The sequence below is a fragment of the Amycolatopsis keratiniphila subsp. keratiniphila genome (assembly GCF_001620365.2).
GTDB classification, from domain to species: Bacteria; Actinomycetota; Actinomycetes; order Mycobacteriales; family Pseudonocardiaceae; genus Amycolatopsis; species Amycolatopsis keratiniphila.
Window position 1 is genome coordinate 182,133 of sequence record NZ_LQMT02000003.1, and the last position, 55,700, is coordinate 237,832.

The 55,700-nt window shown below is 69.4% G+C and carries 53 protein-coding genes and 1 other RNA gene (1 of these 54 only partly in view); 34 read left to right on the plus strand and 20 right to left on the minus strand.

What is annotated here, in order from left to right; all coding sequences use genetic code 11:
- Positions 1-2,520: the 3' portion of a PQQ-dependent sugar dehydrogenase gene (locus AVR91_RS01450; RefSeq protein ID WP_063271736.1), read on the plus strand. The gene continues 291 nt to the left of window position 1, outside the view; 2,520 of the gene's 2,811 nt are visible here — the last part of the coding sequence; the start codon falls outside the window, past its left edge; it ends in the stop codon at positions 2,518-2,520.
- A gap of 87 nt (positions 2,521-2,607) precedes the next feature.
- On the plus strand, positions 2,608-5,430 hold the full coding sequence (locus tag AVR91_RS01455) for a PQQ-dependent sugar dehydrogenase (RefSeq protein WP_063271735.1): 2,823 nt from the start codon (positions 2,608-2,610) through the stop codon (positions 5,428-5,430).
- Between the two features lie 73 nt (positions 5,431-5,503).
- Here the strand turns inward: AVR91_RS01455 and AVR91_RS01460 are convergent, their stop codons facing one another.
- Positions 5,504-7,027: a 3-hydroxyacyl-CoA dehydrogenase gene (locus tag AVR91_RS01460; protein ID WP_063271761.1), complete on the minus strand. Its 1,524-nt coding sequence runs from the start codon at positions 7,025-7,027 to the stop codon at positions 5,504-5,506.
- Positions 7,028-7,196: 169 nt separating this feature from the next.
- On the opposite strand from AVR91_RS01460, the gene AVR91_RS01465 reads away from it, so the two are divergent.
- On the plus strand, positions 7,197-7,391 hold the full coding sequence (locus AVR91_RS01465) for a hypothetical protein (RefSeq protein WP_016337959.1): 195 nt from the start codon (positions 7,197-7,199) through the stop codon (positions 7,389-7,391).
- A 9-nt stretch (positions 7,392-7,400) separates the two neighbouring features.
- Positions 7,401-8,024: a TetR/AcrR family transcriptional regulator gene (locus tag AVR91_RS01470; protein ID WP_016337958.1), complete on the plus strand. Its 624-nt coding sequence runs from the start codon at positions 7,401-7,403 to the stop codon at positions 8,022-8,024.
- Here AVR91_RS01470 and AVR91_RS01475 read toward each other — a convergent pair.
- Positions 8,008-8,697 (minus strand): TetR/AcrR family transcriptional regulator, encoded by a 690-nt coding sequence (locus AVR91_RS01475; RefSeq protein ID WP_063271762.1) that lies wholly within the window; start codon positions 8,695-8,697, stop codon positions 8,008-8,010. The two genes, AVR91_RS01470 and AVR91_RS01475, sit on opposite strands and share 17 nt — an antisense overlap.
- A gap of 117 nt (positions 8,698-8,814) precedes the next feature.
- On the opposite strand from AVR91_RS01475, the gene AVR91_RS01480 reads away from it, so the two are divergent.
- The gene (locus tag AVR91_RS01480) at positions 8,815-9,300 is read left to right on the plus strand and encodes a nitroreductase/quinone reductase family protein (RefSeq protein WP_063271763.1); all 486 of its coding nucleotides are present in this window, start codon (positions 8,815-8,817) and stop codon (positions 9,298-9,300) included.
- On the opposite strand, the gene AVR91_RS43270 is transcribed toward AVR91_RS01480, so the two are convergent.
- From AVR91_RS43270 to AVR91_RS01495, 3 genes are all read right to left on the minus strand, one after another.
- A complete protein-coding gene (locus AVR91_RS43270) occupies positions 9,287-9,607 on the minus strand; it encodes a hypothetical protein (RefSeq protein ID WP_063271764.1) in 321 nt (106 codons plus the stop codon). The two genes, AVR91_RS01480 and AVR91_RS43270, sit on opposite strands and share 14 nt — an antisense overlap.
- A gap of 82 nt (positions 9,608-9,689) precedes the next feature.
- Positions 9,690-10,343 (minus strand): response regulator, encoded by a 654-nt coding sequence (locus AVR91_RS01490; RefSeq protein WP_016337954.1) that lies wholly within the window; start codon positions 10,341-10,343, stop codon positions 9,690-9,692.
- On the minus strand, positions 10,340-11,509 hold the full coding sequence (locus AVR91_RS01495) for a sensor histidine kinase (protein WP_063271765.1): 1,170 nt from the start codon (positions 11,507-11,509) through the stop codon (positions 10,340-10,342). The genes AVR91_RS01490 and AVR91_RS01495 overlap by 4 nt, the downstream gene beginning before the upstream one ends.
- Before the next feature lie 52 nt (positions 11,510-11,561).
- Between AVR91_RS01495 and AVR91_RS01500 the strand changes: the two genes are divergently transcribed.
- Positions 11,562-12,620: a hypothetical protein gene (locus AVR91_RS01500; protein ID WP_063271766.1), complete on the plus strand. Its 1,059-nt coding sequence runs from the start codon at positions 11,562-11,564 to the stop codon at positions 12,618-12,620.
- Here AVR91_RS01500 and AVR91_RS01505 read toward each other — a convergent pair.
- Positions 12,614-13,159 carry a hypothetical protein gene (locus AVR91_RS01505; protein ID WP_063271767.1) on the minus strand — a complete coding sequence of 182 codons (546 nt, stop codon included), beginning with the start codon at positions 13,157-13,159 and terminating at the stop codon, positions 12,614-12,616. The two genes, AVR91_RS01500 and AVR91_RS01505, sit on opposite strands and share 7 nt — an antisense overlap.
- 169 nt (positions 13,160-13,328) lie before the next feature.
- Here AVR91_RS01505 and AVR91_RS01510 point away from each other — a divergent pair, with 169 nt between their 5' ends.
- Positions 13,329-14,078, plus strand: coding sequence for a response regulator transcription factor (locus tag AVR91_RS01510; RefSeq protein WP_063271768.1), 750 nt, complete (start codon positions 13,329-13,331; stop codon positions 14,076-14,078).
- Complete coding sequence (locus AVR91_RS01515; protein ID WP_063271769.1) at positions 14,056-15,537, plus strand: sensor histidine kinase; 1,482 nt, start codon at positions 14,056-14,058, stop codon at positions 15,535-15,537. Before AVR91_RS01510 ends, AVR91_RS01515 begins: the two co-directional genes overlap by 23 nt.
- Here the strand turns inward: AVR91_RS01515 and AVR91_RS01520 are convergent.
- A complete protein-coding gene (locus AVR91_RS01520) occupies positions 15,515-16,405 on the minus strand; it encodes a serine/threonine dehydratase (protein WP_063271770.1) in 891 nt (296 codons plus the stop codon). The two genes, AVR91_RS01515 and AVR91_RS01520, sit on opposite strands and share 23 nt — an antisense overlap.
- 46 nt (positions 16,406-16,451) lie before the next feature.
- Between AVR91_RS01520 and ffs the strand changes: the two genes are divergently transcribed.
- An RNA gene (ffs, locus tag AVR91_RS01525) (signal recognition particle sRNA small type) lies at positions 16,452-16,546 on the plus strand.
- A gap of 8 nt (positions 16,547-16,554) precedes the next feature.
- On the opposite strand, the gene AVR91_RS01530 is transcribed toward ffs, so the two are convergent.
- Positions 16,555-17,388: a spermidine synthase gene (locus AVR91_RS01530; protein ID WP_063271771.1), complete on the minus strand. Its 834-nt coding sequence runs from the start codon at positions 17,386-17,388 to the stop codon at positions 16,555-16,557.
- Between the two features lie 29 nt (positions 17,389-17,417).
- Here AVR91_RS01530 and AVR91_RS01535 point away from each other — a divergent pair, with 29 nt between their 5' ends.
- Positions 17,418-19,430: a DNA polymerase III subunit gamma and tau gene (locus AVR91_RS01535; RefSeq protein ID WP_063271772.1), complete on the plus strand. Its 2,013-nt coding sequence runs from the start codon at positions 17,418-17,420 to the stop codon at positions 19,428-19,430.
- 60 nt (positions 19,431-19,490) lie between these two features.
- Here the strand turns inward: AVR91_RS01535 and AVR91_RS01540 are convergent, their stop codons facing one another.
- Together AVR91_RS01540 and AVR91_RS01545 are read right to left on the minus strand one after the other, a co-directional pair.
- Positions 19,491-20,252, minus strand: a complete 762-nt coding sequence (locus AVR91_RS01540) for an endonuclease/exonuclease/phosphatase family protein (RefSeq protein ID WP_063271773.1) — start codon at positions 20,250-20,252, stop codon at positions 19,491-19,493.
- Positions 20,249-21,229 (minus strand): ArsR/SmtB family transcription factor, encoded by a 981-nt coding sequence (locus AVR91_RS01545; protein WP_063271774.1) that lies wholly within the window; start codon positions 21,227-21,229, stop codon positions 20,249-20,251. The genes AVR91_RS01540 and AVR91_RS01545 overlap by 4 nt, the downstream gene beginning before the upstream one ends.
- 250 nt (positions 21,230-21,479) lie before the next feature.
- Between AVR91_RS01545 and AVR91_RS01550 the strand changes: the two genes are divergently transcribed.
- Entirely contained in the window at positions 21,480-23,039 is a 1,560-nt protein-coding gene (locus tag AVR91_RS01550; RefSeq protein WP_063823103.1) for a helix-turn-helix domain-containing protein, read from the plus strand.
- 205 nt (positions 23,040-23,244) lie between these two features.
- On the opposite strand, the gene AVR91_RS01555 is transcribed toward AVR91_RS01550, so the two are convergent.
- On the minus strand, positions 23,245-24,081 hold the full coding sequence (locus tag AVR91_RS01555; protein WP_063271776.1) for an N-acetylmuramoyl-L-alanine amidase: 837 nt from the start codon (positions 24,079-24,081) through the stop codon (positions 23,245-23,247).
- 89 nt (positions 24,082-24,170) lie between these two features.
- On the opposite strand from AVR91_RS01555, the gene AVR91_RS01560 reads away from it, so the two are divergent.
- Positions 24,171-24,527, plus strand: a complete 357-nt coding sequence (locus tag AVR91_RS01560; protein ID WP_007035126.1) for a YbaB/EbfC family nucleoid-associated protein — start codon at positions 24,171-24,173, stop codon at positions 24,525-24,527.
- A 1-nt stretch (position 24,528) separates the two neighbouring features.
- A complete protein-coding gene (gene recR, locus AVR91_RS01565; protein WP_005166260.1) occupies positions 24,529-25,125 on the plus strand; it encodes a recombination mediator RecR in 597 nt (198 codons plus the stop codon).
- A gap of 246 nt (positions 25,126-25,371) precedes the next feature.
- On the opposite strand, the gene AVR91_RS01570 is transcribed toward recR, so the two are convergent.
- A complete protein-coding gene (locus tag AVR91_RS01570; protein WP_016337941.1) occupies positions 25,372-26,484 on the minus strand; it encodes a UDP-N-acetylglucosamine 2-epimerase in 1,113 nt (370 codons plus the stop codon).
- A 61-nt stretch (positions 26,485-26,545) separates the two neighbouring features.
- Here AVR91_RS01570 and AVR91_RS01575 point away from each other — a divergent pair, with 61 nt between their 5' ends.
- The 12 genes from AVR91_RS01575 (at position 26,546) to AVR91_RS01630 (ending at position 39,887) form a co-directional block, all read left to right on the plus strand.
- Positions 26,546-27,562 (plus strand): glycosyltransferase family 2 protein, encoded by a 1,017-nt coding sequence (locus AVR91_RS01575; protein WP_063275650.1) that lies wholly within the window; start codon positions 26,546-26,548, stop codon positions 27,560-27,562.
- On the plus strand, positions 27,559-28,857 hold the full coding sequence (locus AVR91_RS01580) for a polysaccharide biosynthesis protein (RefSeq protein WP_063275651.1): 1,299 nt from the start codon (positions 27,559-27,561) through the stop codon (positions 28,855-28,857). Before AVR91_RS01575 ends, AVR91_RS01580 begins: the two co-directional genes overlap by 4 nt.
- A 70-nt stretch (positions 28,858-28,927) precedes the next feature.
- Positions 28,928-30,904 (plus strand): DUF6541 family protein, encoded by a 1,977-nt coding sequence (locus AVR91_RS01585; RefSeq protein ID WP_063275652.1) that lies wholly within the window; start codon positions 28,928-28,930, stop codon positions 30,902-30,904.
- 59 nt (positions 30,905-30,963) lie between these two features.
- The gene (locus AVR91_RS01590; protein WP_046199872.1) at positions 30,964-31,665 is read left to right on the plus strand and encodes a glycosyltransferase family 2 protein; all 702 of its coding nucleotides are present in this window, start codon (positions 30,964-30,966) and stop codon (positions 31,663-31,665) included.
- Between the two features lie 12 nt (positions 31,666-31,677).
- On the plus strand, positions 31,678-32,115 hold the full coding sequence (locus AVR91_RS01595) for a DUF2304 domain-containing protein (protein WP_063275653.1): 438 nt from the start codon (positions 31,678-31,680) through the stop codon (positions 32,113-32,115).
- Positions 32,112-32,660 carry a uridine kinase family protein gene (locus AVR91_RS01600; protein ID WP_063275654.1) on the plus strand — a complete coding sequence of 183 codons (549 nt, stop codon included), beginning with the start codon at positions 32,112-32,114 and terminating at the stop codon, positions 32,658-32,660. The genes AVR91_RS01595 and AVR91_RS01600 overlap by 4 nt, the downstream gene beginning before the upstream one ends.
- A 532-nt stretch (positions 32,661-33,192) precedes the next feature.
- Positions 33,193-34,866 (plus strand): ABC transporter substrate-binding protein, encoded by a 1,674-nt coding sequence (locus AVR91_RS01605; protein WP_455550124.1) that lies wholly within the window; start codon positions 33,193-33,195, stop codon positions 34,864-34,866.
- A gap of 86 nt (positions 34,867-34,952) precedes the next feature.
- A complete protein-coding gene (locus AVR91_RS01610) occupies positions 34,953-35,954 on the plus strand; it encodes an ABC transporter permease (protein ID WP_063275656.1) in 1,002 nt (333 codons plus the stop codon).
- A complete protein-coding gene (locus tag AVR91_RS01615) occupies positions 35,951-36,886 on the plus strand; it encodes an ABC transporter permease (RefSeq protein WP_016337932.1) in 936 nt (311 codons plus the stop codon). The genes AVR91_RS01610 and AVR91_RS01615 overlap by 4 nt, the downstream gene beginning before the upstream one ends.
- Positions 36,887-36,892: 6 nt before the next feature.
- Complete coding sequence (locus AVR91_RS01620) at positions 36,893-37,888, plus strand: ABC transporter ATP-binding protein (RefSeq protein ID WP_063275657.1); 996 nt, start codon at positions 36,893-36,895, stop codon at positions 37,886-37,888.
- Positions 37,885-39,003, plus strand: coding sequence for an ABC transporter ATP-binding protein (locus AVR91_RS01625; protein ID WP_076857231.1), 1,119 nt, complete (start codon positions 37,885-37,887; stop codon positions 39,001-39,003). The genes AVR91_RS01620 and AVR91_RS01625 overlap by 4 nt, the downstream gene beginning before the upstream one ends.
- 242 nt (positions 39,004-39,245) lie before the next feature.
- Complete coding sequence (locus tag AVR91_RS01630; RefSeq protein WP_063823132.1) at positions 39,246-39,887, plus strand: SDR family oxidoreductase; 642 nt, start codon at positions 39,246-39,248, stop codon at positions 39,885-39,887.
- On the opposite strand, the gene AVR91_RS01635 is transcribed toward AVR91_RS01630, so the two are convergent.
- The gene (locus AVR91_RS01635; protein WP_063273560.1) at positions 39,838-40,443 is read right to left on the minus strand and encodes a CGNR zinc finger domain-containing protein; all 606 of its coding nucleotides are present in this window, start codon (positions 40,441-40,443) and stop codon (positions 39,838-39,840) included. The two genes, AVR91_RS01630 and AVR91_RS01635, sit on opposite strands and share 50 nt — an antisense overlap.
- Positions 40,444-40,530: 87 nt before the next feature.
- Here AVR91_RS01635 and AVR91_RS01640 point away from each other — a divergent pair, with 87 nt between their 5' ends.
- Complete coding sequence (locus AVR91_RS01640) at positions 40,531-41,229, plus strand: SDR family oxidoreductase (RefSeq protein WP_063273559.1); 699 nt, start codon at positions 40,531-40,533, stop codon at positions 41,227-41,229.
- A 183-nt stretch (positions 41,230-41,412) separates the two neighbouring features.
- Positions 41,413-42,147 carry a 23S ribosomal RNA methyltransferase Erm gene (erm, locus tag AVR91_RS01645; protein WP_063273558.1) on the plus strand — a complete coding sequence of 245 codons (735 nt, stop codon included), beginning with the start codon at positions 41,413-41,415 and terminating at the stop codon, positions 42,145-42,147.
- On the opposite strand, the gene AVR91_RS01650 is transcribed toward erm, so the two are convergent.
- Entirely contained in the window at positions 42,050-42,973 is a 924-nt protein-coding gene (locus tag AVR91_RS01650) for an EamA family transporter (protein ID WP_016337926.1), read from the minus strand. The two genes, erm and AVR91_RS01650, sit on opposite strands and share 98 nt — an antisense overlap.
- An 87-nt stretch (positions 42,974-43,060) precedes the next feature.
- Here AVR91_RS01650 and AVR91_RS01655 point away from each other — a divergent pair, with 87 nt between their 5' ends.
- Positions 43,061-43,999, plus strand: a complete 939-nt coding sequence (locus tag AVR91_RS01655) for a LysR family transcriptional regulator (protein ID WP_016337925.1) — start codon at positions 43,061-43,063, stop codon at positions 43,997-43,999.
- Here the strand turns inward: AVR91_RS01655 and AVR91_RS01660 are convergent.
- The gene (locus AVR91_RS01660) at positions 43,956-44,561 is read right to left on the minus strand and encodes a TetR/AcrR family transcriptional regulator (protein ID WP_063273557.1); all 606 of its coding nucleotides are present in this window, start codon (positions 44,559-44,561) and stop codon (positions 43,956-43,958) included. The two genes, AVR91_RS01655 and AVR91_RS01660, sit on opposite strands and share 44 nt — an antisense overlap.
- Before the next feature lie 58 nt (positions 44,562-44,619).
- Here AVR91_RS01660 and AVR91_RS01665 point away from each other — a divergent pair, with 58 nt between their 5' ends.
- A complete protein-coding gene (locus AVR91_RS01665; protein ID WP_063273556.1) occupies positions 44,620-45,246 on the plus strand; it encodes a peroxiredoxin-like family protein in 627 nt (208 codons plus the stop codon).
- A gap of 67 nt (positions 45,247-45,313) precedes the next feature.
- Here AVR91_RS01665 and leuA read toward each other — a convergent pair whose 3' ends face one another.
- Complete coding sequence (gene leuA / locus AVR91_RS01670; protein ID WP_063273070.1) at positions 45,314-47,071, minus strand: 2-isopropylmalate synthase; 1,758 nt, start codon at positions 47,069-47,071, stop codon at positions 45,314-45,316.
- Positions 47,072-47,315: 244 nt separating this feature from the next.
- On the opposite strand from leuA, the gene AVR91_RS01675 reads away from it, so the two are divergent.
- Genes AVR91_RS01675 through AVR91_RS01685 form a run of 3 tightly spaced genes read left to right on the plus strand, consistent with a single transcriptional unit; the run spans position 47,316 to position 50,139 of the window.
- On the plus strand, positions 47,316-47,681 hold the full coding sequence (locus tag AVR91_RS01675; RefSeq protein WP_038521146.1) for a hypothetical protein: 366 nt from the start codon (positions 47,316-47,318) through the stop codon (positions 47,679-47,681).
- 23 nt (positions 47,682-47,704) lie between these two features.
- Positions 47,705-48,298: a chemotaxis protein CheB gene (locus tag AVR91_RS01680; RefSeq protein WP_063273071.1), complete on the plus strand. Its 594-nt coding sequence runs from the start codon at positions 47,705-47,707 to the stop codon at positions 48,296-48,298.
- Entirely contained in the window at positions 48,295-50,139 is a 1,845-nt protein-coding gene (locus AVR91_RS01685; protein WP_063273072.1) for a CheR family methyltransferase, read from the plus strand. The genes AVR91_RS01680 and AVR91_RS01685 overlap by 4 nt, the downstream gene beginning before the upstream one ends.
- Here the strand turns inward: AVR91_RS01685 and AVR91_RS01690 are convergent.
- Complete coding sequence (locus tag AVR91_RS01690) at positions 50,072-50,863, minus strand: ANTAR domain-containing protein (protein WP_083737314.1); 792 nt, start codon at positions 50,861-50,863, stop codon at positions 50,072-50,074. The genes AVR91_RS01685 and AVR91_RS01690 overlap by 68 nt on opposite strands.
- A gap of 119 nt (positions 50,864-50,982) precedes the next feature.
- Between AVR91_RS01690 and AVR91_RS01695 the strand changes: the two genes are divergently transcribed.
- Positions 50,983-51,864, plus strand: coding sequence for an ANTAR domain-containing protein (locus tag AVR91_RS01695; RefSeq protein ID WP_063273073.1), 882 nt, complete (start codon positions 50,983-50,985; stop codon positions 51,862-51,864).
- Here AVR91_RS01695 and AVR91_RS01700 read toward each other — a convergent pair.
- The gene (locus tag AVR91_RS01700; RefSeq protein WP_228709097.1) at positions 51,857-52,450 is read right to left on the minus strand and encodes a hypothetical protein; all 594 of its coding nucleotides are present in this window, start codon (positions 52,448-52,450) and stop codon (positions 51,857-51,859) included. The genes AVR91_RS01695 and AVR91_RS01700 overlap by 8 nt on opposite strands.
- 9 nt (positions 52,451-52,459) lie before the next feature.
- A complete protein-coding gene (locus AVR91_RS01705; RefSeq protein ID WP_063273075.1) occupies positions 52,460-53,299 on the minus strand; it encodes a helix-turn-helix transcriptional regulator in 840 nt (279 codons plus the stop codon).
- A gap of 103 nt (positions 53,300-53,402) precedes the next feature.
- Here AVR91_RS01705 and AVR91_RS01710 point away from each other — a divergent pair, with 103 nt between their 5' ends.
- Positions 53,403-54,863 (plus strand): MFS transporter, encoded by a 1,461-nt coding sequence (locus tag AVR91_RS01710; RefSeq protein WP_063273076.1) that lies wholly within the window; start codon positions 53,403-53,405, stop codon positions 54,861-54,863.
- Here the strand turns inward: AVR91_RS01710 and AVR91_RS01715 are convergent.
- Entirely contained in the window at positions 54,824-55,420 is a 597-nt protein-coding gene (locus tag AVR91_RS01715; protein WP_063273077.1) for a nitroreductase family protein, read from the minus strand. The two genes, AVR91_RS01710 and AVR91_RS01715, sit on opposite strands and share 40 nt — an antisense overlap.
- Positions 55,421-55,700 lie beyond the last annotated feature (280 nt).

Genomic DNA, 55,700 nt, shown 5'->3' on the forward strand with positions numbered 1-55,700 from the left:
CTCGCCATCGCGCCGGACTACGCCACCTCGCACCGGATCTACCTCGCGTGGTCGTTCGACACGGGCGGTGGTGCGTTCACCATGCGGGTGGCGCGCTGGACGGTGACCGGCACGGACGTCCCCACCGGCCTCACGGACGAACGTGTGCTCGTCGACCTTCCCGGGTTCCACAACGTCCACGGCATCACGGGGCTCGTCACGGCACCGGACGGCACGTTGTGGATCTCCATCGGCGACGCCGCCGACTTCACCAGGATGGATCCGGGGGCGTTGCGCTCCCTCGACCTCGATCAGCTCTACGGCAAGATCCTGCACGTCACCCCGGACGGAGCCGGTGTACCCGGCAATCCGTACTACTCCGCCGCGGCGCCGGGCGCCAATCGCTCCAAGGTCTTCTCCAGCGGCTACCGCAGCCCGTTCCGGTTCTCCCTCGACCCGCGGCTCGGCCTGCCGGTCGTGGGCGACGTCGGCTGGAACACCTGGGAAGAGGTGGACGTCGTGCGGCCGGGCGCGAACCACGCCTGGCCCTGCTGGGAAGGAAACGCCCCCACGCCGGGGTATTCCGGTCTCCCGGGCTGCGCCGGGGTGGTCAACACGCCGCCGATCACCGCGTACCACCACGGTTCCGGAGTGGACGAAGGGAACAGCGTCACCGCCGGGATCGTCTACAGTGGATCGTCCTATCCGGACGAATACCGGGGCGCCTTCTTCTTCGGTGACTATGTCACGCAGAAGATCTGGACGATGACGTACGACAGCCAAGGCAGGCTCGTACGCGCACCGGAGCGGCCGCCGGAGTTCATCGGCATCGGCGGGCCGGTGAAGTTCGCGGCCGCGGCCAACGGCGACATCGTGTACGCCGACATCCACACCGGCAACCTGCGGCGCCTCAGCTATCCGGGGACGAACGCGGAACCGGTCGCGGTCGCCTCTTCCGAAACGAACCCCGAAACCCGCACGGTCACCTTCGACGGCGGCGGTTCGTACGACTTCGACGGCGATCCGCTGACCTATCACTGGGATTTCGGCGACGGTACGAGCCAGACCGGTGTCCGCGTGACCCACACGTACGGCACCGAGCTCACGAGAGCGACAGCTCGGCTGACCGTCACGGACCGGCTCGGCGCGTCCGGCGGCACGGACGTCGTCGTGGTGCCGGGAAACCATTCGCCGGAACCGGTGATGACGGATCCCGGCTCACGGACGTTCGCGGTCGGGGAACCGGTCGTCGTCGGGGCGACGGCGACCGACGCGGAGGACGGTGGGCTGCCGGTGTCGTGGACCACCCTCATCCGGCACTGCCCGGAGGAGGCGACGTGTCACGCACACCCCGGCTCGCAGGGCAGCGGACCGGCGTTCACCGTGCCCTTCACCGACCATCAGGACTCCCGCATCGAAATCACCGCGTCGGTGACCGACAGTGCCGGGGTGACGGCGAGCAGGACGTACGTCGCCATGCCGCGTGAACACCGGCTGACCCTGACCGGCAACGTGGCCGCGGCGCTGAGCATCCCGGCCGAGGGCGGGGTCAGCACCGCGATGGTGACCGAAGGCGCGACGTTCGAGGTCGTGGCGGAGGAGATCGCCGCGGACGGCGTGTCGACGTTCTCGAACTGGTCCGACGGGCGGACTTCGCGCACGGTGACCGTCACCGTTCCGGCCGGCGACCTGACCCTGACCGCGAACTACCTCACCCCGATCGACAAGCGCTACCAGGCGGAACCAGCGCTGCGGCAACGTCTGGGCGCGCCCGTCGGGCCCGAGGTCGCCGACGGGACCGTGCGCTACCGGCCGTACGTGAACGGCAGGCTCTACTGGAGCGCCGAGACCGGCGTGAAGCAGATCGAAGGCGAGATCCTCAAGAAGTACCTCGCGCTCGGCGGGCACCGGAAGTTCGGACCGCCCGCGACCGACGAGACCGCCACCCCGGACGGCATCGGGCGCTACAACCACTTCCCGAACCGGCCGGGGACGATGCAGTCGTCGATCTACTGGACGCCGTCTACCGGTGCGCATCCGGTGTACGGCCGGATCCGGGTCAAATGGGCGGCGCTGGGCTGGGAGACGGGCCCGCTCGGCTACCCCACGACCGACGAGCTCCCGACCCCCGACGGTGCCGGCCGGTACAACCACTTCAGCAAGAAGGCGTCCATCTACTACACGGTGCCGACCGACGCGCGCGCCATCTGGGGGCGCATCCGGGTCCGGTGGGAGGCGCTCGGCTGGGAGACCGGCCCGCTCGGCTACCCGACGACCGACGAATCCGCCACGCCGGACGGTGTCGGCCGCTACAACCACTTCACCAAGGCGGGCTCGATCTACTGGACGATGGCAACCGATTCGCACGCGGTCTACGGCGCGATCCGGCAGCGATGGGCCGCGCTCGGCTGGGAGCGGTCGTACCTGCGCTACCCGGCGACGGACGAGTTCGGCATCCCCATCGGACGGCAGAGCAGCTTCCAGAGCGGCTACATCACCTGGAACCGGAGCACGGGGCAGGTGATCGACCGGCGGTGGTGATCACAGTTCGATAAAGGCACTCGAAAGTGTGAAATGTCCACGTGGGTCCCTTCGATGAGACGTTCGACTGGGGAAAGGGGCCCTTGCATGCCGTCGAGATTTCGTGTGCTCTGTCACGCCCTCGTGACGTTGCTGATAGTGACCTTGCTGGTGCCGTTGACGTCCACATCGGCGTCCGCGGCGCCGGTGCTTCCGCCTGGCTTCGTCCTGCGTGACCAGCAGAGCGGGCAGGCTCCGTACGACCTGACCGACTTCGCCTACCTGCCCGACGGCTCGATGCTGACCACCGGGAAGCAGGGCAACGTCGCCTGGGTGTCCACCACCGGGCAGACCCGGAGCATCGCCACCCTGCCGGTGCGCAGCAGCGGTGACCTGGGGCTGGTCGGCATCGCGATCGCGCCCGACTTCGCCACCTCCCGCACGATCTACACGGCCCGCGCGGTCGACGTCGCCGGCGGCGGCATCGCGTTGCGCGCGTCGCGCTGGACGGTCACCGGCACCGCCGAGCCGACCGGGCTGACCGGTGAGAAGGTGCTCATCGAGGGCGCCGCCAACACCGACATCCACGGCATCACCGGTGTCGTGGCCGCCCCCGACGGCACGGTGTGGGTCTCGACCGGCGACAGCTCCCGGTTCCAGGGCGCGGCCGACCCGTTCGCGCTCAACGTGTACGACCTCGACAAGATCTTCGGCAAGATCTTCCACATCACCTCGGACGGTGCGGGCGTTCCCGACAACCCGTACTACACCGCGGCGAACCCGAACTCCTTGCGCTCCAAGGTGTTCGCGAGCGGCTTCCGCAGCCCGTTCCGGTTCAGCCTCGACGCCAGCACCGGCCTGCCGGTGGTCGGCGACGTCGGCTGGGGCACCTGGGAAGAGATCAACTTCGTCCAGAAGGGCGCGAATCTCGGCTGGCCCTGCTTCGAGGGCAACCAGCCCGCGGACGGGTTCTCCGCGATGCCGCAGTGCGCTTCGGCCGTGAACACCCCGCCGATGCTGGCGATCCGCCACGGCCAGGGCATCGACAACGGCAACAGCATCACCGCCGGCATTGTCTACAATGGAGAGTCGTACCCGGAGGAATACCGGGGCGCGTACTTCTTCGGCGACTACGCCACCCAGAAGCTCTGGACGGCCAAGTACGACACGCAGGGCCGCGTCGTCCGCCCGCAGGAGACGCCGCCGAAGTTCACCGGTATCGGCGGTCCGGTCAAGTTCCTGGCCGCGGCCAACGGCGACATCGTCTACGCCGACATCTACAGCGGTCTGCTGCGGCGGCTCAGCTACACCACCGGGAACAAGGCGCCGGTCGCGGTCGCCACTTCCGAGACGAACCCCGAAACCCGCACGGTCACCTTCGACGGCAGCGGTTCGTACGACTTCGACGGCGACCAGCTCACCTACGAGTGGGACTTCGGTGACGGCACCACCGGCACCGGCGCGAAGGTCAGCCACACTTACCCGGCGGGCACCGAGAAGTTCACCGCCAAGCTGACGGTGAAGGACGGACTGCAGGCGTCCGGGAGCACGGACATCGCCGTGGCGCCCGGGAACCACTCGCCGAAGCTGACCATGACCGACCCCGGTGAGCGCCTGTTCGCCGTCGGCGAGGAGGTCAAGGTCGGCGCGACCGTGACCGACACCGAGGACGGCGCCCTCCCGGTCACCTGGACCACCCTGGTCCGGCACTGCCCCGAGAACGCGGTCTGTCACGCGCATCCGGACCAGAGCGGCTCCGGAGCCGAGTTCGCCATGCCGTTCACCGATCACACGGACTCCAACCTGGAGTTCACCGCGACGGCGACCGACAGCGCCGGCGTGAAGGTCTCGAAGACCTACATCGCGAAGCCGCGCGAGCACCGGCTCACGCTGACCAGCAACGTCGCCGCGGCGCTGGGCATCACGCCGGAAGGCGGGGCCTCGTCGGCGATGGTGGTCGAAGGCGCGAAGGTGGAGATCCAGGCGGCCGAGGTCGCCTCGGACGGCGCGTCGACGTTCACCGGCTGGTCGAACGGCGCGACCGGACGGCTGACCGAGATCACCATGGGCACCACGGATCAGACGATCACGGCGAACTACATCACCCCGATCGACAAGCGCTACCGCGACGAACCCGCGCTGGCGCAACGACTCGGCGCGCCGACCGCGCCCGAGGCCGTCGACGGCACGGTCCGCTTCCGCATCTACGAGCGCGGGCGGCTGTACTGGTCGAAAGACACGGGCGTGAAGCAGATCGAAGGCGAGATCCTCAAGAAGTACCTCGCCGCCGGCGGACATGTGAAGTTCGGGCCGCCCGCGACCGACGAGCAGTCCACTCCGGACGGTGTCGGCCGGTACAACCACTTCCCGGTCTGGCCCGGCGTCCTGCAGACGTCGATCTACTACACCGTGAACACCGGGGCTCATCCGATCTACGGCCGGATCCGGCAGAAGTGGGCTTCGCTCGACTGGGAGCGCGGACCGCTGGGTTACCCGAGCACCGACGAGGCCGGCACGCCGGACGGACTCGGCCGCTACAACCACTTCAGCAAGGACGCGTCGATCTACTACACCGTGCAGACGGACGCGAGGGCGATCCACGGCCGGATCCGGGTCCGGTGGGCGGCGCTCGGCTGGGAAGCCGGCCCCATGGGGTACCCGACCATGGACGAGGCGGCGACGCCGGACGGTGTCGGCCGGTACACCCACTTCACCAAGGGTGGTTCCATCTACTGGTCGATGGCGACCGACTCGCACGGCGTCTGGGGCGAGATCCGCAAACGCTGGGCGGCGCTCGGCTGGGAGCGTTCGTACCTGCGCTACCCGACGACCGACGAGATGGCCGTCACCGGCGGACGGCAGAACAACTTCCAGGGCGGCTACGTGTTCTGGAACGCCTCCAACGGCTCCGTGACCGACCGCCCCTGGTAGGCGGCGAACGCGCGTGAAGGCCCCCTTCCCTCGGCTCAGCCGAGGGAAGGGGGCCTTCACGCGCTTTGGGGTATCAGCGCAGGAGGTCCGCCGGTGAGGTGCCCGTCGACGTCAGCGGCAGGCCGAGCGCGACGCGTTCGGTGAGCCAGGCGCTCGGCCGGTAGCGCTGGTCGCCGGTGCTCGCGACGAGACCGCGCAGTACCCGCAGCACGAGCTCCGCGCCCGCCTCGTCACCCCAGGTCAGCGGCCCGCGCGGGTAGCCGAGGCCGAGCCGGACGGCGGTGTCGATGTCCTCCGGCGTCGCGAGCCGTTGCCCGGCGATGAAACAGGCGGTGTTGACGATCGACGCGAGGAGCCGCTGCGCGATCGGCGCGGGGCCGTCACGGACCACGGTCACCGGCAGGCCGGTCGCGGCGAGCGCGCCCCAGGCGGTGCGGCCGGCGGCCGGATCGAGCGCGGGGTGGACCGAAAGCGTCAGGCGTTTCGTGTAGTCGCCGAGGGGATCGACGCCGACGACCCGTTCGGGCGGGAGACCCGCCGCGAGTGCGGCGTCCACAGTGGACGATCCGATCGGGCTGACGATCAGGACCGTGTCCGGGTAGGCGGAGTGCACCACCTGGATGCCCGCCGCCGAGAGCAGCGTGCCGAGGCGTTCGTCGTCGACCCACACCGGGGTGTTCGGAGCCTCCGGCGCGGCCGGTTCCGGCTCGACCTGCTGTTGCCCATCGACGTAGCTGTAGAAGCCTTCGCCGTTCTTGCGGCCGAAGAGCCCGGCGGCGACCCGGGGACGCGTCAGCCACGACGGCCGCAACCGCGGTTCGCCGTGGAAGCCGCTCCAGATGCTTTCGAGCACGGCGTGCGAGACGTCGAGACCGGTGAGGTCGAGCAGTTCGAACGGGCCGAGTTTCAGGCCGAGCACGTCACGGGCGACGCGGTCCACTTCGGCCGGGCTCGCGATCCCCTCGGCGAGGATCTGCAGCGCTTCGGTGCCGAGCCCGCGGCCGGCGTGGTTGACCAGGAAACCCGGCGCGTCGCGGGCGAGGACGGGTTCGTGCCCCCAGCCGCGGACGAGTTCGGTCACGGCGGGCGGCAGCCACGCGGCGGTCCGCGCGCCGGGCACGACCTCGACCAGCCGCATCAGCGGGACCGGGTTGAAGAAGTGGAGGCCGAGCAACCGGCCGGGATCGGTCAGCGCGGCACCGATCTCGGTGACCGAAAGCGAGCTGGTGTTGGTGGCGAACACGGTGTCCGGGCCGCAGACGCGTTCCAGTTCGGCGAACAGCGCGCGTTTGATCTCCAGATCCTCGCGGACCGCTTCGACGACGAGGTCGACGCCGTCGGCGGGGGTCAGCGGACCCTCGGCCGCGATCAGCCTGCCTTTCGCGGACTCGGCCGCCTCCTCGGTGATCTTGCCCTTCGAAGCGAGCTTGTCCAGCATCGCGCCGACCTGGTCGATGGCCTCGCCGACCGCCTCCGGCCGGGCGTCCGCGAGCTCGACCTCGAGCCCCGCCGTCACGGCGAGCTGGACGATGCCCCGGCCCATCACCCCGGTTCCGATCACCCGGATCCTGCCGACCTGCTCCGCCCACTTCTCCACCGCGAGCCGCCTTTCCCTCGATGTCGTCTCGTCGTGACGCTAGCCGCCACGCCGGTATCTCGCCCGGACGGGTGATCCGTGGGCCACCCGGCGTAAGACCACCGAGCCGCCGAGGTCTCCTCCGCGAAAACCGAGTGTTCCGCGCACGACCCCCGAAGGGAAACCTCCCATGGCCACCGTCCCCGCCGCCGCAGCCGTCCGGACCACGCCGTTGCTCCTCGTCGCCGTTCTCTTCGGCGCGGTCGCCGCGTTCCTGGCGAGCCAGGCGTTGTGGTCGCTCACCGCCCTGGCCGTCGTGGTCGCCGCCGCCGTCCTCGCGGGCGGGGTGTGGCTGTCCGGCCGGAAGCCGCAGCCCGAACTCTAAGATCGCCGTGTGACGGCGAAACGCTTGACGCGGGAGGAAAGCCGCGAGCAGACCAGGCAGCGCCTGCTCGCGGCGGCGGCCGAGCTGTTCTCCGAACGCGGGGTCAACGGCACGTCCGTCGAGCAGATCGCCGAGCGCGCCGGCTTCACGCGCGGCGCCTTCTACGGCAACTTCGACGGCAAACACGAGCTGGTCGTCGAGCTGCTGCGCCGCCGAACCCAGCGCGAGGCCGAGGAGGTCGCCGCGCTGCGTGACGGCGTCGGCTCCTTCGCCGAGATGATGGACCGGCTGCGCGCGTGGAACGTCGAACGCGCCGAACATCTCGCCGGCTGGCTGACGCTGCGCACCGAGCTGGCCCTGTACGCGTTGCGGAATCCCGATGCCCGCCCGCTCGTCGGCGAAGGCGAGAAGTCGACAAGGGCACTGCTGGAGACCTCGATCCGGACCGAGCTCGCCGCACGAGGCGCGGAACCGCCCGCCGATCCGGCCTTCCTCGCGCTGATCGTGCACGCGCTCGAGGACGGTCTCCTGTTGCAGCGCTTCCTCAGCCCGGAGGGGACCGGCGACGAGGACGTCGTCGACGCCGTCCAGCTGCTGATGCGTTCGTGGACCGCGCTCAGCCGGTCATCTTGATCCCGGTGAACTCGGCCATCTGACGGATCCCGTGCGAGAAGAAGGCGTCCGCCGGGTCGACGGAGCCGACGTACTGGCCGAACAGCTCGAAGTTGATCATCCCGAACAGCTGGGTCCAGGCCATGATCAGCCGGGAGGCGGTCTCGGGCCCCAGGTTGACCTTGAGGACTTCGGTGAGCGCGTCGAGCTGGTGAAGCAGCTCGACCGGCATCTCGCCGACCTCGGTCTCGACCCGGAGGTTCGCGTCGCGCAGAACCGCGACCAGCGCGAACGCCACCCGTCCGGCGGGGGCGACGGTGTCCTGCGGGGCCTGGTAGCCGGGGATCGGCGAACCGTAGATCAGCGCGTACTCGTGCGGGTGTGCCTTCGCCCAGGCTCGGACCGCGTGCCAGATCGACGCCCAGCGTTCCAGCGGCCCCTTCTTCGGGTCGTCGGCCGCTTCCGCGGCTTCTCCGACGGCGTTGTACGCGTCGACGATCAGCGCGGTCAGCAGCTCCTCGCGGCTGGAGAAGTACCGATAGAGCGCGGACGAGACCATGCCCAGCTCACGCGCGACTGCGCGGAGTGAGAGGCCGAGCGCGCCGACTTCGGCGAGCTGGCGGCGGGCTTCGTCCTTGATCTCGCGGGTGAGCTCGGCGCGGGCTCGTTCGCGCGCGGTCTGAGTGGCGGCCATGCTCTCACTCTAGAGCATCGCACCTAAACGAGAGCACTGCTCTTGACATGGCGCACTGCTCTGGTGTTCACTGCTCTTAACAGAGAGCACCGCTCTCGAAAACTTCGAGGAGATGAAATGACCGCCACGGCCCCCGCCGCCACCACCGGTACTGCTGCCACCGACGCCGCGATCCGCTACGTCGAACCGGCCAAGGCGACCAACGCGTTCAACGAGTTCGTGCTCAAGCTGACGAAGCTCGGCGTCAGCGTGCTGGGCAGCCGGGTGCTCTCGGTCCGTGGTCGCAAGAGCGGCGAACTGCGCTCCGTCCCGGTCAACCTGCTGAAGCTGGACGGCGAGCGCTACCTGGTCGCCCCGCGGGGTGTCACGCAGTGGGTGCGGAACCTGCGCGTCGCCGGCGAGGGGCAGCTCAGCGTCGGACGCCGCACCGAGACGTTCACCTACACCGAACTCGCCGACCACGAAAAGCCCGAGATCCTGCGTGCGTACCTCAAGCGCTGGAAGTTCGAGGTCGGTGTCTTCTTCGACGGTGTCGACGCGAAGGCGTCGGACGAGAAGCTGCTGGAGATCGCGCCCGGCTACCCGATCTTCAAGATCGCCTGATGCCGAGAGTTCGCCACCCAATCACGCGAGTTACGCCTCCAATCACACGTGTCGCGGCTCTGATCACGCGTGTCCGGCGATAACGACCGTGGCTAGTCGGCCCGGTCCTCACCGGAGGTCTGCCGTGTGCGGCGGCGGTGGCCGCCACCAGCACCACCCCGACCAGGAACGCGACGAGCCCGATCAGGAACCACAGCTTCTGCCCGGTCATGAAACTGCCGGTCAGCACGCCGGCGCCCTGCAGCACCCAGACGCCGCCGACCAGCAGGAAGACCAGACCGATCGTGAGCGTGACCCAGCGTTTCATCCACAGCTCCCCGCCTCGACGTGCCCTGTGGCGATTCTGGCACCGGGCGCCCCGCGCGGCGAACCGATCAAGCCCCGCCGGGTCAGTTCCCCACCAATCCGTTGCGGTACGCGTAGACGACGGCGTGCACCCTGTCCCGCAGCCCGAGCTTCGCCAGGATCCGGGACACGTGGGTCTTCACCGTCTCCTCGCCGACATGCAGGCGCACGGCGATCTCCGCGTTGCTGGAGGCGTCGGCGACGAGCAGGAGGACTTCGCGCTCGCGTGAGGTGAGCCGTTCGAGCTCCGCCGGTTCGGCGGCCGCGGGTTCGATGCTGGTGGCGAAGGTCGACACCAGCCGCCGGGTCACCGTCGGGTCGATCAGCGCGTCGCCGCGGGCGGCCACCCGCATGGCCGAGACGAGCTCTTCGGGGGCGAGGCTCTTCAGCAGGAATCCGCTCGCACCGGCCCGAAGCGCGCGGTAGACGTACTCGTCGGAGTCGTAGGTCGTCAGCACGAGAACGCGGGTGTCGTTCCCGGGCGCGGACATGATCGCCTCGGTCGCGGCCAGACCGTCCAATTTGGGCATCCGGACGTCGAGGACCGCGACGTCCGGCCGCAGCGAGGCCGCCTGCGCGACGGCCTCGCGTCCGTCCGCCGCCTCGCCGACGCATTCGAAGTCCGCCTGGGTGTCCAGCACCGCGCGCATCCCGGACCGGAACATCGCGTGGTCGTCGGCCAGCAGAACCCGGATCACTGTGCCTCCAAAGGAAAACCGACTCGAACCCGCCAGTGCCGCCCGTCGTCGAGCGGTCCGCATTCGGCCTGGCCGCCGAACAACGCGACCCGCTGCCTGATCCCGGCGAGGCCGCGTTTCGTCGATTCGGCCGACCCGTTCGGGCGGCCGATCTCGTTCGTGATCGTGAGGAGTACTTCCGTCTGCCGGTAGGCGAGGTCGATCTCGACGATCCCGCCGGCGCCGTGCCGGAGCGCGTTCGTCAGCGCCTCCTGCACGATGCGGTACAGCGCGATGTCCACCGAACCCGGGAGGTCGCGCGGCCCACCGTGGCTGGTCAGCCGCGCGGGCAGCCCGGCGGTGCGGAGGTTGTCGAGCAGCTCGTCGAGGTTGTCCAGCCCCGGCTGCCGCTGGACGTCGCCGTTCTCCTTGCCGTGCAACAGATCCAGCAGGCGCCGCAGATCGGCCATCGCGGCCCGGCTCGACGACTCGACCGCCGAGAGCGAACGCCGGACGGCGGGTTCGCCTTCCGGCAGCCCGAGCCGGGCGGCGCCGGCGTGCACGCCGATGGCGCTGACGTGGTGGGAGATCACGTCGTGCAGGTCGCGGGCGATCGTGGTGCGTTCTTCGACGACGGCACGGCGGACGGCCTCGGCTTCATGCTGCTGCCGTTGTTCCTCCGCGCGCTGGAGATCGGCGATGTACGCGCGCCGCGCGGTCGTGTAGCGGCCGACCATCCACGGCAGCAGCCCGCTCACGCCGACGTCGATGACCAGCAGCCGCCAGTCCCGGTCGGCCCGGTCGACCGGGATGATGTTGCAGGCGAAGAGACCGGCGAGCATCGTCACCAGGGCCGCCACCGCGGGTTTGGCCGAAAGCCAGGCGCCCGCGCGGTAACCCGCGATCAGCACACCGGCGTTGGTGGCCTGCAGATAGTGGTCGTACGGGAACAGCAGGAGCGGCGCGGCGGTGAGCAAAGCGCCGTGCGCGGCGGAAACCCAGCCGGAATACCGCGAAGGCCCGGCGAGCGCGGCGTTCGCGAGGATGCCGCCGATCAAGACCACCCACGCCTGCCAGCCCAGCGAGAGCGGCGGCCCGGCGATGAGGAACAGCCCGGCGTCGGCGATCAGGCAGACGGCCGCGACCGCGCACGCCTGCCTCGCCAGCGAACCACTGATGTCCCGCACGGGCTCAACTCTGCCCTATTTCACTGGACAGGGGTTCCTAAGATCGAAACCCATGGGGGCAGCGAAGACACCCGTGCTCTGGACGACCGGGGCACCGGGAACCGGGAAATCGACCACCGCCTGGGGGTTGTACACCCGCCTGACGCGAGCGGGCGGCAGCGTCGCGTACGTCGACATCGACCAGCTCGGGCTGATCGGCCCGCCGCCCGGCGGCGGGGACGCCGCGCACGCGATCAAGGCGGCGAATCTGCTGCGCGTACTGGAAGTCCTGCGAGGTACCGCGCAGGTCGTCGTGTCCGGGGTGGTGGACCCGGCGAAGCCGTACATCGACAGCCCGGACTTCGACCTCACGCTCATCCGGCTGACGTGCGATCGCGACGAACTCCGGCGCCGCTTCCTCGGCCGTGGCTCACCCGCCGCGGCCTTGCCCGACCTCTTCGCGGTGGCGGACGTCTACGACCGCGCCGGTTTCGGCGAGGCGATGGACACGACCGGCCAGCGGCCCGAGCAGACCGTCGAAGCACTGTTCCACCGCTGCACCTTGGACGCCGGAACCGTTCGCACGCCGGACGCTGGCCAGCCGCAGCCCGGGCCGGTGACCGTGGTGACCGGCCCGACGGCGGTCGGCAAGTCGACCGCCGCGTTCGGCGCGCTGCGGGACCTGTGGGAGCGGGACGCGCCCGTCGCGTACGTCGATCTCGCGCAACTCGGCTTCGCGAACCCCGGCCCGGACCCGGCACTTGAGGCGGCACTGCTGTCGGCCGTCTGGCGCGGTTATCGCGACGCGGGGGCGAAGCGATTGATCGTCGTGGCCCGGGAATTCCGCCCGGAGCATCGTCGGGTCTTCGACGCCGTCACCGTCGTCCACCTCGACGCGGACGACACCACGCTCACCGAGCGGGTCCGGCGCCGGGCCGAAGGCGAGTCCGCCTTGCTGGCGGGCGACGAGCTACGCGGCGCGCCACCCGGCGTACGGGACCGGGTGGCCGCGCGCGCGATCGCCGAGGCGGCCCGGATGCGGCGTTCCGGCGGCGATCGCGTCGTCCTCGACACCTCCGGGCAGGAACCCGCCGAAACGGCCGCCGCGCTGCTCGCCGTGGTGGCTCAGTAGCGTCGCTGACCGTCCTGGCGCTGTCCGGGCGGCCCGCCGCGCTGGTTCTGCCCCGGTTTGCCGATGGTCGTCGCCGTCGCGGTGTTCCCGGTGACCTTGGCGGTCACCATCACCGTCTCGCCGACCTTGGGCTCGCCGGTCTTCATGGTCGACGCGTCGATCGTGTAGACCTGCTTGTAGCCGTCCTTGCTGGTCAGGCTGACGGAGGTCGCGCTGATCTCGGTGATCTCGCCGGTCTGCATCCGCTCGGTGCTGTAGCCGCCTTTGCCGTCGGAGACGACGAAGTCGCCGTGCAGCGCGTCGCGCGTCATCGCCCCGCCGGGGCCCATGAGCACCCGGCCGCCACCGGGACCGCCCATCATCGCGCCGCGTTCGGCGCCGTTCGCGGCGGTTCCGGCCCAGATCGCGGCGCCGCCGCCGGCGGCGATCACCACCGCCACCCCGGCCGCGATCGCGGTCTTGCGACCCGACCAGGTCTTCTTGGGTTCGCCTTCCGGGGCGGGCGCGCCCCATTCGGCGGGTTTGGTCGGTTCGGTCATCTGGACGCCTCCATAAGGTCGGTTGCGGCCATGGTCGGCGCCGTCGCTGTGCGGGAGCTGTGCCGCCGGTGGGCACGCGCTGTGATTCCGCCACGGCGGGGTGATCGTTCACAGGAAACGCACAGCGGGCGCACAGAGAAGCCTCATCGGCGCCGCCCAGGATGGCACCATGACCAGTGTGAACGTCCCTTCGTCCGGTTCCGCGAAGGCCGGCCTGCGCCGTGCCGACGGCAGCCCCGTGCGGGTGCTGGTCGTCGACGACGAGGCGACCTTGTCCGAGCTCGTGTCGATGGCGCTTCGCATGGAGGGCTGGGACATCCGCACCGCCGCCGACGGCACAGAGGCGGTCCGCGTCGCCAGGGAATTCCGGCCGGACGCGGTGGTGCTGGACGTCATGCTGCCGGATATGAGCGGTCTGGAAGTCCTGCGCCGCCTGCGTTCCGAGGTGCCGAACCTGCCGGTGCTGTTCCTGACCGCGAAGGACGCGGTGGAGGACAGGATCGCCGGGCTCACCGCGGGCGGCGACGACTACGTCACCAAACCGTTCAGCCTGGAGGAGGTCGCGCTGCGGTTGCGCGCACTGCTCCGCCGCGCGGGCGGGGTCGCCGGGCCGAGCGGGTCGATGCTCGTCGTCGGCGACCTGACCCTGGACGAGGACAGCCGCGAGGTGCACCGCGGCGGCGATCCGGTGCCGCTGACCGCGACCGAGTTCGAACTGCTGCGTTATCTCATGCGCAATCCGAAGCGCGTGCTGTCCAAGGCGCAGATCCTCGACCGCGTCTGGAGCTACGACTTCGGTGGTCAGGCGAATATCGTCGAGCTGTACATTTCCTACCTCCGCAAGAAGATCGACGCCGACAGGGAACCGATGATCCACACGATGCGCGGCGCCGGGTATGTCCTCAAACCCGCGGGGTAGGCGGCCGTGGTCCCTGCGGCGACGGCTGATCGCGCAGGTCGCGGGCCTGCTCGCGCTCGTCTGCCTGGTGGTGGGCGTGGTCACCGAACTGGCGTTGCGGAGCTTCCTGATCGACCAGCTCGACTCCCGTCTCGCCGAGACCAGCGAACGCGCCAGCCGCCCGCCGCCACCGGGCCGCCCCGGCGGGGAAAGGGTTCCTGAAGGCCTTCGCGCGTACGGGCAGAGCACCGGTTCGTTGTTCGTGAACCTCCTCCCGGACGGGCGCGTGGTCGCGGCGGTACTGCGGTCCAGTTACGACGCGAAGGTCTCCGAGCCGTTCCCGCACGACCCGATCGGCCCGGCCCAGCTGTCGGCCCTGTTGCGGTCGACGCCGACCGACAAGCCCACCGACGTGGACCTCGGCTCGCTCGGGGAATACCGCGTGGTGGCCAAGCAGGCGTCCAACGGCGGTGTCTCGATCACCGGGCTGCCGACCAAGGACGTCACGGACACCTTGTGGAGCCTCGGTTTCATCTTCGGCGGGGTCGCCGTCGGCGGCATCCTCCTGGCGGGCGCGCTCGGCGCGGTGACCGTGCGGCGCACCATGAAACCCCTCGACCGGCTGGCCGCCACCGCGACCAGGGTCGCCGAACTCCCGCTCGACCGCGGCGAGGTCGCGCTGTCCGAGCGAGTGTCCGAAGTGGACACGGATCCGCGGACCGAGGTCGGCAAGGTCGGTTTCGCGCTCAACCGCATGCTGGGCCACATCTCGGACGCGCTGTCCGCGCGGCAGGCCAGCGAAAGCCGGGTGCGCCGGTTCGTCGCGGACGCCAGCCACGAATTGCGGACGCCGCTCGCGGCCATCCGCGGCTACGCGGAACTCACGCGGCGCTCCGGCTCCGAGGTGCCGCCGGACATCGCGTTCGCGATGGGCCGCGTGGAGTCGGAATCGACGCGGATGACCGGTCTGGTCGAGGATCTGCTGCTGCTCGCGCGGCTCGACTCCGGCCGTCCGGTGGTGCACGAGCCGGTGGACCTCTCTCGGCTGGTCGCGGACGCCGTCGCCGACGCGCATGTCGCCGGGCCGGAGCACAAATGGCGGCTGGAGGTCCCACCGGAGCCGATCACCGTCCTCGGTGACGCGGATCAGTTGCATCAGGTGGTGATCAACCTGCTCGGCAACGCACGCACGCACACTCCGGCAGGAACCGAGGTCACCACCTCACTGTCCATAGTGGATTCGACAGTGACACTGTCCATTGTCGACGGTGGGCCGGGGATCCCGCCGGAGATCCTCCCGGAGGTCTTCGAACGGTTCGCCCGTGGCGACGACTCGCGGTCGCGGGCGGCGGGCAGCACCGGGCTCGGGCTGGCCATCGTCGCGGCCGTCGTCGCCGCGCACGGCGGGCAGGTCGGCGTCGCCAGCCGCCCGGGACACACCGAGTTCCGGGTCGTGCTCAGGGCCGCCACTCACTGTTAGCGCCGCAGAGGATGACGCAGGGCAGCTCGCCCTCGGTCCGCCCGGCCAGCCACGCGGCGAACGGGACCGCGGCGGCCGGTTCGACGGCGAGGCGGAAGTCCTCCCAGAGCCGGTCCCGCGCGGCGAGCAGTTCCTCGTCGCTGACCAGCACGGACGTCACCCGGTCCCGGAGCACGGCGAACGGGACGTCCCCGACCCTGGTCGCGCCCAGCGCGGACGCGGCCACCGAGTCGATCTCCACGTCCACCGGCTCACCCGCCTCCAGCGCGGCGCCGAGCGCGCGGCATCGTTCCGGCTCGACGGCGAACGTCGGCAACCCGGCCAGCGACGTCCCCGCGACCAGCCCGCCACCGCCGACCGCGACCAGGAAGGCGTCGACATCCGGCGCGTCCTGGACCACTTCGGCCGCGACGGTGCCCTGACCGGCGACGACGTCAGGGTTGTCGTACGCGTGCAGGTACCGCGTACCTGGCTCAGCGGCGGCTTCGAGCGCCTTCGCGGCTGCCTCGGCGTACGTCGCTCCGTGACGGATGAGCTTCGCGCCTGTGGCCTCGATCCGGACCGTCTTCGCCTGCGGAGCCGACTCCGGCACGTACACCGTCGCAGGCAGATTCAGCAGCGAAGCCGCCGTCGCCACGCCCAGCCCGTGGTTGCCGCCGGACGCCGTCAGCACCCGTTCCGGCAACGGGCCGCTCACCAGCGCGTTCACCGCGCCCCGCAGTTTGAACGATCCGCTCCGCTGCAGATGCTCCAGCTTCAGGACCAGCGGCCGCCCGTCGACCTCGGCGCGCAACAGCGGCGTGCGCCGCACGAACGGATGAACCGCCTCGGCGGCCTTGAGGACATCTTCCCAGGTCGGAGTACTCATACCCCCCACTGTCCTCCATGCCGGGGAGGGAGTGACTACACTGGTCCTCGGATCCCGCGCGGCGTCCATCTTGTGAACCTCCCCAGGGCCGGAAGGCAGCAAGGATAAGCAAGCTCTGACGGGTGCGCGGGATCCCCTTTTTTGGGGGACTAAAAGATCCCGAACACATCCTTCGGCGGCACGGGCGACGGCAGGGCTTCCGCGTCCGTGATGGGTTTCGCCTTGCCCTGGAGCTGCCGTAGGTCTTCTCCCGCGACGCAGCGCGCGGGGTACGCCGACGAAGCGGCGCGGCGGGTCAGGTCCGCGACGGGGAGTTCGACGCGGGAAGCGGCGACCACGATGTTCCCGAACCGCCGCCCCCGGAGGACGCCCGGCTCGGCCAAGATCGCCAGGTGGGGGAAGGAATCCGCCAGCGTCGCCAAGAACCGGCGGAGAAACGGCAGGTTCGGCCCGTCCGACACGTTGGCGATGTAGGTCCCGGCCGGGCGGAGGACCCGCGCGATCTCGGCCGTGAACTCGACGGTCGCGAGCCCGCCGGCCAGGATTCCGCGTTCGAAAGCGTCCACGATGACCAAGTCGGCCGAAGCGTCGTACCTGCCGGAGACGCCTTCGCGACCGTCGCCGACACGGACCTTCAGCCCCTTCAAGCCCAGCTGCTCGCGGACGAGCGCGACGAGTTCACCGTCGGCGTCGAAGACCAGCTGCCGAGATCGCGGCCGCGCCGCGGCGAGGTAACGGGGGAGCGTGCAGGCCGCCCCTCCGACGTGCAGCGCGTCGAGCGGGCCTTCGCCGAGGCAGTCGACGACGTCGGCGATCCGGCGGATGTAGTCGAACTCGAGATCCAAGGGGTCGTCGAGGTTGACGTGCGACTGGGCGACGCCGTCGACCGAGATCATCCAGGCGTTGGGACGGTCGGCGTCCTGGAGCAGTTCGGCGGTGCCGAAGCGCACCGGATACCTGCCGGGGGTCGGTGCCGGTCTCACCTGTCGGGCCCTCCCGGTAGTCTCGCCGCGTGGCTCTAGCTCTATACCGAAAGTACCGTCCGGCTACCTTCGCCGAGGTCGTCGGGCAGGAGCATGTGACCGATCCGCTGCGCACCGCGCTGGCCGCCGGTCGCATCAACCACGCCTACCTCTTCTCGGGCCCGCGCGGCTGCGGCAAGACGTCCAGCGCCCGCATCATGGCGCGGTCGTTGAACTGCGCGAAGGGCCCGACGCCGGATCCGTGCGGCGAGTGCAACTCGTGCCGCAACCTCGCGCCCGAAGGCCCAGGCAGTGTCGACGTCACCGAGCTCGACGCGGCCAGCCACGGTGGTGTCGACGACGCCCGCGAGCTGCGGGACAGGGCCTTCTACGCCCCGGCCGACTCGCGCTACCGCGTCTTCATCATCGACGAGGCGCACATGGTCACCACGCAGGGCTTCAACGCCCTGCTGAAGATCGTGGAAGAGCCGCCGGAGCACCTGATCTTCATCTTCGCGACCACCGAACCGGACAAGGTGCTCCCCACCATCCGGTCGCGGACGCACCACTACCCCTTCCGGCTGATCCCGCCCAGCTCCATGCGTGAACTGCTGGAACGCAACGTCGCCGCCGAGGGCGCGACGGTCGAGCCCGCGGTGTATCCGCTGGTCATCCGCGCGGGCGGGGGTTCGGCGCGGGACACGCAGTCGGTGCTCGACCAGCTGCTGGCCGGCGCCGGGCCGGACGGCGTCGACTACTCGCGCGCGGTGTCGCTGCTGGGCGTCACCGACGTCGCGCTCATCGACGGCATGGTCGACGCGCTGGCCGCGGACGACGCGGCCGCCGTGTTCGGCACCGTCGAGCGGCTCGCCGAGGCCGGGCACGACCCGCGCCGGTTCGCCACCGACCTGCTCGACCGCCTGCGCGACCTGGTGATGCTGCGTTCGGTGCCGGACGCGGGGGAACGCGGCCTCGTCTCCGCGCCGGACGACGAGCTCAAGAAGATGAAGGAGCAGGCGGGCAAACTGGAGCCCGCCACGCTCTCGCGCTACGCCGACATCGTCCACAATGGACTCTTGGAGATGCGGGGCGCGACCTCGCCGCGGCTGGTGCTGGAGCTGCTGACGGCGCGGATGCTGCTGCCGTCGGTCGCCGAGAGCACCGACGCGTTGCTCGCCCGCCTCGAACGGCTCGAGCGCCGCGCCGCTTCGGCACCGGCGCCCGTCGCCGCCGCTCCCGCTCAAGCCGCTCCGGCGGCGCAGTCCGCGCCAGCCCCGGCCGCTCCGCCCTCGGGGGAGCCGGTCCGCGAGTTCCAGCGGCCGTCGCAACGTGCTGCCGCGCCCGCTCCGCAGCAGGCACCGGCGCCCCAGCCCGCCGCGCGACCCGAGCCGGTCGCCGAGCGGCCCGCCCCGCAACGTCCTTCCGCGCCGACCCCGCCTCCGCCCGCGCCCGCCCCGGCCGCGGCTTCGGGCGATGCGACCGACGCGGATGGGATCCGCGGCCGCTGGCCGCAGGTGCTCGCCGCGATCCGCAAGGTGCCGGGCGGCCGCAGCACCGAAGCGATGCTCACGCAGGCGAGCGTCGTGAGCGTCGAAGGGCGCGCCGTCACCCTCACGCACAGCGCGGAGCCGCTGGCCCGGCGGCTTTCCGAGCCGCACAACGCGGAGCGGGTCGCGGCCGCGTTGAAGGAGGTCTTCGGCGGCGACTGGCAGGTGCGCTGCGTCCACGGCGCCGCACCGGCCCGGCAGGCCGCCGCGCCGAAGGCCGCGCCGCCGCCACCCGCGCCCGAGCGTTCTTTCACCCGCCGGTCCGCCGAAGCGCCCAGTGCGCCTCCGGCGCCTCCCACGCCGAAGCCGGAGCCTCAGCGGCCGAAGGTGACGACGAGCGAGCCGGACATCCCGCTCCCGCCCGAGCCGGTCGAGGAGGACGAGGACCTCTACAACGAGGACGCGAGCCCCGCGCCGCCCCCTCCGCCGCTCCCGCCCGAGCAGGATCCGGAAGAGATCGCCCGGAAGCTGCTCGCCGACCACCTCAACGCCCGCCCCCTCGACGAACGCAAGTAGTCCTCTGAATGCGGTGGTTGCACGCGCAAGTACCGCATTCAGAGGACGAAATGCGGGGCGTCAGCGGGTGAGGGTGACTCGCCAGGCCGGGTGGTCGGTGCCGGGGATCGACGTCTTCCCGGAGCTCCCGAAGCCGAAGGCGCCGCCGGCGATGATGTGCTGCACGCCGCCGTCACCCTTCCGGAACGAGCCGGCGGGAACGCACGCCTGCGCGCTCGGATCGCCTGGGTAGCGCAGGTTCAGATCACCGCCGAACACGGTGCCGGTGCCGTACTTCGCCAGCAGCCCCTTCAGGTCCTGGCACTGCTGCTCGACCGCGGGTTGCTTCGTCGAGAGATGCGTGGTGCACGCGTTCACCGTGCCGAACTTCGCGCACAGATAGGCCCGCTGTTCCGCGCCGCCGTCCTGGGGCCCGTAGTAGCCGCCTTCGCGCGCCTTCACCGCTCCGAGGTCTTGCCTGGCCAGCACCGCGATGCCGTACTCACCCCGCCCTGACGTGCACGGATACGGCGTCGTCCGGCCGTTCTCCTTCTTGCCGACGGGCTGCCAGACGACCGTGTACGCCCGGCCCGACTGCGCTTTGACGTCCGCCGCCAGCTTCGTCGTCTCCGACGAACAGGCCTCGTTCAACGTCACGACGGCCGGGTTCGCCGCGACGATCGTGCTCGCCGCCTTCGCCATCGGGTTCGTCCCGCCCTGGTTGAAGCAGTTCGCGACCCCGCTGCGGCACAGGTTCATCTGCAGCACCGGGAAATCCGTCGCCGCGGCGGCGGGGGCGGCGGTGCCCGCGATCAAGGCGACGGCGGCGAGTACCGATTTCATGGAACGGTCCCTTCGTCGAGTTCTCCGGCGAGCAGTGCGGTGCCGAGCCGGGTGAGGTGGTGCAGGATGGCGCTGCCCTGCCGGGCGCTGGTGACGAGCCCGGCCTCGCGCAGCACGGCGGCCTGTTTGCTGGCCGTGCCGATCGAGGTGCCGAGGCATGAGGCCAGCTTGCTGGTCGTACGCGGGACACGCAGCGCGCCGAGGCTTTCGGCGCGGGTCCGGCCGAGGAGCGCCACCAGTTCGGGGGACACGTCCACCGGACGGGCGTTCGTCACGCTGGCGGGGTACAACAGCACCGGTGGCAACGCCGGATCGATGAAAGTGACCGGCGTGTTCGCGCAGAACCGGCTCGGGATCAGGGTCAGCCCCCGGCCGCCGAGATGGACGGTCCGCTGCCGGGGGTAGGCGATCTCCAGCACCTCGCCGTCCCAGCCGCGGACACCGGGGATGCCGCGCATCATCGCCCCCGCCCCCTCGGTGGCCAGCGTGCGGACTCGCCGGGCCCGGTCGGCGGCGACGGTCTCGCGCATGCTGTGCCAGAACGGCGCGATCACCAGGTCGTACGCGTCGCGCAGGGCGCCGACGACCCCGTGGACCTCGTCGCGATCGCCATCGGCGAGCCGTTTCACCCAGGTCGGGGCGGTGCCGGTGAACACGGTCCGTAGATCGGCGCACAGCCGTCCGCGAGGTGTGCAGGCCACCGCTTCGAGCCCGCTTTCGAAGGATCCCGCCGTCGTGGGCGGAGTCAGGAAATCGGGAAAGTTCCCCTTCGGCGGGACGAGGGTGAACAGCGTCTTCAGCGATCGTGCCGCTTCTTCGTTCTGACGCAGGTTCAGCTGGACCCGCTGCCGCCAGGCCGACGGGCGGTCCTCCCTCAGCTGATGTGAACCGAGCACCAGCTCCCACAGCGGGTCCGGTGCTTCGGCTATCCGGATCCCCTGGAGATCCTTCCGATCGAAGATCATGCGCAGAGTCATGCCTGGTCCCCCTCAAGACGGCATTTTCTTCTCCGGCGGTAACTCAAACGTGCCGGACGCGCTGAGACAAGCCGATCGGCCTAATCCGGGAGGGTGGGACGACAAGTCCGTGCTGACCTGCGGAGACGCGGGCGCGTGAGACGTTTCCGGGAGGCCGGGACGCGGTGATGTTTTCGCTGGGACGAAAAGGGGGTGTCCCGTTCGCGGGTCGTCGGTGACGCTTCGCAGGCACCATCCGGGGGAGGGACCCATGGCAGGAGGAGAACACGGCCGGGCCTTGGCGGAACTGCTCGAAGGGCTGAAACGGCGTAGCGGGCACAGCTACGAACGGATCGGCGCCAAGGCGCATCTGAGCCGATCGACCGTCCACCGCTACTGCAGCGGCGTCAGCGTGCCGGCCGCGTTCGGCCCGCTGGAACGGATCGCGACGGTGTGCGAGGCCGAGCGCGACGAACTGTCGAAGCTCTTCCGGCTGTGGGAACGCGCGGACGCGGCACGGGGAGAGGTCGCGTCCGCGCCTGCCGCCCCGCGGCCGGTCCCCGGACCGAGGCGGCGGACCCGGATCGGGTGGTGGCCGCTGCTGGCCTCGCTCGTCATGGTCACCGTGGCCGGGGCGAGCGCGGTGCCCGCGGCGGAACCGGCCGCGCCGGCGCTCCATGCCCCGATGTGGACCGAGTTCCCGTCCCCTGTGGACAGTGCGTTCTTCGGCGTGACGGCGAACAGCGAGACCGGGCTGATGCCGACGTTCGGCGTCGGCGCGGTCCGGCTCTGGGATTCGGAAACCCGCTGGCAGAACCTCGAACCGGAACGCGGCAGGCCTACGTGGTCCACTTTGGACAGACTGGTCGACGGGGCGGACCAGGCGGGGCTCCCGGTGCTGTACGTCTTCGGTGGTACTCCGGGCTGGGCGGCGCCGGGCGGACCGCCGTCGGCCTACCCGGACGGCTCCCGGGCGGCGCCGCCCGAAGACCTCGCGGACTGGGACGCGTTCGTCGGGAAGGTCGTCGAGCGGTATCGCGGCCGCATCGAGTCCTACGAGCTGTGGGACATGGCCAACCACCCCAAGTACTTCACCGGTCCGGTCGAACGGCTGGTGGAGATGGTCCGGCGGGCGAGCCGGATCATCAAGGCGGGTGACCCCGGCGCCATCGTGGTCTGCCCGTCGATGGGGCACCTCGCCGATCCCGCGTACCGGCGGGTCATGGAACGGTTCGGCGAACTCCGCGGCTACGAGAGCTGCGACGCCGCCGCGGTCAAGCTGCACCCGGGCAGGATGGCGGACCCGCCGGAGACGATGCTCGCCGTCGCGGACGAGATCCAGCGGAGCTTCCACCGCGCCAACGGGCACGCGAACCTGTGGAGCACCGGCCCCGATTTCGACGTCCCGTTGCAGCCGCCGGTCGACCCCGCCGTCGCCGCGGACCACGCCGCCCGCATTTTCTTGGTCGGCCTCTACGCGCGCTTCAAGCGGATGTACTTCTACAACTGGGGAAGCGACCGCGTGCCGATCGTGCTCCAGCCGGCCGGCGGACCGCCGACCCGCGCCGCCGCCCACGTCGAACGGCTCGGCCGCTGGCTCGACGGCGCGAAGATCCGGTCGTGCGGCGAGGGCACCAGGGCGGGACTGCCGGAGAATCTGTGGCGATGCCGGTTCACGCGCGACGGCATGGAGTTCCGGATCGCGTGGGCGCCCTCGGGCACCGTGCGGCTTTCCGCGCCGGGCAGCGCGGAACGCCTCGACGGGACGCGGCCGGAGATCGAGTCGGGCTCCGTCGAGGTCGGTGGCAGTCCGGTGTTGCTGAAGCCCTAGGTCCCGTCGGTCGTGAGTGGCGATTCGGGTTCTAAGCCGAATCGCCACTCACGACCAACGGTTTGGGTCCCTGAAGTACGTGAAGGCCCCCTTCACTACCTTCAGGGTAGGCAAGGAGGCCTTCACGGACCCGACCCGCGATCAGCCACGGCCGAAGTCCAGGAGGTACTCAAGGAACCCTTCGCCCTAACCCGAATCGCCAGCCCTAACCCGCGAGGTAGTCCTCGATCGCCTTCGCGATGACGGCCGCGTACTGCTGACGCCCCTCTTCGCTCGCCATCGCCGCGGCCTCGGCGGCGTTGCGCATGTTCCCGCATTCGACGAGCGCGGCGGGGCGGGTCGAGAGGTTGAGCCCGCCGAGGTCGGCGCGCGGGGCGAGCCCGTTCGAACCGAGGTACGTCGAGATCGGGAAGCCGCCCGCGCGGAGGCCGTCCCGCAACGCGGTCGCGAGCCTCATCGAGGGCTCGCCCTGCTGCGCGTTCAGCGGCGGCGCCGAGTAGGCGACGTGGAAACCGTGCGCCCCGGCGGAATTCGAGCCGTCCGCGTGGATCGACACGACGGCGTCCGCCCCGGCGTCGTTCCCGATCGCCGCGCGTTCGTTGACGCACGGCCCGACACCGGTATCGCTCTGCCGGGTGAGGACGACGCGGATTCCCTTGGCCGCCAACGCCTGCGAGATCCGCTGCGAGACGTCCCAGGTGAACGCGTGCTCGGTGTAGCCGGAATTCGTCGAGGTTCCGGTGGTGTTGCACGGTTTCGTCTTGCCGCGCCCCGCCGGGACCTGCTTGTTGATCTCGCCGGGCTTGCCGGCGTTGCCGCCGTTGTGCCCGGGATCCAGCACGACGACCTTGCCGGTTTTCGGCTGACGGCTGCTCGAAGACGGCGCGCTCGAAGGCGGAGCGCTCGTCGTGGAACTCGGCCGCGGAAGGGTGGTGAACACCGTGGTGGTGCCGGGCGGCGGCGGGCTCGACGGCGAAGACGCCGGGGTTTCCACCCCGCACGCCGTGAACAGCGTCAATCCGATCGCCAGCACCAGGCCCATCCGTCGTCGCACGGCGCCCACGGTGCCACACGGGTGACGGCTAGGCTGGTAGGCGGCACGGGATTTTCCAGGAGAGGACCGATCGGATCATGGTGCAACCCGGTGGCGGCTTCGACCTGTCGCAGATCATGCAGCAGGCCCAGCAGATGCAGCAGAAGCTGGTCGAGGCCCAGGAAGAGCTGGCCAACACGGAGGTGACCGGTACTTCCGGCGGCGGCCTGGTCACCGCGACCGTGTCCGGCGACAGCCAGCTCAAGTCGCTGTCCATCGACCCCAAGGTGGTCGACCCCGACGACGTCGAGACCCTGTCCGACCTGGTCGTCGCGGCCGTCCGCGACGCTTCGGCCAACGCGCAGAAGCTCACCGAGCAGAAGCTCGGCCCGCTCGCCGGCGGTCTCGGCGGCGGGATGCCGGACCTCGGCGGCTTCCCCGGGCTCGGCGGCTAGCTTGTACGAGGGTGTCGTCCAGGATCTGATCGACGAGCTCGGGCGGCTGCCCGGCGTCGGTCCCAAGAGCGCGCAGCGGATCGCCTTCCACCTGCTGGCCGCCGATCCCGCGGATATCGCGCGCTTGCAGGAAGTGCTCGGCAAGGTCAAGGAAGGCGTGCAGTTCTGCGAGGTCTGCGGCAACGTCTCGGAGCAGGAGACCTGCCGGATCTGCCGCGACACCCGCCGCGACCTCACGGTCATCTGCGTGGTCGAGGAGCCGAAGGACGTCCTCGCCGTCGAGCGGACGCGCGAGTTCAAGGGCCGCTACCACGTGCTCGGGGGCGCGCTGGACCCGTTGTCCGGCATCGGACCCGAGCAGCTGCGCATGCGGGAGCTGCTCGCGCGGATCGGTGGCGCGGAGATCAGCGAGATCATCATCGCGACCGACCCGAACACCGAAGGCGAGGCGACCGCGACGTACCTCGTGCGGATGCTTCGCGACTTCCCCGGGCTGACCGTGACGCGGCTGGCGTCGGGGCTGCCGATGGGTGGTGACCTGGAGTTCGCGGACGAGCTGACGCTGGGCCGGGCACTGTCCGGCCGGCGGGCTCTTTAGTCCCTAGCGCGTGAAGGCCCCCTTCCCTCGGCTCAGCCGAGGGAAGGGGGCCTTCACGCGCTCTGGTTCGCTGACCTGGGCACTCCGGCCTCAGATGTCATGAAAGGGTCGTTCAGGACGAAAGACGTCCTGAACGACCCTTTCATGACATCTGTGAGAGCAGGTCCCGATGCTATGAACGGTCCGTTCCTTGCAAATTTTGCAAGGAACGGACCGTTCATAGCGTTCGTAAGCGAGCGCGAAGCGTCAGCAGTAACCCAAGCGGGCCAGCGTGTCGACGATGATCTCCGACGGGTGGAACTTGTCGACCCAAGACTCCCCACGCCGGTTCTGGTAGGTGTCGAGGAAGTTCTGCAGCTTGTCCCCGCGCATCTCGGTCAGCACGACGGTCTCGCCGAGGTGCTGCGGCGTCTCGGTGCGCTCGCGGTGCACGGCGCACGGCAGGCCGAGGTAGTAGCACTCGGCCGACAGACCACCCGAGTCGGTGACGACGTATTCGGCCCGCGCGACCAGCGGCAGGAACTTCAGGTACCGCATCTTCGGCTGGATGATGAAGTTCTTCTCGTCGAACAGGTTCGCCAGGCCGAGCGCGCGGATCTTCTCGCGCTCGGGCGCGCCCGCCATGTAGAGGATCGGCATCTGCTTGCTCTGCTCGCGCAGGATCTCCAGCGCCTCGCGGTACTTCTCCGCGCGCGAGACCAGTTCGAAGCGGTGCAGGGTGGCGAGGCCGAACTTCTCCGGCAGGCCCTCGACGTCCAGCGGCCCGTTGATGGCCATCCGCATCGCGTCGATCGCGGTGTTCGCCTCGGTGTCGACGACGACGCCGCGCGCGTTGCGGAGGTTGTTCACCTCACGCGCGCTGGGCGCGAAGTGCATGTCGACGATCTTCGCGGCGATCTTCCGGTTCAGCTCCTCCGGCAGCGGCGACATGATGCTGCCCGACCGCGCACCCGCCTCGACGTGCCCGACCCGCGACTTGAGGATCCGCTTCCCGATGAGCGAGCCGTACGGCGTCGTGAAGGTGTCGCCGTGCACCAGCACCAGCGGCGGACGCCCGTCCTCGACCAGCGCGGCCTTCAGCTCGGCCCGGCGGCCCCACGCGGTCCGCAGCACCTGCGCGGCCCAGCCCGGCACCTGCGCGGGCGACTCCAGGTTGTGCGCCTTCTCCTTCGGCACGAGCCAGACGTCGGGCTCGGGGAGGTTCAGGTCGGCGAGAACGTCCGAGACCTCGTCGACGTGCTGCGCGGTGAACCAGATCTTCGGCCGGACCCCGCGTTCGAGGATGCCGTGGTAGACCGGCGCGATTTTGATCAGTTCCGCCGTGGTGCCGAGAATGAAGGAAATCACCGGAAGAGCCATTCTGTCGGGGTCTGCGGTGCCCGAAGGATACTGGTGGGCCGCGCAAGGTAGCCTCGCCGGGGTGAGTGCGAATTCGCTCCTCCCGGCCCTGTCCGTCGTGATCCCGGTCTACAACGAGCAGGACTGGATCGATCGCAGTGTCGGCGCGCTGATCGCGTCGGCACAGGTGGCGAACTGGCCGGTCGAGGTCGTCGTGGTCGACGACGGCAGCACCGACGGCACCGGCGGCAAGCTCGCCAAGCTGCAGGAGCTGTACGGCATCACCGTCCTCACCCAGCCGAACAGCGGCCGGTTCGAAGCCCGCCGCGCGGGGATCGCGAAGGCGTCTGGGCGGCAGATCCTGCTGCTCGACAGCCGCGTGATCGTGGACCCGGGTTCGCTCACCTTCCTCCGCGACCAGCTCGTCGACCACCCCGAGCGCACGGTGTGGAACGGTCACATCAACGTCGCGTCCGAGCACAATCCGTACGCGGGATTCATGGCCGGGCTGGTCAAGATCCCGTGGCGGCGTTATTGCGCGAACCCGCGGTTGATGTCGTTCGGTATCGACGAGTTCGACGTCTTCCCGAAAGGCACCGGATTCTTTTCCGCGCCGAAGGACGTTCTCGAGGATTCGTCCAACGCGTTCGAGTCGCTCTTCGAAGACGTCCGTTTCGCCAGTGACGACACGGGTGTTCTGCGCTGGATCGCGGAACGCCACCGCATCTTCCTCGCCCCGGACTTCTCCGCGACCTACCACGGCCGCGATTCGTTCAAGAAGTTCGTCGGGCAGTCGTATTTCCGAGGCACCACGTTCGTCGATTCGTATCTCGCGTCGCCGGGGCCCGCGCGCAACGGCCTGTTCGCCGCGATGGCCGTCGGCGTGCTCGGCCTCGGTGTCGCCGCGAAGCGCCCGAAGACCGCCGTCGCGCTGGCCGCCGCCGGGTCGACGGCCGCCGGGTTCGCGGTGACGAAGTTCGGCGCGACGAAGGCCGAGGCCAAGGCCGTCGCCCAGCTCACCCCTGTGTTCGCCGCCGGCTTCGGCGCCGGAGCGCTCCGGGGCCTCTTCATGGCGCTGCGGGCCCGGTTGCGTAAATGAGCAACGCGGTGAGCAGCGAGGAGCTGGCCAAGGACACCGGGAAATCCGCCGGCCGCATCGGCGTCTACCTGCTGATCGCGATCGCGCTCGGCTACGTTCTGACGGTCGTCTGGGGCCGGACGCTGTCGACGGCCGACAACGCGGTCCTGCTCTCCTTCTGGGGCATGTTGATGGGGCTGGGTGCCGCCCTGTCCCCGCTCGAGCAGGAGATCTCGCGGCAGTCCGCGCACGCCGCGCTCGCCGGGCGCAAGGCGGGCCGCCCGGCGGTGATCGCCTTCGTCACCAGCGCGATCGCCGTGGTGGTCGTCGCACTGATCACGCTGATCCCGCCGATCACGGACAACGTTTACGGCGGCCAGTTCGCGCTCGCCGTGATCGTGCTCGCGGGCGGGCTGTCGTTCGCCTTCCAGTTCGCCGCGCGCGGCCTGCTGATCGGTCAGAACCACGTCCGGTCCTACTCGTGGCTGATCCTGGTCGAGGCGGCCGTGCGGATCCTGGTGGTCGCCGCGCTGGTGGTCGCCGGGCTCACCCAGCTGTACTGGTTCGCCATCGCCGCCGCGACCGGCTCGTTCGCCTGGCTGCTATTCGCCCGCGGCGCCGCCAAGCTGGTCGATTCCAAGCTCGAAGCGGATGTGCCCGCGAGGCCGATCGTCAAGAACATGCTAATGCTCCTCGCCGGCGCGGGGCTCACCGCCAGCGTCATCACCGGCTACCCGGCACTGGTCAACCTGCTCGCGCCCGGCGGTGACAAGGGCAAGCTCGGCGTGCTCTTCGTCGCCCTGTTCGTGGCCAGGACACCGCTCACGCTGATGGCGCCGGTCCAGGCTCTCGCGGTCCCGACCGTGGTGCGCCTGTCCAGTACCGAGGAGGGCAAGCACCGGCTGCGGAAGCTGCTCGCGTTCGGTTCGGCGGGCGCGCTGGCTCTCGCGGCGCTCGGCGCGCTGATCGGCTGGCTCATCGGCCCGTGGGTGGTGCGCCTGGTCTACGGCGCCAAGAACGATCCCGAGGCCTGGTGGATGGCCGGGCTGGTCTGGTCGTCGGTGCTGCTGGCCGCGATGCAGCTGCTCGCCGCCGTCCTCGTCGCGCAGGCCAAGGCCACGAAGGTGCTGATCACCTGGGCCGCCGTCGTCGTCGCGACCGCGCTGGTCCTGCTGTTCTTCCCCGGCGACACGGTCGTGCGCGCCGTGGTGGGACTCGCCGCCGGACCCACCGTCGGCCTGCTGGTCGTGATGGCGTTCGTGGTGAGAGGCACGCCCGAGCCGGGCAACGCGCGACCTTCCGAAACGTCTCGATAGTGTGGCCGCGCCATCGCGCGCCGCGAGCGGATGGCGTCGTGACGCCGAATAGGGTTGGACAGCGAATTCGATGAACGTTCTTTTGGTCTTGCTGGCGTTCTGGCTGCCGGGGCTCGTCTTCGGTGCCGCGATCAGGCTGCGCGGCTGGACCCTCGCCGCCGCGGCCCCGCTGCTGACCTTCGGCCTCGTCGCCATCGGCATCCCGATCCTCGGCCGCTTCGGCATCCGATGGACGATGCTGAACGTCGGCCTGTGGGTGCTGCTGCTGTCCGTCGTCGGATTCGCCCTCTCGTTCCTCGTGCTCCGCTTCACCGCGAAGCGGCACCCGGACTGGGCCGAGGACGAAGACGACGACGAGTCGAAGCGTTCCCTTCGCGACCACCTGCTGATCGGCGCCGGCGTTCTGGTCGGTCTCGGCGTCGGCACCGTGACCTTCCTGCGCGGCTCGCACAGCCTGGAGAACGTCCAGCAGGGCTGGGACGCCCCGTTCCACGGCAACCTGGTGCGCTGGATCGCCGAACACGGCGACGCGCGCGCGTCGACCGTCGGCACCATCGCGAACCTGCCGAACCAGCACGACTACTTCTACCCGGACACCTACCACGCGCTGCTCGCCCTGGTCTTCGGCAAGGGCGGCCTGACGATGATGCCGACGCTGAACCTGGCGGCGCTCATGGTCGTGCTGACCGTCCCGGTCGGGGTCGCGGCGATGTGCCGCGCCTGGCGGATGCCGGTGCTCGCGACCGCGGCCGCGGCGGCCGTGTCCACCTGGTTCACCGCGTTCCCGTACGACTCGCTGTGGCGCGGCCCGCTGTGGCCGTACGTCGCCGGGGTGGCGCTGGTGCCCGCGATGCTCGCGCTCGCCCGCCTGCTGCTCAAGCCGAACGGCGTCGCCGGTCCGCTCGCGATCGGCGTCGGCGTCGCCGGGCTGGCCGGCCTGCACACCAGCCTGATCTTCGTGATCATGGTCTACTTCCTGCTGATCCTGCTCGCGGTGCTGTTCCGCTTCGAGAAGATCGGCTGGCGCCGCAGCGCCGCCTCGCTGGTCGCGACGATCGTGATGGCGGTCGTGCTCGGCGTGCCACAGGTCCTCCCGGCGCTCTACAACGCGGGCGGCGTGACGAGCGCGTTCTGGGCCTCGGAGACCAGCGTGTCCGGCGCGCTCGGGCAGACGATCACGTTCTCGCCGATGGCGTCGTTCCCGCAGTGGTGGATCGGCATCCCGGCGATCATCGGCGTGTTCTTCCTGGTCAAGCACCGGCGGATGCTCTGGATGGTCGGCGCGTACGTGGTGCTCGGCGGCCTGTTCGCCGCGACGATCTCGCTGGAGACCCCGCTCATCCACACCCTGACCGGCGTGTTCTACAACGACCACTGGCGGATCGGCGCGCTCGTGCCGCTGGCCGGCGCCGTCGCGTTCGGCGAGTTCGTGCACACCGCGTCGGGCAAGTTCGCCGAGAAGATCGGTGAGCGCAAACCGAACCTGAACCCGGTCACCGTGGCCATCGCGGGTGCCCTGGTGGTCGGTCTCGTCGTCACGGTGCTGAGCCGGGGCGGCTACATCGGCCGCAACTCGGCGCGGCTCGCGCTGAACTACGGTGAAGGCCCTTCGGTCAGCAAGGGCGAGGAAGAGGCCTACGCCTGGCTCGGGAAGCACGTGGTGCCGGGCGAGCGGGTCATGAACAACAAGGCCGACGGCTCGGTGTGGATGTACGCGCTCGCCGGGGTTCAGCCGGTCGAGTGGACCAACTACGGCGCCGAGTTCACCACCAAGCCGGGCTGGCTCAGCGTGTTCCTCAACGACATCAACCGCGACCCGCGGGTGCGCGAGGCGCTCACCGACCTCAAGGTGCGTTACGTGCTGGTCGGCAAGGGCAAGGTGGCCCCCAACGCGCAGTCCGCGGTGGGGCTCCAGCGGCTCGACATCACTCCGGGTTTCAAACGCGTCTTCCACAACCTCGACGCGTCGGTTTACGAAATCGAAGGTCAGCAAGGTGTGGTCGCCTCCGGCGCCCCCGCCGGGTCCGACACCGCTCACGGCCAGTAAGAAGATAGAGTGATCCAGTGTCCAGTACGTCCGTGACCACCCGTCGCGTACTCATCGTGATGCCTGCCTTGAACGAGCAGGCCAGTGTCGGCGCGGTCATTTCCCAGGTCAAGCAGTCCTTGCCGGGCATGGACGTGCTGGTGGTCGACGACGGCTCGTCCGACGACACGGCCAAGCTCGCCCGCGCGGCGGGCGCGGAGGTGGCCCGCCTGTCGGTGAACCTCGGCGTCGGCGGGGCGATGCGCACCGGCTTCCGGTACGCGGCCGCCCGCGGCTACGACGTCGTCGTGCAGGTGGACGCGGACGGCCAGCACGACCCGAACGAGGTCGCGGCCCTGCTGGACGCGCTCGACGACGCCGACATCGCGATCGGCTCGCGGTTCGCGGGCAAGGGCTCGTACAAGGCCAGCGGGCCGCGAAAATACGCGATGGTCGTGCTCTCGGTCGTTTTCTCCCGGCTCGGGAAGACCAAGCTCACCGACGTGACCTCCGGGTTCAAGGCGATGGGCCCGCGCGCGATCAAACTGTTCGCCGCGTACTACCCGGCCGAATACCTCGGCGACACGGTCGAATCGCTGGTGATGGCGATCCGCGCCGAACTGAAGATCAAGGAAATCCCGGTGATCATGCGGGAACGGGCCGGTGGCACACCGAGCCATTCGCCGGTGAAATCGGCCGTCTACCTCGGCCGCGCCGGACTCGCCCTGCTGCTGGCGCTGGTGCGCCGCCGTCCCGCCGTCGACTCGTCGGATTCGGCGTAAAAGGAGCTGATTATGGCTGGCTGGCGCATTCTCAGCATCGTCGTCGCCTGTCTGGTGCTGTTCGTCGTCCTCGAGATGATGCGGCGGCGGAAACTGCGGGAAAAGTACGCGGGCGTTTGGCTCGTCCTCGCCGTCGGCGTGGTCGTGCTCGCCGTGGTTCCGCAGGCCGCCGACTTCATGGCGCGGATAACCGGCGTGCAGACGCCGTCGAACTTCGTATTCCTCTTGGCCGGTTTCGTGCTGGCACTGGTCGCGTTGCATCTGTCGACCGAGGTCGGGCACCTCGAAGAAGAGGTCCGGACCTCCGTCGAGGAGATCGCGCTGCTCCGCTGCGAACTCGCCGACGCCCAGCGTGACCTGGAAGAACGCGTCGCCGCGCTCGAAGCGCGGACGGCCACGCCCGACAACGTCAAAGGGCTCCCCGAAGTGAGCCCCGCGCGCGCACGCTGATCGACGCCCTTTTCGCGGCCCCGCCGAGGCTGGGCGCCGTCCGTGTGCTCGCCGTCGACGGCCCTTCCGGCTCCGGGAAGTCCACGCTGGCCGGGAAGATCGTGGCCGAACTGGCCGGCAGGGGCGTCCGGGTCGCGCTGGTGAGCACCGACGAGTTCGCCACCTGGGACGAACCCGTTTCGTGGTGGCCGCGGCTGGAGTCCGGGGTCCTGGAGCCGCTGCGCGCGGGCAGGACCGGCCGCTACCGGCGAGTGGACTGGTCCAGCGGTGTCCCGCTGCCGGGCGAAGAGGTCGAGATCCCGGTCCCGGACGTCCTGGTGCTGGAAGGCGTTTCCAGTGGCCGCGCGCGGATGCGGCCGTCGTTGTCCCTGCTCACCTGGCTCGACGGCGGCAGTGAAGCCGAACGTCTCGACCGCGCCGCCGCACGCGACGGCGAGGGATCCAGGGCGGAACTGCGGCGCTGGCAGCTGTTCGAACGCGGGTGGTTCGCCGTCGACGGGACCCGTGCCGCGGCCGATCGCGTGGTCACCTCTCGTGAGTGGTGAGGACGGTGCCGCGTGACTGGACGGACGACACGCGTGTTGGGATGGACGACACGCGTGATTGGACGGACGACTCGCGGCGAAGGCTTCGCCACGGTCGTGTCGTCCATCCGGTCACGAGTGTCGTCCGTCTGATCACACGTGCCGTCCGTCCAGTCACGTGTGTTCCGTCCCTGATCACGCGAGTTCCGCCTTCAATCACGCGAGATCCGGCTTACCACTCACGAGACGGGACCCAATGTCCTGCCGATGTCCTGTTTTGTCCGGCACCCATTGGTTGTAGTGGTGGACACCCATTTGAGTCAGTGACCCGGCACTCTGCGCGTTAGTGGTCCGGAATTGATTACACTCCGTCCGGAATTGCGGACACTTTGCGGTCGTATTGGCCGTCGTGTAGCGCGATCGTAACCTCGCGTGCTTAAGTGCGGGCTGAGTTCCCGCTAGTGTCGGCGGGCACACCGATCGTCCGTGGAGTTCGAGTTACCGACCGACCGGACGGTGCCTAAACACCGAAAATCTCCTCAAGGGGTGCCAGATGCAGCAACTGCGGGTGACCCGAGCACGCCGTGTGGCCCTGATCGGGCTTGCCGGCGCACTCGCGGTCTCCATTTCCGCCTGTGCCGAATCGAAGCGTGAAGAAGGCGCAGGGGGTGGCTCGGGAGGCACCATGGTCTTCGGCGCCGCCGGTAACCCGAAGACGTTCGACCCGCTCTTCAACGACGACGGTGAGACCTTCCGCATCATCCGCCAGATGATGGACACGCTGATCATGAACAAGCCGGGGACCGCGGACCTCGAGCCCGGCCTGGCGGAGAAGTGGGAAGGCAGCAACGAAGGCAAGACCTGGACCTTCACCCTGAAGAAGGGCGTGAAGTTCCACGACGGCACCCCGTTCAACGCCGAAGCGGTCTGCTTCAACTTCAACCGCATGTTCAACATGAAGGGCGCCGCCGCCCAGAGCCAGATGATCTACTACGGCGACGTCTTCGAAGGCTTCGCCAAGAACGAGGGTGACGCCTCCGGCGCCCCGGTGTTCAAGGACTGCCAGGCCAAGGACGAGTCGACCGCCGTCCTGAACCTGAACAAGGCCAAGGGCGCCTTCCCGGCCGCCTTCACGCTGCCGTCGTTCTCGATCCAGAGCCCGGACGCGCTGAAGAAGTACAACGCCGACGCCGTCACCCAGAGCGGTGACTCGTTCTCCTACCCGGAGTACGCGCTGAAGCACCCGACCGGCACCGGCCCGTTCAAGTTCGAGAGCTGGGACCAGGCCAAGGGTGAGATCACGCTGGTCAAGGCCACCGACTCGCCGACCCAGACGGCCAAGCTCGACAAGCTGGTCTTCAAGGTCATCCCGGACGAGAACGCCCGCAAGCAGGCGCTCAAGGCCGGCGACATCCAGGGCTACGACTACCCGTCGCCCGCGGACTACGGCCTGCTGCGCAACGACGGCGAGCAGGTGCTCATCCGTCCGTCGTTCAACATCCTGTACCTGGGCATCAACCAGAAGAACAACCCGAAGCTGAAGGACCTCAAGGTCCGCCAGGCGCTGGCCTACGGTCTCAACCGCGACCAGTTCGTGAAGTCGAAGCTCCCCGAGGGCGCCGAGACCGCCAGCCAGTTCGTGCCGAAGGCGATCGACGGCTACAACGAGAACGTCACCAAGTACGAATACAACCTTCAGAAGGCGAAAGACCTGCTGAAGGAAGCCGGCGCCGAGGGCATGACCCTGAAGTTCTACTACCCGACCGAGGTCACCCGGCCGTACATGCCGAACCCGGCGGACATCTTCACCTCGCTGTCCGAGGACATGAAGGCCATGGGCATCAAGGTCGAGCCGATCGCCAAGCCGTGGAACGGTGGCTACAAGGACGACGTCCAGAAGGCGGGCAAGCACGACGTGCACCTGCTCGGCTGGACCGGTGACTACAACGACGCCGGTAACTTCGTCGGCACCTTCTTCGGCCGCGAGAAGCCGGAGTTCGGCTTCAACAACGCGGAGCTGTTCTCGGCCATCTCCGCCGCGGACGCCGCGCCCGCCGGCGAGGCGCACACCAAGGCGTACCAGGACGTGAACCAGAAGATCATGGAATACCTGCCCGCCATCCCGATCTCCTACGGCCCCCCGGCGATCGTCGTCGGCCCGAAGGTGAAGGGTCTGGTGGCCAGCCCGCTGACCGACGAGCGCTTCTACACCGTCACGGTCAACTGATCCACCACCACTAGTGGCTCAGGGGGTGGGTGCTACCGCGCCCACCCCCTGAAGTCCATTCCCGGGCTGGCAACAAAGGAACGCACGTGCTCCGTTTTCTCGTGCGTCGGCTGCTACAAGCGATACCGACGCTCTTGATCCTGTCCATTTTGATCTTCGCCTGGCTCCGGTCCCTGCCCGGTGGCCCCGCCGGCGCCCTCCTGGGTGACAAGGCGACCCCGGAGAAGATCGCCGACCTGAACAAGCTTCTCGGCCTCGACGATCCGATCTTCGTCCAGTACTTCAAGTTCCTCGGCCGGGCGATCACCGGCGACTTCGGCAACTCGCTGGTCTCCGCCCAGCCGGTCATGTCCGAGATCGGGAACTTCCTCCCCGCCACGATCGAGCTCGGCTTCTGCGCGATGCTCATCGCGGTGGGCCTCGGCATCCCGTTCGGTTACCTGTCCGCGCGGTTCCGCGGCGGGGCAGTCGACAACGTCATCATCGTGCTCAGCCTGGTCGGCGTCGCGGTGCCGGTGTTCTTCCTCGGCTACATGATGCAGGACCTGCTGGCCGCCCCGCTGGGACTTCCCTCGCAGGGCCGTCAGATGGCCGGTCTCGACGCCACCACCGTCACCGGTTTCGCGGTCTTCGACGGCATCATCACCCAGGAATGGGACGCCGCCTGGGACGCGCTCACCCACCTGATCCTCCCGGCGTTCGCGCTGGCGACGATCCCGCTCGCGGTCATCGTCCGGATCACCCGCGCCTCGGTGCTGGACGTGCTGAACGAGGACTTCATCCGCACGGCCAACTCGAAGGGCCTGACCCAGCCGATCGTCCGGCGTCGTCACGTGCTCCGCAACGGGCTCCTGCCGGTGGTCACCGTCATCGGCCTGCAGACCGGCGCGCTGCTCGGTGGCGCCGTGCTGACCGAGCGGGTGTTCAACTTCCGCGGCCTTGGCTTCCTGCTCGCCGAGGGCATCGAACGGCGTGACTACCCGCGTCTGCAAGCGCTGCTGCTGTTCGGCGCGCTCGTCTACGTGCTGGTGAACATGCTGGTCGACATCTCGTACGGGCTCATCGACCCGAGGGTGCGTGTCCGATGAACACCTTGCTGAACAAGAAGAAGGAGCCGATCGACCGCCTCGCGGCCTCGTCGGCGAAGGGGCACAGCCTCGGTGGCGAGGCGCTGCGCCGGATGATGCGGAGCCCGGTGGCCATCACCGGCGCCGTGATCACCGGACTGTTCCTGCTGGTGGCGATCTTCGCGCCGCTCCTGGCGCCGAAGGACCCCTACGAGCGGTATCTGCAGAGCCAGGTCATCCTCGGGCAGGGCATCATCCCCGGCGCGCAGCCCGGTTTCCCGCTCGGTGTCGACGACTTCGGCCGCGACTACCTTTCGCGGTTGCTCGTCGGCGCGCAGAACACCCTGCTGGTCGGCGTGCTCGCCACGATCATCGGCGTCGTGGTCGGCATGATCATCGGCGGTCTCGCCGGTGCCTTCGGCGGCTGGGTCGACACCGTGCTGATGCGGCTCGTCGACGTCATGCTGTCGGTGCCGTCGCTGCTGCTGGCGATCTCGGTCGCCGCGCTGTTCCAGAAGCCGAGCCAGTGGACGGTCATCGTCGCGGTCTCGATGGTCAGCGTGCCGATCTTCGCGCGGCTGCTGCGCGGTTCGATGCTCGCGCAGAGAAGCAGTGACCACGTGCTCGCGGCGACGTCGCTCGGCGTCAAACGCGGGGCGATCGTGTTGCGGCACATGCTGCCCAACTCGCTCGGCCCGGTCATCGTGCAGGCCACGCTGACCCTGGCCACCGCGATCCTCGAAGCGGCGGCGCTGTCGTTCCTCGGTCTCGGCGACCCGGACCCGAACCGGGCGGAATGGGGCATCATGCTGAGCCGCAGCGCTCGGCAGTTCCTCGACATCCGTCCCGAGCTGGCGTACTACCCGGCCATCGCGATCATCATCGTCGCGCTCGGGTTCACGCTGCTCGGCGAGTCCCTGCGGGAAGCCCTCGATCCGAAGAACAGGCGGTGATCTTTCATGGCTCTCCTTGAAGTACGCGACCTCAAGGTCGTTTTCCAACGACGCGGCGAGAAGCCGTTCACCGCGGTGGACGAGGTCAGTTTCGACGTCGAACCCGGCCAGACGGTCGGTCTCGTCGGTGAGTCCGGTTGCGGCAAGTCCGTGACCTCGCTGGCGATCATGCGGCTGCTCGCGAAACGCGGCAACCAGGTCACCGGTTCGGTGTCGTTCGAAGGCACGGATCTGCTTCGCCTGTCGGACAAGGAAATGCGGGATCGCCGGGGTCGCGACCTCGGCATGGTGTTCCAGGACCCGCTGTCCTCGCTGAACCCGGTCATCCCGATCGGTTTGCAGATCACCGAGGTGCTGGAGCGGCACCGCGGGATGTCGCGCAAGGCGGCGTCGGTGGAGGCGGCGGAGCTGCTGGACAAGGTCGGCATCCCCGACCCGGCCCGGCGGCTTTCCGAGTACCCGCACCAGCTTTCCGGCGGGATGCGGCAGCGCGCGCTGATCGCGATCGCGCTGGCGTGCCGTCCGCGGCTGCTCATCGCCGACGAGCCGACCACCGCGCTCGACGTGACGATCCAGGCGCAGATCCTCGCGCTGCTGCGGGAACTGGTGCAGGACACCGGGACCGCGCTGATCATGATCACGCACGACCTCGGTGTGGTCGCCGGTCTCTGCGACCAGGTCAACGTGCTCTACGGCGGCAAGATCGTCGAGCGGGCGGAGCGGCACTCGTTGTTCGCCGAGCCGCGGCATCCCTACACGCACGGCCTGCTCGCCTCGATCCCGCGTCTCGACGCGGGCCGCGGCGAGAAACTGATCCCCATCAAGGGATCCGTCGCCGACAACATCCCGTGGGACGGCGGTTGCGCCTTCGCGCCCCGCTGCCCGAACGCTCTCGGCGTGTGCCGGGAGGTTTCACCGCAGCTGACCCCCGATCGCGGTGGGCTGCTGCGCTGCCACAACCCGGTGATCCCGGCCGTGGCCGCACGAGGAGGGGCCCGATGACCCACACGGTACCGCCGCAGGACGTGCTGCTGGAGGTCGAAGACCTCAAGGTGCACTTCCCGATCAAACGCGGCATCGTGGTCGACCGCACGGTCGGGCACGTGTTCGCCGTCGACGGCGTCGATCTGGCCATCCGCCGGGGTGAGACCTACGGCCTGGTCGGGGAATCCGGCTGCGGCAAGTCCACTTTGGGCAGGGCGATCCTCCGGCTGACCGAGCTGACCGACGGCAAGGTCGTCTTCGACGGCACCGACGTCGCCGGGCTCAAGGGCGAGGAACTGCGCAAGGCCCGCCGCCGGATGCAGATGGTGTTCCAGGACCCGATGTCCTCTTTGGACCCTCGGCAGTCGGTGGAATCCATTCTGACCGAAGGGATGAAGGCGCACGGCCTCGACAAGGACAGGGAGGCGACGGCCAAGCGGCTGCGCGAACTCCTTTCCGCCGTGGGACTTCCCGAGTCCGCGCTGCGCAAGTACCCGCACGAGTTCTCGGGCGGTCAGCGTCAGCGCATCGGCATCGCGCGGGCGCTGGCCGTCGAGCCGGATCTGATCGTCGCCGACGAACCGGTGTCCGCGCTGGACGTCTCGGTGCAGGCGCAGGTGGTCAACCTGCTGGAGGATCTGCAGGAGAAGCTCGGGCTGACGTATCTGGTGATCGCGCACGACCTCGCGGTGGTGCGGCACATCTCCGACCGTATCGGCGTGATGTACCTCGGCTCGCTGGTCGAAGAGGCCGACGCGGACACGCTGTACGAGAACCCGCTGCACCCGTACACGCGGGCGCTGCTCTCGGCGATCCCGGTGCCGGACCCGACGGTGGAGGACACCCGCGAGCAGATCCTGCTCGCCGGTGACCTGCCCTCGCCGGCGCGGCCGCCGTCCGGCTGCCGGTTCCACACGCGGTGCCCGTGGCGGCAGCAGAGCCTGTGCGACACCGACCGCCCGCAGCTGCGGGAGATCGGCACCGGGCACCGCGTCGCGTGCCACTACGCGGAGGACATCCGCGACGGGCGGATCCAACCGCACGAGGTCAAGGCGGAACTCGTCGAGGCCGGGGAGCTGAACCCCGACGTCGGCGGGCTGCCGGACGTCGGCTCGGCGGCGGAGATCCTCTAGTCCCGAAAGCGCGTGAAGGCCCCCTTCCCCCGGCTNNGGGGGCCTTCACGCGCTTCGGCCGCATTTAGTCCTCTGAATGCGTGCGGTCGGCGTGCCCGACCGCGTTGCGAAAGCCACTTTCGCAACGCTCAAGGTTGCGAAAGTGGCTTTCGCAACACGCGGCGCATCGGCGAGGGGACCACGTCTGCCCGCATTTAGAGGACTAAATGCGGGGAGCGTGGCCTTCGGGCAGACTCTCTGTCATGCGGGTCACAGTGCTGGGTGCGTCGGGGCGGACGGGGATCCACGTGGTCCGGCTGCTGCGGGGGCGGGGACATCAGGTGCGGGCGGGCCTGCGCAGCCGCCGCCGCGCCGAGCAGGTCGCCGGGCTCGGGGCCGAGACCGTGGTCGCGGACGTCACCGCCGACGCGGACGACCTCGTCGAGGCGCTCGCCGGGTCCGAAGTGGTGATCAGCGCGATCGGCGCGCCCGATCCGGATCAGGCCTCGGTCGACCTCGTCGACCGTGACGGCGTGATCACCGCGATCCGTGCCGCCGAGAAGGCCGGTGTCTCCCGGTTCGTGCAGCTTTCCGCGCAGTTCGCGGACTCGCCGGATCAGGGTGACCGCCTGGTGCGGTCGATCCTGATGGCGAAGCAGATCTCCGACAGCGTCCTGCGCCGTTCGAGCCTGAACTGGACGATCGTCCGGCCCGGCACGCTCACCGACGACCAGCCCACCGGCCACGTCAAGATCGCCGGTCACCTCGAACCGGGCCGCGTCTCCCGTGCGGACGTCGCCGCCGTCCTGATCGCCACGCTGGAAGAGCCGCTCGCCGAGAATCAGGGTTTCGACGTCATCGGCGGGGAGATCCCGATTCCGTCGGCGCTGGCGTCGCTGGGCTGAGCGCCTTCTTCCGTTCCCGCGCGGCCCGCAGGTTCGCGACGTTCCCGCAGGTGCGCACGTCGTGCCAGACGCCGCTGTTGTTGCGCGAGACGTCGTAGAAGGCCGAACGGCAGCCGTCGAGCCGGCACAGTTTCAGCCGCGACCAGATTCCCGCCTGCTGCGCGAGCAGCGTCTCCGTCCACAGCGCCGAAGCGAGCCACTGCCGTCCGGTGCCGGACGGGAACAGCCGGACGACGCCGTCGCGCAGGGCCAGATCCGCCTTCACCGGCTTGCCGAGGTCCGTGTCGTCGCCGTCCACGAGCGAAACGAACGACGCGCGAAGGTCGCGAAGCGCGCGAAGGTCGCCCGGACCCAGCGAGATCTCGGGCGCCTCGGAATCCCGGGCTCGCGACCATTCCGCCAGCGCCTCGGCGGCCCAAGGTCGCGCCAGATCGGTGTCGCTCAGCAGGTCGAGGCCGTACGTCTTGATCGCCTTGGTGTTGAGGAAGTCCTGAACGAGCGCCAGCCCCGAGGGGGCGGTGCGTAACCGGTACCGGTCCGTCGCGGTCCATGACATAGGTCAAGCGTACTTGACTCTGTCGAGTCGCGTCGCCATGCTGGCGACAGAGGTAAAAGCCGAACACTTCTGTCAAGGAGCAAAGTCATGACCTCCATCGAAGACGCCGTCGTCCTGGTCACCGGCGGGCAGCGCGGGCTCGGCAAGGCGTTCGTCGCCGAACTGCTCGACCGCGGCGCCGCCAAGGTCTACGCGACCGCCAGGTCGCCGCGTGCGGAGACCGATCCGCGGGTCGTCCCGCTCCCGCTCGATGTCACCGACCCGGCATCCGTCCGCGCGCTGGCGGAGAAGGCGAGCGACGCCACGATCGTCTTCAACAACGCCGGTGTCCTCGGGCTCGGCTCGCTGTTGAACGACGGCGTCGACGCGCACCGTCCGGTCTTCGAGACGAACGTCTTCGGCGCGCTGCGCGTCGCGCAAGCGTTTGCGCCGCAGCTCAAGGACGGTGGGGCGCTGGTCAACGTGCACTCGGTCCTGTCGTGGGCGGCGGGCTCCGGGTCCTACGGCGCGTCGAAGGCGGCCTTCTGGTCGCTCACCAATTCGCTCCGCATCGAGTTCGCCGAGCAGGGCACACAGGTGGTCGGCGTGCACCTCGGCTACACCGACACCGACATGACGCAGGGCCTCGACATCCCCAAGAACGACCCTCGCGACGTCGCCCGCCAGGTCGTCGACGGTCTCGAAAAGGGCGAGACCGAGGTGCTCACCGACGAGCTCACCCGCCGCGTCAAGGCCGCGCTGTCCGGTCCGGTCGAGCACCTCGGCACCAGCCGGATCGGCGCGTAGAAAACCGTTGGCGGGAGGGCTCCGGTCCGAGGTAGCTTCGCCGCCATGTGTGCCCCCGCGTTCACCCGGATCCGCCGCGCCTAGCGGCGGATTCCCGGCTTCTGGCAAGGAACCGCCGCCCGAGCGAGACATCGCCGGGCGAGCCTCGTGCTGCCCGGCTCACCTCGAAGCCGCGGAGATCCCTTGCGCACACGACAACCTGGCCGTCATGAACTGGGCCAGAACTTCCTCATCGACCGGACCGTCATCGAAACCGTCGTGAAGCTCGTCGACGGCACGGACGGGCCGATCATCGAATTCGGTACGGGCGACGGCGCGCTGACCCTGCCGCTCGAACGGCTCGGCAGACCAGTGACCGGCGTCGAGATCGACGGCCGCCGCGCCGCCCGGCTGGCGGGCCGCGTCCAGCCGCCGACGAAGATCGTCACCGCGGACTTCCTGCGGTATCCGTTGCCGGAGGCGCCCCACGTGCTGGTCGGCAACCTGCCGTTCCACCTGACCACCGCGACGCTGCGGCACGTCCTCGCCGCTCCCGGCTGGACGGACGCCGTCCTGCTCATGCAGTGGGAGGTGGCGCGCCGCCGGGCCGGCGTCGGCGGCGCGACCATGATGACCGCGCAGTGGTGGCCGTGGTTCGACTTCCGGCTGACCGGCCGGGTGCCCGCGGCGGCGTTCCGCCCGAGGCCCGGTGTCGACGGCGGCCTGCTCACCATGACCCGCCGTGAGCGGCCACTCGTCGAAGACGTGGATCGCCGGCGCTACCAGGACTTCGTGCGGCAGGTGTTCACGAGGCCCGGCCGCGACGTCGTGCCCAAACGGCTCACCGCACGCCAGTGGGCTGAGGCGTTTCGGCTTCGGCGAGGAAATCCGGCTCGCGCACGCGGCGTTTCGTCGAACCGAACAGGACGCCGCCGATGACGACGGCCGCGGCGAGGATCTCCACCAGCGACGGGCGTTCGTCGAGGACCAGGAACGCCATCGACAGCCCGACCACCGGCACCAGCAGGGAGAACGGCGCGACCACGCCCGCCGGGTTGCGGCGCATCAGCGAGGTCCAGATGCCGGAGCCGACGATCGTGCCGAACAACACGACGTAGGCGAGGCCGCCGAGCCCGATCAGCCCGGTGGTCGTGCCGAGTGTGCTCAGCGAGTGCCCGATCTCGGCGGGACCCTCCATGACCAGCGACAGCGCGAACATCGGCAGCGGCGGCACCACGGACATCCAGAGGACGAAATTCAGCGGGTTGTCCGGTGCCGCCTGCCGGGTGCTCAGGTTGCCGAACGCCCAGCTCAGCGCGCCGAGCAGGGTCAGGATCACCGGCAGCAGGGCGGCGTTCCCGGCCTGCTGCCAGGCGATCGTCGCCATCCCGGCGACGGCGAGCAGGATCCCGGTGAGCTGCCGTCCGGACACGCGTTCGCGCAGGAAGACGGCGCCGAGCAGGACGGTGAACGGGGCCGACGCCTGCAGCACCAGCGACGCGAGACCGGTCGGCATGCCGGTGTCCATCGCGATGAAGAGGAACACGAACTGCCCGGTGCCGAAGCCGAGCCCGTAGCCGAGCAGGTGGCGGATCTTCACCTTCGGCCACGGAACGAACAGGATCGTCGGGATCGCGATGACCGCGAAGCGCAGCCCGCCGGCGAAGACGGGCGGGAACTGGCCGAGGGTGGCGTGGATGGCGAGGAAGTTGCAGCCCCAGAGGACGGCGACGAACAGGGCGAGCAGACGATCGCGGGCGGGCATGTCTTCACTCTTACGTGGAGCGACCCTTTAGGACCAGCGAGAATATTTGCAGCGATCGTTCAGTTCGGCTTCACATATGCTGGCGGTATGGACATCGGCCGGTTGCGGACCCTGCGGGAATTCGCCGATCGCGGCAGCGTGACGGCGGCCGCGAAGGCGTTGCACTGCACGCCGTCCGCGGTTTCCCAGCAGCTGCGCGCCCTGCAGGGTGACGTGGGTCTCGCGCTCACGGAACCGGCCGGACGCGGCCTGCGGCTGACCGACGCGGGCCGCGCGCTGGTCGCCCGCGCGGACGACGTGCTCGCCGCCCTGGAGCGCGCGGAGTCCGAATTGGACACTTACCGCAGCGCCCCGCGCGGCCGGGTCCGGGTGGCGATCTTCCAGTCCGCCGGGCTGATGCTGCTGCCGGGACTGCTGCACCGGACGGCGGAATTCGACGGCCTGGACGTCATCGTGCGCGACGTCGACATGACCCCGCCGGAGGTCCCCGGGCTCGTCGCGGATTACGACATCGTGGTGGCGCACCGGGACGAGCACGCGCCGTCGCTCGGCTCGGACCGGCTGGAGACCCGGCATCTGCTGCGGGAACCGCTCGATGTCGCGCTCCCCGCGGGGCATCGGCTCGCGAAGCGGCGCCGCATCGAGCTGGCCGAACTGGCCGACGAACGCTGGATCAGCGTCAACGCCGGATTCCCGGTGGACGACATCCTCCAGTCGCTGATCATCCGCACCGGGGTGCGGCCCCAGGTGGTGCAGCGCATCAACGATTTCCGCATCACCGAACGGCTCGTCGCCGCCGGGCACGGGATCGCGCTGCTTCCCCGGTACACAATGGACACCCGGCGCGGCAGCGGTCTCGTCTGCCGTCCGCTCGCCGGGATCAAGGCGGCCCGGCACGTGGAGGCGGTCTACCGGCTCGGCGCGTCTTCGCGGCCCGCGGTGGCGAAGGTGCTCGACGCGCTCGCCGACGAGGTCGGCGCGCTCACCGGCGAGCGTGACTCTTCAGGTGGTCCAAGGCGATCTTGAGCGCGTCGGCGATCGGCGTGACGTCGTGGCGCAGGTGGGCCATCAGCAGGCCGCCCTGCACGCAGGTCAGCGCGGCCTGCGCGAGCCTCGCCGGGTCGGCGCCCTCGACGAGTTTTCCCTGTTCCCGCAACGATTCCAGGCCGCGCTGGAGATGTGCTTCCCATTCGCGGTAGGCCTTGTCCAGCAGCGGTGCCATCTTGGGGTCGTCCCCGAGTTCGCCGGTGAGGTTGCCCAGCGGGCAGGCGATGGGCCCCTTGGGCGTGGTCTGGATGGCCAGGATCTCCCGGGCCCACTGGTCGAAGTCGGCCCAGTCGTGCAGTTCGAAGATGGTCGGCTGGTTGCCGAGGATGTTTTCGAGGAAGCGGGCGATGACCGCTTCGACGAGCTGATCCTTGTTCTTGAAGTAGTGGTACATCTGCGATTTCCCGGCCCCGCTCGCCGCGAGCACCTTGTCGACGCTCGTCCCGGCCACGCCGTTGACGTACATCAGCTCCGCCGCCGCGTCGACGATCGCGTCCCTCGTCATCCGCCCCTGCGGGGTCTTCGCCGGTTGACCACTCATGTACCGAATAGTACAGTCAGCTGCACTGTACCGATTAGTACAACCGAAGGAGCCGACCATGGGGGATCTCAACACCGACCTCGCCGAGCTGCGGGAATCCGTCGCGAGCCACGTCCCGGCGGAGGTCGCCGAAATGCTCAAGGCCGACCGCGCGACGTTCGTGGGGGTGGTCGCCGAGGCGGCCGCGAAGCCGGGCACGCCGATGCCGGACCTCGCGCTGCCGGACGCCGGCGGCGATCGGGTGCGGGTCGCGGACGGGCCCGCGGTCGTGGTGTTCTATCGCGGCGCGTGGTGTCCGTACTGCAACCTGGCGCTGCGCACGTATCAGCAGGAGCTGTTGCCGGAGCTGGAGAAGCTGGATGTGAAGCTGGTCGCGGTCAGCCCGCAGCTGCCGGACGGCTCGCTGTCCACAAAGGACCTGAAATTCACCGTTCTGTCCGATGTGGACAACGAACTCGGGCGCACGCTCGGCATCACGTTCCGGCTGGCCCCGGAGACGAAGCCGGCTTTCGACACGATCATCGGCGACGTCGAGAAGATCAACGGGGCGGCGGAATGGGAGCTGCCGTATCCGGCCGTCCTGGTCGTGGACGGCGAAGGCGTCATCCGGTACATCGACGTGCACCCGGACTACACCACGCGCACCGACCCGGCCGACGTCCTGGCGGCCGTGAAGGCCCTGTAGAAGCGCGTGAAGGCCCCCTTCCCTCGGCTCAGCCGAGGGAAGGGGGCCTTCACGCGCAAAGCGGGGATTACCGGTGAGCCCGGTTCACCGCCGACACGACGGCCCGCAGCGAAGCGGTCACGATCGACGGGTCGATCCCGATGCCCCAGTACACCCGGTCGGAGATCGCGCACTCGATGTACGACGCCGCCCGCGCGTCGTCGCCCGGCGAGAGCGTGTGCTCGCTGTAGTCCAGCAGCCGCAGGTCGAACCCGACGGTCGACAACGCGTCGAAGAACGCCGCGATCGGGCCGTTCCCGCGCCCGGTGACCTCGTGTTCGTCGCCCTCGACGCGCACGGTCGCGGTGATGTCGTACTCGCCGTCGCCGTTGTCCCGGACGTGCTGGCGCACCAGCTCCAGCGGCGTCTTCAGCTCCAGGTACTCGGCCGAGAAGGCGTTCCACATCGTGGCCGGGTCGACCTCGCCGCCCTCGGTGTCGGTGTGGCGCTGGACGACCTTCGAGAACTCGATCTGCAGGCGCCGCGGCAGGTCGAGCTGGTGCTCGGCCTTCATGATGTAGGCGACGCCGCCCTTGCCGGACTGCGAGTTCACCCGGATCACGGCCTCGTAGTTGCGGCCGATGTCCTTCGGGTCGATCGGCAGGTACGGGACCTCCCACGGGTGCTCGTCGACCGGCGTCCCGACCTTGTCAGCGGCGGCCTTCAGCGCGTCGAGGCCCTTGTTGATCGCGTCCTGGTGGCTGCCGGAGAACGCGGTGAACACCAGGTCGCCCGCCCACGGGCTGCGTTCGTGCACCGGCAGCTGGTTGCAGTATTCGACCGTCCGCTTGATCTCGTCCATGTCGGAGAAGTCGATCTGCGGGTCGACGCCCTGGCTGTACAGGTTCATGCCCAGTGCGACCAGGTCGACGTTGCCGGTGCGCTCGCCGTTGCCGAACAGGCAGCCTTCGATCCGGTCCGCGCCGGCCTGGAAGCCCAGCTCGGCGGCGGCGATACCGGTGCCGCGGTCGTTGTGCGGGTGCAGCGACAGGATCACCGAGTCGCGGCGGTCCAGGTTCCGGTGCATCCACTCGATCGAGTCGGCGTAGACGTTCGGCGACGCCATCTCGACGGTGGCGGGCAGGTTCAGGATCACCGGCTTCTCCGGCGTCGGCTGCCAGATCTCCGTGATGGTGTTGCAGACCTCGAGCGCGTACGACAGCTCGGTGCCGGTGTAGGACTCCGGCGAGTACTGGAAGCGGAAGTCGGTGTCCGGCTGCTTCGCCGCGTAGTCGACGACCAGCTCAGCGGCCTGCGAAGCGATCTTCGTGATGCCGATGCGCTCTTCGCGGAACACGACGCGACGCTGCAGGATCGAGGTCGAGTTGTAGATGTGGACGATCGCGCGCGGCGCGCCTTCGAGCGCCTTGAAGGTGCGCTCGATCAGCTCCGGGCGGCACTGGGTCAGCACCTGGATGCTGACGTCGTCCGGGATGGCGCCCTCGTCGATGATCTCGCGGACGAAGTCGAAGTCCGTCTGCGACGCCGCCGGGAAGCCGACCTCGATCTCCTTGTAGCCCATGCGGACCAGCAGGTCGAAGAACTTGCGCTTGCGTGCGGGCGACATCGGGTCGATCAGGGCCTGGTTGCCGTCACGCAGGTCGACGGCGCACCACAGCGGCGCGCGCTCGATGCGCTTGTCCGGCCAGGTGCGGTCGGGCAGCGAGATGTCCTCGACCAGGTCGTACCAGGGGCGATAGCGGTGTACGGGCATCGAAGTGCCGCGCTGGGTGTTCCACGAAGCCTGCTCGGAAGGCGCAGGACGGGTGGGCTTGCGAATGCTCATGAGGGGAGGGTTCTCCTGAAGAATCGGGTGCGACGACCGGCACCACGAAGCCCCGCGACGGGGAGCCGGTCCGATCAGGCCCCGTCGCGGCAGCGAAGCAGGAGAGCTCGAGCCACGACGCCACCTTAACCGCGCGATCTCCCGAAAGGAAACCCGGGCCGCGATCGAACCGTGACTCAAGTGGCGCCCATTCGGGTTACTCGCGGGTAGCAATCGGACCAGGCGGCGTGCCACACTGCCCGGCATGGGCGAGCACGCTGAAGAGAAGGAAACCGCTGATCAGGCGACCCGGCGCAAGGTCGACTGGCGAGCGGGCGGCAGCCGCGCGGCCGGGATACTGGCGAGCGTGGTCCGCTGGGTCGGGCTGATCTTCGCGGCCATCCTCGTGCTGCACGTCGTCTTCGTGATCGGCGAGGCGAACCCCGACAACGGCATCGTGTCGTTCGTCCGCGGCTGGGCCGACGGGCTGCTGCTGGGCTTCAAGGATCTCTTCATGCCCGAAGACGCCAAGCTGCGCGTGCTGGTCAACTACGGCATCGCCGCGATCTTCTGGATGGTCGTCACCGGGATCCTCGCCAAGATCATCCGGCGCGTGGGCGGTTCCGCTTAGCCTCGGAGCACTACGCTCGGAAGATGTTCGCGCGGGCGGCGCCTTTCGAGATCGTCGCGATCGGGGCTTCGGCGGGCGGGGTGAAGGCGCTCCTCACGGTGCTCGAGGCCTTGCCCGCGGACTTCCCGGTGCCCGTGGTCATCGTCCAGCACCTCGATCCCCATCACGACACGGTGCTCGCCGAACTTCTCGACCGGCGGTCGCGTTTGCGGGTCAAACTGGCCGAGGACGGCGAGGTGGCCGAGCCCGGCACCGCCTATGTCGCCCCGCCGGACCGGCATCTCCTGGTCGGGCCCGGCGGCGGACTCCGGCTGTCGGAGCGGGACAAGGTGAGATTCGTCCGGCCGTCGGCCGATCTGCTGTTCGAATCCGTCGCGGTGGCCTGCGGTGCCGCGGCGCTGGTCTGCGTGCTCACCGGGACCGGTTCCGACGGCTCGGCGGGTGCGAGGGCGGTCTCGTCCCGTGGCGGTACCGTGGTCGCCGAAGATCCGGACACCGCGGAATTCAAAGGCATGCCACAGGCCGTGGTGAACGCCGTGGCGGTCGACCTGACGCTGCCGCTGGAAGGGATCGCGGCCGCGCTGGTGGCCCTGATCGAAGGAACGAGATCGCTGTGACCGCGTACGACGCCGGCGCCGATGACGAACGTGAGCTGGAATCCCTGCTGACGTTCATCAAGGATTCCCGCGGCTTCGATTTCACCGGGTACAAACGCACGTCGCTCGGGCGCCGGATCCGCAAGCGGATGCAGACCGTCGGCTTCGAGAAGTACGCGGATTACCGGGATTTCCTGGAAAGCAACGCCGACGAGTTCCAAGAACTCTTCAACACCATTCTGATCAACGTCACCGGTTTCTTCCGCGACCCGGCGGCGTGGGACTACCTGCGGACGGCGGTCGTCCCCGGTCTGATCGCGAAGGCCGACCCCGATCAGGACATCCGGATCTGGAGCGCCGGGTGTTCGAGCGGCGAGGAGGCCTACACCCTCGCGATCATCTTCGCCGAACACCTCGGTATCGAAGCCTGCACGAAACGGGTCAAGATCTACGGCACCGATGTCGACGAGGAAGCCCTGCGCGAGGCCAGAGCCGGGGTGTACTCCCTCAAAGCGCTGGAAAAACTCCCGGACGAGGTGAAGACGAAATACTTCGAACCGAACGGCGCCCTGTTCGCCTTCCGCCGTGACCTCCGCCGCCGGGTGATCTTCGGCAGGCACGACATCACCCGCGACGCCCCGATCTCACGCGTCGATCTGCTCGTCTGCCGCAACACCCTGATGTATTTCAACGTCGAAGCGCAGACGAAGATCATCGAGCGGTTCCATTTCGCGCTCAACGAAGGCGGCCACCTTTTCCTCGGCAAGGCCGAGATGCTGATCGCCGACGGATCCCGGTTCGAGGTCACCGACATGCGCAACCGGGTGTTCCGGATCCAGGCCGGTGCGGGTGCGGTGAAGCCGGCGCGTTCCGATCTCCTGCCGGCGTCGGAGGCCGGAAGGATCAATCGGCGTCAGGTGGCCGAACTGGCCTTGGCGGCCTCGCCCGATTCGGTGGTGGTCGTCGACCGGGACGGCACGGTCGCGTTGATCAACGGCGCGACGACGCCGCAATTCGGGCTCTCCCCGGACAAGATGGGCACGCCGTTCGGTGAGCTGGAGATCTCGTCCCGGCCGATCGAACTCGGGTCCTTGGTCGACCGGGCCCACAGCGAGCGCCGGAGCGTCCGGGTCAACTCCGTGCGATGGGACAGGAACGACGGCGAGACACGGTATTTCGACGTCATCGTCAAGCCGCTGCTCACCAGTGAAGGCGAGGATCTCGGCGTCGCGATCACCCTCATCGACACCACCGAGGCCACCCGGCTCCAGCAGGAGGTCAAACGGGTGCAAGAGGACCTCGCCACGGCGTACGCGGAACTCCAGTCGACCAACGCGGAACTGGAGACCGTGAACGAGGAACTCCAGTCGAGCATCGAGGAGCTCGAGACGACGAACGAGGAACTCCAGTCCACCAACGAAGAACTGGAGACCACCAACGAGGAACTCCAGTCGGGCAACGAAGAACTCGAAACGATGAACGAGGAGCTGCGGATCCGCACCGCCGAGCTGGACGAGGCGCGCACCTTCCTCGAAGGGGTGCTGTCCAGTGTCGCCGCCGGAGTGGTCGTGCTCGACAGCGATCTCCTGGTGCGCAGCTGGAACCGCGGCGCCGAGGACCTGTGGGGGATGCGCGCCGACGAGGTCTACCGGACGGACTTCTTCACGCTCGACTTCGGCCTGCCGACGGACGGGCTCCGCGACATGGTCGAGATCTGCAACGAGACCGGCCACCGCGCACTCCCGGTGGAGACCGACGCGGTGGACCGGAAGGGCAGACCGTTCACCGCCTCCGTCAGTTGTTCGCCGCTGGACGGGCCGGGAAGTGGCGTCGTGCTGCTGATGGAGAAACGGCGGGAGTGATGTCTTCGCCATGGGGGATCAGGTCGGCGACGGTCAGGCGGCGGCTCATCAGCCGTTCGGAGAGGTCGCCGATCCGCATGTTGTGACCGCGGGCGTAGCGTCGCAGCAGCCGGAACGCGCCCTCCGGGCTGACTTCCAGCCGGGCGGACAGCAATCCCTTGGCCTGCTCGATGATCACCCGGCTCGACAGTGCCCCCTGAAGTTGCCGCGAGGTCGTGGTCAGCCCGGCGATCGTCCGGTGGTTGAGCATGGCGATCGTCGCGACGTCGGCGAGCGCGTTCGCGATGCTCAGCTCGGCCGGCGGCAGCGGCGCCGTCTCCGTGGTCAGGATCGTCACCGCGCCGAGCGTGTCTTCGCGACGGCTGAACGGGAACGCGTGCACCGACCGGTAGCCGAGGGAAAGTGCGGCGGGAGCTAAGCCGCTCCAGCGCGACGTCGCTTCGTCGAGGAGCACGTTGACGACCGGCTCCCCGCTCGCCTCGCACTCGACTCCGGGCCCTTCTTCGGCGAAGAGCTCGCCGAGTGGTGGCGTTTCGAGCCGTTCGTCGGTGTCCACCACGACGGGGCGGTCGCCGGAGGCGGTCAGGTGCACCGACGACGAAGCGATCAGCTGGGTGTACCGATCCGCCACGCAGAGCCAGTAATTCTCCGGATCCAACGCGGGGACGAGAGTGTCCGCCAGCTCCACCAACGTGTCGGCGACCCATTTTTCGCGATTCCGCATCAAAAATCGGCCTTCCTCGAGGGCAGCCAACGCTAGTCCTCTTGATGCGGTCACGAAAGCCGCCCCACTCAGCCATCCGGGTCACATCCGCGGGGTGGCCGCGAGCGTACGCTCGCTTCATGTGGGACGGCACCGGTGGCCGCTATGACCAGTCGGCTCTGCGGGAACTGGTCGAGGCCGAACGAGGGCGTGCGGATCGCGCAGCGAAGGTGGCCCTGCGGCACGAAATCCTCATGGAAACGGCCGTCGAAACCATGCGACCGTTCCATCGGCGGATGGCGCGGCTCCATCGCGCCACCGAAGGCAGGCACCGGGCGGCGGCCGAACTGCACGCGGGCTACGCCGCCGCGGTGGACGACTGGGCCGCCGGGCGGGCGGACGTCCCGCCGGCGTTCCTGACCGCGGTGGCCGAGAACGCCGGTGTCCGGAGCCTCGCGGTGACCTTGTTCGGCGGCCCCGGAACCGCGGCGGTCGTCGTGTCCGATCCCGTCGCCGCCAGGGCGAACGACCTGGAGTGCGTATTCGGCGAAGGACCCTCCCTGGCGACGTCCGGGGAGCCCGGCGTCTGCGGAGAGGGAGAACTGTCGAGCCGGTGGCCCCGGTTCGGGCCCGCCGCGAGGGAACTCGGGGTCCGGGCGGTGGTGTCGGCCCGGCTGGGGCTGGGGGAAACGCCGCTGGGCACCCTCACCGCGTATCGGTCCGAACCCGAACCGGACGCCGGAATCGCCCGTTCGACGGAGCTGGTGGCCGAAGCGCTCACCGCCACGGCGCTGCACCCGGACACCCGGCTCGACGCCGAAGACGGGCTCCCCGTCCATCCGTTGTTCGGCGACTTGGACCTCGAAGCCGTGGTGCACCAGGCCACCGGGATGCTGATGACCAACCAGGATTGCGACGCCTCGGACGCGCTGGCCCTCATTCGCGCACGTGCCTACGCCCAGGACGAGAGCGTCATGGAAACCGCGCGGAAGATCGTGAACCGGGCGCCGCCCTTCAGCTGACCCCGAGCCTTTCGTACGCGTCGACGGCGGCTTTCGGGTCGTCCGCCTGGAATTTCACGACGCGGACGGTCTCGGTCGCCCCGAGCGGCCGGGTCACCGTGATCGGCTCACGCAGTTCCGCGATCAGGTTCGTCTCGTAGAAGTTGTCGTACCTGAGCCAGGTTTCGTCGCGAAACGCCTTCGCCTTGGCGGGATCGTGGCTTTCCTTCGCCTGCCGGAGGGAGGCGATGTTCTCCCTCGGGATCCGCACGTCGTAGAACGAGCTGTAGCGCACTCGCACCTCGCGCGACGAGATCACGTGCGGTCGGACGACGGTGCCGGCGTAGATTCCGAACACCAGCAGCGCCGAGTACACGCCGAGGACGAGCAGCAGGACGTCGACGACGAGGCCGAAGTCGATCAGCCAGAAAAGCCCGGCTTCAAAGGCGCTCACCACGGCCAGGACGACGAAGATCGACTTGCCGCCCGAGCCGTACGGCACCGCGACGGCGTCCCCGTCGATTCCGTCCGTCCGGCGGGTCAGATACAGCCAGAGCCCGGCCATCGTGCGTGACTCGTTGCGGAGAATCCTGCTGAATGCCCCCATACCCCCAGGTTAGCGATCGAACCCGGTGAGGATCTTCACCGCGTCGGCGGATCCCGGGTCCTTCGGGGTGTAGATCTCCAGCCGGTGGTCGGGGCTGTCGGGCTGGAGCCACACCTGGTAGTCGACGCTCACCGCACCGACCGTGGGGTGCCGCAGACGCATGGCCCCGACGGTGCAGTCGGCGACGTCGCCGGTCGCCCAGAGCGTCGCGAATTCGTCGCTGCGCATGGTCAATTCGCCGATGAGCGCCGCCAGCCGGGCGTCGGTGGGGTAGCGACCGGCGGTCAGCCGCAGATAGGCGACGTGGATCGGGGCGAGTTCGGCCCGGTTCCGGTGCAGCTCGCGGGTGAGCGGGTCGAGGAAGAACATCCGGGGCAGCGACGGCCGCCGTTCCGGATCCCCCGGCGCGTCGAAGTCGAGGTGTTCGGCCATGAGCGAGTGCCCGCCGTGGTTCCACGCGAGCACGTCGCCGCGACGGCCGAAGACGAGCGCGGGCACGGTCTCGCCGAGGTTCTCCAGCAGCGCGAGCACCCGGGGATGCGGTTCTTCCGGGCCCGGGTCGGACATCTTCGGGAGCGAGGACCGCCGGGCGAGGTTGTGCAGGTGCGCGGTTTCGACGTCGTCGAGCCGCAGCGCGCGGGCGAGCGCGTCGAGCACCTGCTGTGAAGCGGTCTCGGCCAGGCCCTGCTCCAGCCGCGTGTAGTACCCGGCGCTCACCCCGGCGAGCTGGGCGAGCTCCTCGCGGCGCAGCCCGGGCACGCGGCGCGAGGTGCCGTAGGTGCGCAGGCCGATCTCGGCGGGAGTCACCCGGTCACGACGGCTTTTGAGGTACACGCCGAGGCTTTCCATGACTCCGAGCCTAAGTACTTCGCCCGCCGCGTGGGTGTACCCGCGAGGTGTACCCATGACACGGGGATGGTTGCCGCCCCGAAGCCGGTACAGCGTCGAGGGCATGACACGACAGCACACCAGGGCCTGGTTCGGCCTGCTGGTGATCCTCTGCCCGGTGTTCCTGGTCTCGATGGACGGATCGATCCTGTTCCTCGCGATGCCCAGGATCAGCCAGGCGCTCACGCCCACGGCCGACCAGGCGCTGTGGATCCTGGACGTCTACGGTTTCGCGGTCGGCTCGCTGCTGATCGCGTTCGGCGCGATCGGCGACCGGTACGGACGGCTGAAGCTGCTGATGATCGGCGCCGCCGTGTTCGGCCTCGGTTCGTCGGGCGCGGCCTTCGCCCCGAACCCGGAAACGCTCGTCGCCTTCCGCGCGCTGATGGGACTGGCGGGCGCGACGCTGCTGCCGTCCGCGCTCGCCGTGCTCAGCGAACTCTTCCCCGACCCACGGCGGCGGGCACGCGCCATCGGGATCTTCGCGGCCGCGTTCGCCGCGGGTTTCGCGATCGGCCCGGTCGTCGGCGGGGTCCTGCTGGAGCGGTTCCCGTGGGGCTCGGTCTTCCTGGTCAACCTGCCGGTGATCGCGGTGTTCCTGGCGCTCGCGCCGGTGCTGTTGCGCGAGGTGCGAGCCGCCGGGACGGGCCGGGTCGACGTGCCGAGCGTGGCGCTCTCCGCCGCCGGTCTCCTGCTCGCGATCTACGGGATCAAGCACGCGGCCGCCGACGGCCTGTCCGTCTTGCCGGTCGCCGCCGGGATCGCCGGCGCCGCGCTGCTGACGTGGTTCGTCCGGCGGCAGCGCGGTCTGGAGCACCCGCTGATCGAGTTCTCCCTGTTCCGCGACCGCGTCTTCACGATCGCGATCGTCACCGGGCTGGTGCCGCTGGCCGCGTGGTCGGCGGCCGCGTACCTGTCGGGGATCCACCTGCAGTCCGTGCTCGGCCTGCCGGTCCTGCACGCGGCGCTGCTCGCGCTGCCCGGCGCGGCCGTCCTCACGATCATGTGCGTCGTCACGCCCGCGCTGGTCGACCGGGTCGGCAAGCGAACGGCGCTGGTCGCCTGCCATTTCTCCATCGCCGCCGGGCTGGCGCTGCTGCTCATGACCGGGGTCACGGGCGGGGCGGGCTGGTACGTCGCGTCGACGGTCGTCGCCGGGATCGGCTACGGCATCTCGTTCAGCGTGGTGGCCGACACGGCGGTCGCCGCGGTGCCGGCCGAGCGGGCGGGGGCCGCGGGCGCGATCGCCGAGACCGGCAACGAGATCGGCAACGCGCTGGGGATCGCGCTCATGGGCTCGCTCGCCGCGCTGGTGTTCCGCCTGACGGGACCGGATCTCGCGCCCACCCTCGGGGAAACCCTCGCTATCGCGCCCGCGGCCGCTCTTGACGCGAAGGAGGCCTTCGTCGCCGGCCTGCACACCGCCGTCGGGGTGCTCAGCCTGCTGCACGCCGGGCTAGGGGTACTCGCTCTGCGATGGCTCCCTCACTCGGAGAAGGCGCTCGTGCCCCAGGCGTCGGCGTAGGCGAATTCGGCCAGGGGAACCCGCTCGCGCGGCGCCTTCTCGCGCTCGATCCGCCAGTCCTCTTCGAGCACCGACGGGTCCGCTGCGTGGCCGACCGCGATGGCGACCTTGGGGACGACGTCGTCAGGGAGTCCGAAGAAGTCCTTCGCCGCTTCGGCGGAGAAGCCCGCCATCTGGTGCGCGATCAGGCCGAGGTCGACGGCCTGGAGCACGAGGTTCTCGCTGGCCAGGCCCAGTCCGTACTCGGCGTACGGGACGTCGCCCTTCTCGTTCGTGGTCACCATCACGCCGATCAGCAGCAGCCCGGCGCGCCGCGCCCACGCGCGGTTGCCCGAGTTCAGCGTCGAGAGGATGCGGTCGAACGACGGCGTGCCCCGCAGGCCGACCAGGTAGCGGGCGGGCTGGGTGTTGCCGAACGACGGCGCCCAGCGGGCGGCTTCGAGCAGCGCGCGGACCTGGTCTTCGGACACCGTGGCTGCCTCGTCGTAGGCGCGAGGGCTCCATCTGGCCGCCATGATCGGCGCGATCGGGGTACTTGTCTCGGCGGGTTTGTGCACCGCAGAGAAGATACAGCGGAGCGGAGCTCCTCGTTTGAGGGCGGCGGCGGGGGCATGGATGGATAACAAGGGGGTGCTGTCCGTCACTAAAGTGAAAGGCCTCCGACTATTTCGTTGGTGTTAAGGAAGATTTACTTCCAGGAGTCCTCGAAGTGGTGGTCAGGACCACTTACGAGGGTGGCGAGCGTGCGTCACCCCGGTAGGCTTTCGCCCAAATAAGGGACGCGGGGGCTCCTCGGTGCCCACCAGGAGCACGCCCGGCCCGTCGAGGAGGTTCGGG

Bases quoted from the DNA above. Each gene is read 5' to 3' on its own strand.
- AVR91_RS01700 (WP_228709097.1), bottom strand. From the start codon at position 52,450: ATGGGGGCATTCAGCAGGATTCTCCGCAACGAGTCACGCACGATGGCC.
- AVR91_RS01690 (WP_083737314.1), bottom strand. From the start codon at position 50,863: ATGCGGAATCGCGAAAAATGGGTCGCCGACACGTTGGTGGAGCTGGCG.
- AVR91_RS01595 (WP_063275653.1), top strand. From the start codon at position 31,678: ATGGCTGGCTGGCGCATTCTCAGCATCGTCGTCGCCTGTCTGGTGCTG.
- AVR91_RS01675 (WP_038521146.1), top strand. From the start codon at position 47,316: ATGGGCGAGCACGCTGAAGAGAAGGAAACCGCTGATCAGGCGACCCGG.
- AVR91_RS01555 (WP_063271776.1), bottom strand. From the start codon at position 24,081: ATGGGCCTGGTGCTGGCGATCGGATTGACGCTGTTCACGGCGTGCGGG.
- AVR91_RS01625 (WP_076857231.1), top strand. From the start codon at position 37,885: ATGACCCACACGGTACCGCCGCAGGACGTGCTGCTGGAGGTCGAAGAC.
- leuA (WP_063273070.1), bottom strand. From the start codon at position 47,071: ATGAGCATTCGCAAGCCCACCCGTCCTGCGCCTTCCGAGCAGGCTTCG.
- AVR91_RS01660 (WP_063273557.1), bottom strand. From the start codon at position 44,561: ATGAGTGGTCAACCGGCGAAGACCCCGCAGGGGCGGATGACGAGGGAC.
- AVR91_RS01520 (WP_063271770.1), bottom strand. From the start codon at position 16,405: ATGAGTACTCCGACCTGGGAAGATGTCCTCAAGGCCGCCGAGGCGGTT.
- AVR91_RS01665 (WP_063273556.1), top strand. From the start codon at position 44,620: ATGGGGGATCTCAACACCGACCTCGCCGAGCTGCGGGAATCCGTCGCG.
- AVR91_RS01505 (WP_063271767.1), bottom strand. From the start codon at position 13,159: ATGACCGAACCGACCAAACCCGCCGAATGGGGCGCGCCCGCCCCGGAA.
- AVR91_RS01455 (WP_063271735.1), top strand. From the start codon at position 2,608: ATGCCGTCGAGATTTCGTGTGCTCTGTCACGCCCTCGTGACGTTGCTG.
- AVR91_RS43270 (WP_063271764.1), bottom strand. From the start codon at position 9,607: ATGAAACGCTGGGTCACGCTCACGATCGGTCTGGTCTTCCTGCTGGTC.
- AVR91_RS01615 (WP_016337932.1), top strand. From the start codon at position 35,951: ATGAACACCTTGCTGAACAAGAAGAAGGAGCCGATCGACCGCCTCGCG.
- AVR91_RS01475 (WP_063271762.1), bottom strand. From the start codon at position 8,697: ATGGCCGCCACTCAGACCGCGCGCGAACGAGCCCGCGCCGAGCTCACC.
- AVR91_RS01545 (WP_063271774.1), bottom strand. From the start codon at position 21,229: ATGACTCTGCGCATGATCTTCGATCGGAAGGATCTCCAGGGGATCCGG.
- AVR91_RS01585 (WP_063275652.1), top strand. From the start codon at position 28,928: ATGAACGTTCTTTTGGTCTTGCTGGCGTTCTGGCTGCCGGGGCTCGTC.
- AVR91_RS01605 (WP_455550124.1), top strand. From the start codon at position 33,193: ATGCAGCAACTGCGGGTGACCCGAGCACGCCGTGTGGCCCTGATCGGG.
- AVR91_RS01515 (WP_063271769.1), top strand. From the start codon at position 14,056: ATGTCCTCAAACCCGCGGGGTAGGCGGCCGTGGTCCCTGCGGCGACGG.
- AVR91_RS01695 (WP_063273073.1), top strand. From the start codon at position 50,983: ATGTGGGACGGCACCGGTGGCCGCTATGACCAGTCGGCTCTGCGGGAA.
- AVR91_RS01635 (WP_063273560.1), bottom strand. From the start codon at position 40,443: ATGTCATGGACCGCGACGGACCGGTACCGGTTACGCACCGCCCCCTCG.
- AVR91_RS01590 (WP_046199872.1), top strand. From the start codon at position 30,964: ATGCCTGCCTTGAACGAGCAGGCCAGTGTCGGCGCGGTCATTTCCCAG.
- AVR91_RS01510 (WP_063271768.1), top strand. From the start codon at position 13,329: ATGACCAGTGTGAACGTCCCTTCGTCCGGTTCCGCGAAGGCCGGCCTG.
- AVR91_RS01480 (WP_063271763.1), top strand. From the start codon at position 8,815: ATGACCGCCACGGCCCCCGCCGCCACCACCGGTACTGCTGCCACCGAC.
- AVR91_RS01680 (WP_063273071.1), top strand. From the start codon at position 47,705: ATGTTCGCGCGGGCGGCGCCTTTCGAGATCGTCGCGATCGGGGCTTCG.
- AVR91_RS01650 (WP_016337926.1), bottom strand. From the start codon at position 42,973: ATGCCCGCCCGCGATCGTCTGCTCGCCCTGTTCGTCGCCGTCCTCTGG.
- AVR91_RS01570 (WP_016337941.1), bottom strand. From the start codon at position 26,484: ATGGCTCTTCCGGTGATTTCCTTCATTCTCGGCACCACGGCGGAACTG.
- AVR91_RS01560 (WP_007035126.1), top strand. From the start codon at position 24,171: ATGGTGCAACCCGGTGGCGGCTTCGACCTGTCGCAGATCATGCAGCAG.
- AVR91_RS01500 (WP_063271766.1), top strand. From the start codon at position 11,562: ATGGGGGCAGCGAAGACACCCGTGCTCTGGACGACCGGGGCACCGGGA.
- AVR91_RS01465 (WP_016337959.1), top strand. From the start codon at position 7,197: ATGGCCACCGTCCCCGCCGCCGCAGCCGTCCGGACCACGCCGTTGCTC.
- AVR91_RS01710 (WP_063273076.1), top strand. From the start codon at position 53,403: ATGACACGACAGCACACCAGGGCCTGGTTCGGCCTGCTGGTGATCCTC.
- AVR91_RS01540 (WP_063271773.1), bottom strand. From the start codon at position 20,252: ATGAAATCGGTACTCGCCGCCGTCGCCTTGATCGCGGGCACCGCCGCC.
- AVR91_RS01550 (WP_063823103.1), top strand. From the start codon at position 21,480: ATGGCAGGAGGAGAACACGGCCGGGCCTTGGCGGAACTGCTCGAAGGG.
- AVR91_RS01705 (WP_063273075.1), bottom strand. From the start codon at position 53,299: ATGGAAAGCCTCGGCGTGTACCTCAAAAGCCGTCGTGACCGGGTGACT.
- AVR91_RS01580 (WP_063275651.1), top strand. From the start codon at position 27,559: ATGAGCAACGCGGTGAGCAGCGAGGAGCTGGCCAAGGACACCGGGAAA.
- AVR91_RS01655 (WP_016337925.1), top strand. From the start codon at position 43,061: ATGGACATCGGCCGGTTGCGGACCCTGCGGGAATTCGCCGATCGCGGC.
- AVR91_RS01630 (WP_063823132.1), top strand. From the start codon at position 39,246: ATGCGGGTCACAGTGCTGGGTGCGTCGGGGCGGACGGGGATCCACGTG.
- AVR91_RS01620 (WP_063275657.1), top strand. From the start codon at position 36,893: ATGGCTCTCCTTGAAGTACGCGACCTCAAGGTCGTTTTCCAACGACGC.
- AVR91_RS01640 (WP_063273559.1), top strand. From the start codon at position 40,531: ATGACCTCCATCGAAGACGCCGTCGTCCTGGTCACCGGCGGGCAGCGC.